Annotated in this window: 54 protein-coding genes (2 of these 54 only partly in view); 32 read left to right on the forward strand and 22 right to left on the reverse strand. The window is 61.5% G+C overall.

All coding sequences use genetic code 11. From position 1 onward, the window contains the following. Positions 1-301: the 3' portion of an IclR family transcriptional regulator gene (locus BFP99_RS30865; RefSeq protein WP_065948972.1), read on the forward strand. 479 nt of this gene lie to the left of the window's left edge; the window shows 301 of its 780 coding nt (coding positions 480-780); the start codon falls outside the window, past its left edge; its stop codon occupies positions 299-301. A 1-nt stretch (position 302) separates the two neighbouring features. Here the strand turns inward: BFP99_RS30865 and dacB are convergent, their stop codons facing one another. From dacB to BFP99_RS30900, 7 genes are all read right to left on the reverse strand, one after another. Further along, a complete protein-coding gene (gene dacB / locus BFP99_RS30870; RefSeq protein WP_065948973.1) occupies positions 303-1,748 on the reverse strand; it encodes a D-alanyl-D-alanine carboxypeptidase/D-alanyl-D-alanine endopeptidase in 1,446 nt (481 codons plus the stop codon). Positions 1,749-2,026: 278 nt separating this feature from the next. Continuing rightward, positions 2,027-4,444, reverse strand: coding sequence for a TonB-dependent siderophore receptor (locus BFP99_RS30875; RefSeq protein WP_065948974.1), 2,418 nt, complete (start codon positions 4,442-4,444; stop codon positions 2,027-2,029). Positions 4,445-4,553: 109 nt separating this feature from the next. Next, positions 4,554-5,489 carry a glutathione S-transferase family protein gene (locus BFP99_RS30880; protein ID WP_065948975.1) on the reverse strand — a complete coding sequence of 312 codons (936 nt, stop codon included), beginning with the start codon at positions 5,487-5,489 and terminating at the stop codon, positions 4,554-4,556. Between the two features lie 75 nt (positions 5,490-5,564). Next, on the reverse strand, positions 5,565-5,840 hold the full coding sequence (locus BFP99_RS30885; RefSeq protein WP_065924326.1) for a GIY-YIG nuclease family protein: 276 nt from the start codon (positions 5,838-5,840) through the stop codon (positions 5,565-5,567). Between the two features lie 36 nt (positions 5,841-5,876). Beyond that, complete coding sequence (locus BFP99_RS30890; protein WP_065948976.1) at positions 5,877-6,347, reverse strand: nuclear transport factor 2 family protein; 471 nt, start codon at positions 6,345-6,347, stop codon at positions 5,877-5,879. Positions 6,348-6,440: 93 nt separating this feature from the next. Next, the gene (locus tag BFP99_RS30895; protein ID WP_065948977.1) at positions 6,441-7,076 is read right to left on the reverse strand and encodes a response regulator transcription factor; all 636 of its coding nucleotides are present in this window, start codon (positions 7,074-7,076) and stop codon (positions 6,441-6,443) included. A 198-nt stretch (positions 7,077-7,274) separates the two neighbouring features. Further along, positions 7,275-8,084, reverse strand: coding sequence for a response regulator (locus BFP99_RS30900; protein WP_065924213.1), 810 nt, complete (start codon positions 8,082-8,084; stop codon positions 7,275-7,277). Positions 8,085-8,500: 416 nt separating this feature from the next. On the opposite strand from BFP99_RS30900, the gene BFP99_RS30905 reads away from it, so the two are divergent. The 8 genes from BFP99_RS30905 to BFP99_RS30940 all read left to right on the forward strand — a co-directional run bounded on the left by BFP99_RS30905 (position 8,501) and on the right by BFP99_RS30940 (position 16,235). Further along, a complete protein-coding gene (locus tag BFP99_RS30905) occupies positions 8,501-9,124 on the forward strand; it encodes a DUF1120 domain-containing protein (protein ID WP_065948978.1) in 624 nt (207 codons plus the stop codon). A gap of 46 nt (positions 9,125-9,170) precedes the next feature. Then, positions 9,171-9,785 (forward strand): DUF1120 domain-containing protein, encoded by a 615-nt coding sequence (locus BFP99_RS30910; protein WP_065924215.1) that lies wholly within the window; start codon positions 9,171-9,173, stop codon positions 9,783-9,785. Positions 9,786-9,823: 38 nt separating this feature from the next. Further along, positions 9,824-10,444: a DUF1120 domain-containing protein gene (locus tag BFP99_RS30915; RefSeq protein ID WP_065924216.1), complete on the forward strand. Its 621-nt coding sequence runs from the start codon at positions 9,824-9,826 to the stop codon at positions 10,442-10,444. An 89-nt stretch (positions 10,445-10,533) separates the two neighbouring features. Then, a complete protein-coding gene (locus BFP99_RS30920; RefSeq protein WP_065924217.1) occupies positions 10,534-11,157 on the forward strand; it encodes a DUF1120 domain-containing protein in 624 nt (207 codons plus the stop codon). A gap of 33 nt (positions 11,158-11,190) precedes the next feature. After that, positions 11,191-11,892: a fimbria/pilus chaperone family protein gene (locus BFP99_RS30925; RefSeq protein ID WP_065924218.1), complete on the forward strand. Its 702-nt coding sequence runs from the start codon at positions 11,191-11,193 to the stop codon at positions 11,890-11,892. Positions 11,893-11,986: 94 nt separating this feature from the next. Next, positions 11,987-14,419, forward strand: a complete 2,433-nt coding sequence (locus BFP99_RS30930; RefSeq protein WP_083221295.1) for a fimbria/pilus outer membrane usher protein — start codon at positions 11,987-11,989, stop codon at positions 14,417-14,419. Positions 14,420-14,430: 11 nt separating this feature from the next. Then, positions 14,431-15,567, forward strand: coding sequence for a DUF1120 domain-containing protein (locus BFP99_RS30935; protein WP_065948979.1), 1,137 nt, complete (start codon positions 14,431-14,433; stop codon positions 15,565-15,567). 17 nt (positions 15,568-15,584) lie between these two features. Next, entirely contained in the window at positions 15,585-16,235 is a 651-nt protein-coding gene (locus BFP99_RS30940) for a DUF1120 domain-containing protein (protein ID WP_065924220.1), read from the forward strand. On the opposite strand, the gene BFP99_RS30945 is transcribed toward BFP99_RS30940, so the two are convergent. Both BFP99_RS30945 and BFP99_RS30950 read right to left on the reverse strand, forming a co-directional pair. Next, the gene (locus BFP99_RS30945) at positions 16,232-17,497 is read right to left on the reverse strand and encodes a CynX/NimT family MFS transporter (protein ID WP_065948980.1); all 1,266 of its coding nucleotides are present in this window, start codon (positions 17,495-17,497) and stop codon (positions 16,232-16,234) included. The genes BFP99_RS30940 and BFP99_RS30945 overlap by 4 nt on opposite strands. Continuing rightward, a complete protein-coding gene (locus BFP99_RS30950) occupies positions 17,487-18,146 on the reverse strand; it encodes a FadR/GntR family transcriptional regulator (RefSeq protein ID WP_027604711.1) in 660 nt (219 codons plus the stop codon). The genes BFP99_RS30945 and BFP99_RS30950 overlap by 11 nt, the downstream gene beginning before the upstream one ends. Positions 18,147-18,305: 159 nt before the next feature. On the opposite strand from BFP99_RS30950, the gene BFP99_RS30955 reads away from it, so the two are divergent. After that, complete coding sequence (locus BFP99_RS30955; RefSeq protein ID WP_065924222.1) at positions 18,306-18,617, forward strand: type II toxin-antitoxin system MqsR family toxin; 312 nt, start codon at positions 18,306-18,308, stop codon at positions 18,615-18,617. Continuing rightward, on the forward strand, positions 18,614-19,096 hold the full coding sequence (locus BFP99_RS30960; RefSeq protein WP_065924223.1) for a type II toxin-antitoxin system MqsA family antitoxin: 483 nt from the start codon (positions 18,614-18,616) through the stop codon (positions 19,094-19,096). The genes BFP99_RS30955 and BFP99_RS30960 overlap by 4 nt, the downstream gene beginning before the upstream one ends. A gap of 50 nt (positions 19,097-19,146) precedes the next feature. On the opposite strand, the gene BFP99_RS30965 is transcribed toward BFP99_RS30960, so the two are convergent. From BFP99_RS30965 to BFP99_RS30980, 4 genes are all read right to left on the reverse strand, one after another. Further along, positions 19,147-19,911: an amino acid ABC transporter ATP-binding protein gene (locus tag BFP99_RS30965; protein ID WP_003171943.1), complete on the reverse strand. Its 765-nt coding sequence runs from the start codon at positions 19,909-19,911 to the stop codon at positions 19,147-19,149. An 11-nt stretch (positions 19,912-19,922) separates the two neighbouring features. Beyond that, positions 19,923-21,020 (reverse strand): amino acid ABC transporter permease, encoded by a 1,098-nt coding sequence (locus BFP99_RS30970; protein WP_027604714.1) that lies wholly within the window; start codon positions 21,018-21,020, stop codon positions 19,923-19,925. 10 nt (positions 21,021-21,030) lie between these two features. Further along, positions 21,031-22,212, reverse strand: a complete 1,182-nt coding sequence (locus BFP99_RS30975) for an amino acid ABC transporter permease (protein ID WP_065948981.1) — start codon at positions 22,210-22,212, stop codon at positions 21,031-21,033. A 72-nt stretch (positions 22,213-22,284) separates the two neighbouring features. Beyond that, a complete protein-coding gene (locus BFP99_RS30980) occupies positions 22,285-23,316 on the reverse strand; it encodes an amino acid ABC transporter substrate-binding protein (RefSeq protein WP_065875000.1) in 1,032 nt (343 codons plus the stop codon). Positions 23,317-23,661: 345 nt separating this feature from the next. Here BFP99_RS30980 and BFP99_RS30985 point away from each other — a divergent pair, with 345 nt between their 5' ends. Both BFP99_RS30985 and rhlB read left to right on the forward strand, forming a co-directional pair. Beyond that, entirely contained in the window at positions 23,662-24,318 is a 657-nt protein-coding gene (locus tag BFP99_RS30985; protein WP_027604717.1) for an alpha/beta hydrolase, read from the forward strand. 95 nt (positions 24,319-24,413) lie between these two features. Then, a complete protein-coding gene (rhlB, locus tag BFP99_RS30990; RefSeq protein ID WP_074843967.1) occupies positions 24,414-25,877 on the forward strand; it encodes an ATP-dependent RNA helicase RhlB in 1,464 nt (487 codons plus the stop codon). Between the two features lie 130 nt (positions 25,878-26,007). Here rhlB and moaE read toward each other — a convergent pair whose 3' ends face one another. From moaE to BFP99_RS31015, 5 genes are all read right to left on the reverse strand, one after another. Next, entirely contained in the window at positions 26,008-26,457 is a 450-nt protein-coding gene (gene moaE / locus BFP99_RS30995) for a molybdopterin synthase catalytic subunit MoaE (protein ID WP_065924226.1), read from the reverse strand. Positions 26,458-26,459: 2 nt separating this feature from the next. After that, the gene (gene moaD / locus BFP99_RS31000) at positions 26,460-26,702 is read right to left on the reverse strand and encodes a molybdopterin converting factor subunit 1 (protein WP_065938595.1); all 243 of its coding nucleotides are present in this window, start codon (positions 26,700-26,702) and stop codon (positions 26,460-26,462) included. Next, complete coding sequence (gene moaC / locus BFP99_RS31005; RefSeq protein WP_027604721.1) at positions 26,699-27,172, reverse strand: cyclic pyranopterin monophosphate synthase MoaC; 474 nt, start codon at positions 27,170-27,172, stop codon at positions 26,699-26,701. The genes moaD and moaC overlap by 4 nt, the downstream gene beginning before the upstream one ends. Positions 27,173-27,260: 88 nt before the next feature. Then, entirely contained in the window at positions 27,261-28,655 is a 1,395-nt protein-coding gene (locus BFP99_RS31010) for a PhoH family protein (RefSeq protein WP_005785025.1), read from the reverse strand. Between the two features lie 347 nt (positions 28,656-29,002). After that, positions 29,003-30,127, reverse strand: coding sequence for a polysaccharide deacetylase family protein (locus BFP99_RS31015; protein ID WP_065948982.1), 1,125 nt, complete (start codon positions 30,125-30,127; stop codon positions 29,003-29,005). 120 nt (positions 30,128-30,247) lie between these two features. On the opposite strand from BFP99_RS31015, the gene yaaA reads away from it, so the two are divergent. The 18 genes from yaaA to BFP99_RS32615 all read left to right on the forward strand — a co-directional run bounded on the left by yaaA (position 30,248) and on the right by BFP99_RS32615 (position 51,832). Beyond that, complete coding sequence (gene yaaA, locus BFP99_RS31020) at positions 30,248-31,027, forward strand: peroxide stress protein YaaA (RefSeq protein ID WP_065924228.1); 780 nt, start codon at positions 30,248-30,250, stop codon at positions 31,025-31,027. 888 nt (positions 31,028-31,915) lie between these two features. Then, positions 31,916-33,232, forward strand: coding sequence for a nucleotide sugar dehydrogenase (locus BFP99_RS31025; RefSeq protein WP_065924229.1), 1,317 nt, complete (start codon positions 31,916-31,918; stop codon positions 33,230-33,232). An 83-nt stretch (positions 33,233-33,315) separates the two neighbouring features. Further along, a complete protein-coding gene (gene alg8 / locus BFP99_RS31030) occupies positions 33,316-34,797 on the forward strand; it encodes a mannuronan synthase (protein WP_161985711.1) in 1,482 nt (493 codons plus the stop codon). 38 nt (positions 34,798-34,835) lie between these two features. Beyond that, complete coding sequence (locus tag BFP99_RS31035) at positions 34,836-36,002, forward strand: alginate biosynthesis protein Alg44 (RefSeq protein WP_065948983.1); 1,167 nt, start codon at positions 34,836-34,838, stop codon at positions 36,000-36,002. Positions 36,003-36,004: 2 nt separating this feature from the next. After that, positions 36,005-37,396 (forward strand): alginate biosynthesis TPR repeat lipoprotein AlgK, encoded by a 1,392-nt coding sequence (gene algK / locus BFP99_RS31040; protein ID WP_065948984.1) that lies wholly within the window; start codon positions 36,005-36,007, stop codon positions 37,394-37,396. Then, positions 37,393-38,880 (forward strand): alginate export family protein, encoded by a 1,488-nt coding sequence (locus BFP99_RS31045; protein ID WP_065948985.1) that lies wholly within the window; start codon positions 37,393-37,395, stop codon positions 38,878-38,880. The genes algK and BFP99_RS31045 overlap by 4 nt, the downstream gene beginning before the upstream one ends. Beyond that, positions 38,880-40,448: a mannuronan 5-epimerase AlgG gene (gene algG, locus BFP99_RS31050; RefSeq protein WP_065948986.1), complete on the forward strand. Its 1,569-nt coding sequence runs from the start codon at positions 38,880-38,882 to the stop codon at positions 40,446-40,448. Before BFP99_RS31045 ends, algG begins: the two co-directional genes overlap by 1 nt. A gap of 11 nt (positions 40,449-40,459) precedes the next feature. Next, complete coding sequence (locus BFP99_RS31055) at positions 40,460-41,905, forward strand: alginate O-acetyltransferase (RefSeq protein WP_065949025.1); 1,446 nt, start codon at positions 40,460-40,462, stop codon at positions 41,903-41,905. 24 nt (positions 41,906-41,929) lie between these two features. Further along, complete coding sequence (locus tag BFP99_RS31060) at positions 41,930-43,039, forward strand: mannuronate-specific alginate lyase (protein ID WP_141690861.1); 1,110 nt, start codon at positions 41,930-41,932, stop codon at positions 43,037-43,039. A gap of 234 nt (positions 43,040-43,273) precedes the next feature. Continuing rightward, positions 43,274-44,806, forward strand: coding sequence for an MBOAT family O-acyltransferase (locus BFP99_RS31065; RefSeq protein ID WP_065924234.1), 1,533 nt, complete (start codon positions 43,274-43,276; stop codon positions 44,804-44,806). Between the two features lie 11 nt (positions 44,807-44,817). After that, positions 44,818-46,002, forward strand: coding sequence for an alginate O-acetyltransferase (locus tag BFP99_RS31070; RefSeq protein ID WP_065948988.1), 1,185 nt, complete (start codon positions 44,818-44,820; stop codon positions 46,000-46,002). A gap of 16 nt (positions 46,003-46,018) precedes the next feature. Then, complete coding sequence (locus BFP99_RS31075) at positions 46,019-46,672, forward strand: alginate O-acetyltransferase AlgF (protein WP_027604734.1); 654 nt, start codon at positions 46,019-46,021, stop codon at positions 46,670-46,672. Between the two features lie 105 nt (positions 46,673-46,777). Next, positions 46,778-48,229 (forward strand): mannose-1-phosphate guanylyltransferase/mannose-6-phosphate isomerase, encoded by a 1,452-nt coding sequence (locus tag BFP99_RS31080; RefSeq protein ID WP_027604735.1) that lies wholly within the window; start codon positions 46,778-46,780, stop codon positions 48,227-48,229. Between the two features lie 432 nt (positions 48,230-48,661). Then, positions 48,662-49,126 carry a multidrug transporter gene (locus BFP99_RS31085; protein WP_065948989.1) on the forward strand — a complete coding sequence of 155 codons (465 nt, stop codon included), beginning with the start codon at positions 48,662-48,664 and terminating at the stop codon, positions 49,124-49,126. 14 nt (positions 49,127-49,140) lie between these two features. Continuing rightward, complete coding sequence (locus BFP99_RS31090; RefSeq protein WP_065924238.1) at positions 49,141-49,953, forward strand: SDR family oxidoreductase; 813 nt, start codon at positions 49,141-49,143, stop codon at positions 49,951-49,953. Then, positions 49,954-50,355, forward strand: coding sequence for a DUF4440 domain-containing protein (locus BFP99_RS31095; RefSeq protein ID WP_065948990.1), 402 nt, complete (start codon positions 49,954-49,956; stop codon positions 50,353-50,355). Between the two features lie 105 nt (positions 50,356-50,460). Next, positions 50,461-51,387: an NAD synthetase gene (locus tag BFP99_RS31100; RefSeq protein WP_083221296.1), complete on the forward strand. Its 927-nt coding sequence runs from the start codon at positions 50,461-50,463 to the stop codon at positions 51,385-51,387. Next, positions 51,377-51,832 (forward strand): hypothetical protein, encoded by a 456-nt coding sequence (locus BFP99_RS32615; RefSeq protein WP_256098275.1) that lies wholly within the window; start codon positions 51,377-51,379, stop codon positions 51,830-51,832. The genes BFP99_RS31100 and BFP99_RS32615 overlap by 11 nt, the downstream gene beginning before the upstream one ends. A 127-nt stretch (positions 51,833-51,959) precedes the next feature. Here BFP99_RS32615 and BFP99_RS31105 read toward each other — a convergent pair whose 3' ends face one another. Genes BFP99_RS31105 through BFP99_RS31120 form a run of 4 tightly spaced genes read right to left on the reverse strand, consistent with a single transcriptional unit; the run spans position 51,960 to position 56,760 of the window. Continuing rightward, positions 51,960-52,820, reverse strand: a complete 861-nt coding sequence (locus BFP99_RS31105; RefSeq protein WP_065948992.1) for an efflux RND transporter periplasmic adaptor subunit — start codon at positions 52,818-52,820, stop codon at positions 51,960-51,962. Positions 52,821-52,830: 10 nt separating this feature from the next. Further along, the gene (locus tag BFP99_RS31110) at positions 52,831-53,031 is read right to left on the reverse strand and encodes a DUF1656 domain-containing protein (protein WP_027604741.1); all 201 of its coding nucleotides are present in this window, start codon (positions 53,029-53,031) and stop codon (positions 52,831-52,833) included. Further along, a complete protein-coding gene (locus tag BFP99_RS31115) occupies positions 53,021-55,198 on the reverse strand; it encodes an FUSC family protein (protein ID WP_065948993.1) in 2,178 nt (725 codons plus the stop codon). Before BFP99_RS31115 ends, BFP99_RS31110 begins: the two co-directional genes overlap by 11 nt. A gap of 26 nt (positions 55,199-55,224) precedes the next feature. After that, positions 55,225-56,760 (reverse strand): efflux transporter outer membrane subunit, encoded by a 1,536-nt coding sequence (locus BFP99_RS31120; protein ID WP_065948994.1) that lies wholly within the window; start codon positions 56,758-56,760, stop codon positions 55,225-55,227. 183 nt (positions 56,761-56,943) lie between these two features. Between BFP99_RS31120 and BFP99_RS31125 the strand changes: the two genes are divergently transcribed. After that, positions 56,944-57,540: the 5' portion of a LysR family transcriptional regulator gene (locus tag BFP99_RS31125; protein WP_065948995.1), read on the forward strand. 372 nt of this gene lie beyond the right edge of the window; 597 of the gene's 969 nt are visible here — the first part of the coding sequence; its start codon is at positions 56,944-56,946; the stop codon falls past the right edge of the window.

The following is a 57,540-nucleotide window of genomic DNA, read 5'->3' on the forward strand; positions in this document are numbered from 1 at the left end:
CGTCGAGTTGCGTGAGCGTGAAATCCAGGCCGGCACCGCCCATGCCCTCGCCGACGACCAGGCCTACGCCATGGCTTGTGAACAAATCCGCCGGCGCGGCCTGCACTTTGTGCATGGCCTGCTGATGCCGGGGGTGGATGCGCTGTCGGCACCGGTATTCAACGCGGTCGGGCACGTGGCGGCGGTGATGACCGTGGTCGGCCCCACCTCGCTGTTCCACGCCGACGAAGATGGCCCGGCGGCGCAGCGCTTGCTGGCAGCGACCCGGGCCGTGAGCTGGCGGATGGGCTACCAGCCCTGAATCAGTCGTGCCAGTGCGCCAGGGCCACGGCCAGGCGGTTTTCCAGGGCGCGGATCGGTGCCGCATCGCTCAGGTAGTTGTTGCTGATCATCGAAAACACCAGCCGCCGCCCGTCGGCATCGGTGATATAGCCGCTCAGCGATGACACGCCGGCCATCGAGCCGGTCTTGGCATGCAGGTTGTTTTCGGCCGCCGTCCCGCGCAGTCGATAACGCAGGCTGCCGCCGGTCATACGGTCGGCATTGCCGGCAATCGGCAAGGCGTTGTACCAGGCATCGAACCAGGGCTGTTTGGCGCTAGCCAGCAGCAGGTCGGTCAGGTTCTGCGACGAGACCAGATTGCGCCGCGACAAACCTGAGCCATCCACCTGGCTGAGCGTCGCCGGGTCCAGGCCCTGGCGCTGCATGAACGCCGCTACCGCCACCACGCCCGCCGCCGCCGTACCCGCGTTGGCCGTTTTGCGGCCCATGGCCTTGAGCAACGCTTCGGACATGTTGTTGTTCGAGAGCTTGAGCAGCGGTGTGATCAAGTCCTGCAACGGCGCCGATTGATGCTCCGCCAACACCGTCGCCGTCGCGGGGCTGGCGCCACCGATCACGCGCCGGCCCAGCACCTGGATGCCCTGCTGCGCCAAGGCCTGCTCAAACAGATTGGCCACCAGTTGCGTCGGTTCCCACACACTCACCCACTGCCGACTTTGCTTGCCCGGGGCGAGCGCGCCGCTGAGTTGCAGCAGGTTGGTACCGTGCTGGCGGGTAATGGCGTAGCTGTTGCCGGGGCCGCTGACGGCACGGTTGCTCAGTTGCACGTAGTCGGTGGACGGGCTCAGCATCACGCTTACTGGCTGGCCGAGCGCGACGGGCGCCTTCGCGGTGACAAGCAAGGTGCCCGCGTCAAAATCCGCATTGGGAGACACTGTCAATGCCGAAATCTGCGCGCCGTAGTAGGTGCTTTCATCGTCTTGCGCCCAATCCACGCCCAGGCGTTCGGCGTCGAACCAGGTGTCGTCGAAAACCAGGTCGCCTTGTACCTGGCGCACGCCCCGGCTCGCCAACTGGGCGGCCAATGCCTGGTAGTCGACGAACTGCGTGGTCGGGTCGCCGAGGCCGCGCAGGTACAGGTTGCCGGCCAGGCGCTCGCCTTGCCGGGTGCCGTTGCTCAACAGCTGGGTGGAAAAACGGTATTGCGGCCCCAGCACATCCATCGCCGCAGCGGTGGTGAGCAACTTAAGGTTGGAAGCCGGAATCAGACGGGTGCGCGGGTTGTGCTGATAGAGGGTACTGCCGCTGAGGGCGTCGCGCACCATGATAGAAACCGTGGCGCCGCTGAGGACAGGATCGGCCAACAGCTGATCCAGGGTTGAAGGCGTGGAAGGCTGCGAAACACTCGCGCAGCCGCCCAGTAAAACGCTCAGGCACAGCAGGTGCAGCCATCGTCCAAAGTGCATCAGTACTGTGTTCCGCAAAGCCATTAATGGCCGCAACGCTAACAGCTCCGTACCTTTGTGGCGAGCGGGCTTGCCCCGCGTTGGGTGGCGAAGCCGCCCTTAATGATGCCGTCGCGTTCTTTCAGGAACACCATGGAGTCTGTTTTGGGGCTGCTTCGCAGCCCAACGCGGGGCAAGCCCGCTCACCACAGGAAGCCCACTCACCAGAGGAAGCCCGCTCACCAGAGGAAGCCTGCCCACAACAAGGAGCACACTTGCCATAGGGAGCTCGCCAGGTTTTAGAACTCCAGGGTGCTGGACACCGATACCTGCCGCGCATCGCCCATGGACACAAACAAGCGACTGGCCGCCGAGGTGTAGTAAACGCGGTCGAACAGGTTTTTCACGTTGACCTGGAACTTGACCTTCTGCCCGTCGATCCTGGTGTCGTAGGTGGCGAAGGCGTCAGCCACGGTGTAGCCCGGCAGGTTGAAGTCGTTGGCGGCGTCGCCTGCGCGTTCGCCGACGTAGCGTGCACCGGTGCCCACGCGCAATTGGTCGCCGCCGAAAATGTTGCCGAAGTCGTAGGCTACCGACAGCGAGCCGGTGTGCTTGGCCACGTTTTGCAGGCGGTTGCCTTCCAGCGTCGGGTCGTTGTCCTTGATGTCTTCGGCGTCGGTGAAGGCGTAGCTGCCGATCAGGCTCCACTTGTCGGTCAACTGGCCGCTGGCGTCCAGTTCCAGGCCACGGGAACGCACCTGCCCTGCGATGCTGTAGATGGTGTTGGCGCCGGAGCCCACCGACACCAACACATTGCGCTTGTCGATAGTGAACAACGCTGCGCTGGCGGTGATGCGCCCGGGGATGTCGAGCTTGGCGCCCAGCTCCCACGACTTGGATTCCTCCGGCGTGAGGTCACCGGTCAACGTGCTGCCATCGGCCAAGGCGGCGATGGTGGAGTTGGGTTTGAACGACTCGGTGTAGCTGCCGTAGAACGACAACTCATCGGTGTAGCGATACACCAGGCCGGCACGCGGCACCCAGGCCTGGCCGTTGCCGTCGGTGTTGGCCTTGAACGGCACGCCCTTGCCGGCGTACTGGTCATACATCTGATAGCGCGCACCGGCCACAAAGATCCACTGGTCGGTCAGGTGAATCGCGTCCTGGAAGAACAGCGAGTCGCTGCGCAACAGGTCGGTCTGGGCGCTGTCGGCGGCGCTGACGGTAGTGCCCGCGACTTCGTTGCCGTACACCGGGTTGTTGTAGTTGAACGTACCGCGCGAGTTCTGGCGAATCAGGTCGGCGCGGTAGATCTTGCGGTACTCGTCGTCCAGGCCGAACACCAGGTCATGCTGCATGCCCAGCACATTGACCTTGCCTTCCAGGCTGGCCGTGGCGAAACGGTCGGTGGTGATCGCACCTTTGGTGCCGTCCATCTTGCGGGTCAGGGTGCCGTTGGTATTTACCGCGCTGACACGCACCTGGCTGGCATCATAGGTCTCACGGTTCCAGCTGTAGCCGAAATGGGCTTTCCAGTCGTCGTTCAAGTCGTGGTCGGCTTCAAAGCGGTACAGGTCGGAACGCCCTTCCATGTTGTTGAACGGCTCGTCCAGACGGCGAGTGGCCGGGATGTCCAGCGGGTGGTTGGACTTGTCGATGGCGGTGCCGCGGTCGAACGGCGAGAGAAATTCGCGGTGTTCGTAGGCGAACAACAACTTGGTTGAATCGCCGTACCAGGCCAGGGACGGCGCCACCAGCGACTCGCGGTGGGTGCCGAAATTGCGCCAGTAGTCTTCGTCTTCATGGTCGACGATCAGGCGATAGGCCAGGCCCGAGTCACCGATCGGCCCGGTGGTGTCGAGGCTGCCACCGCTGCCGTTCTTGCCGTTGCCGAAGGTGGAGCCGCGCACGGTCAGGGCTGTGGATTGGGTCAGCTCGGGCTTTTTGCTGACGATATTCACCACGCCGCCCGGGTCCTGGATGCCATACAGCAGCGAGGACGGGCCCTTGAGCACTTCGACACGCTCCGCCGTGGCGTTCAACGCACGGCCCTGCACCACCGGCATGCCGTCGCGCATGATCGAGCCGTTACGGTTGTCGCCAAAGCCGCGCAGCATCACCGCGTCCTGGGTGCTGGCCAGGGTGTTGGCCTGGGTGATGCCGCTGATGTTGCCCAGGGCGTCATCCAGATTGCGCGGGGTCTGGTCGCGCAGCACTTGGGCGGGGACCACGTTGACGGTCTGCGGGGTTTCCAGCAGCAAGGCACGGGAGCGCATCACCGAGCTGGTGGGCGGCGGCTGGTAGCTGGTGCTGTCCTGGGGTTGGCCGATGCCACTGATGGTGGTAGTGCCGAGGTTGACCGCGCCGTCGGTCGGCAGCGGCTCAAGCGCCAGGGTGCGGGCGTCGATCTGGCGGAAGGTGAACCCGGAGTTGCCCAGCAGGCGTTGCAAGGCCTGCGTCGCGCTCATCTGCCCGCTGACCGCCGGGGCGCTGAGGCCGTAGGGCGCTTCATCGGTGTAGATCACACTGATACCGGTGACCCGGCTGAAATCACTCAGGGCCTGGGGCAGCGGTTTGGCAGCCAGGGCAAACTTGAACTGGGCGCTTTGCTGCTCCTGCGCCTGTGCCACACACAGGGGCAGCAAGGCCAGCCCCGATACCGCCAGTACCGAGGCTCCCAGCCACTGTTTAACCAAACCGCCCGCCGTCGACTTCATGCTGTGAGAACCCGTGTAGAAAACGCTGTTAATGCGAATAGATCGCAGTTTCAAGCACTACACGGATGGGCCGCCGGTTTACCTCACGTTTATTTGCAAATATTTTCAGTTAGTGCGCCTGAAGGCGAAAACCAAAGCGAGGGAAGTGCACGTGCACGGTGCCGGCGCGTGGGTCGGTACGGCGCAGGATCAGTTCTTCGCGCCCGGCAAACAGCAATTCGCCGACGACCGGGTCGACGCCGTAGTCGATGGCGCTGATGCTCACCTGCTGGCCGGCCTTAAAGCCATTCAAGTCCTCGAACACTTCGTCCGGCAACGCTGCCGGTGTGGCGTCGCGCGCAACCTTCAAGGCCTGCTCGGCCGTCATCTGGCTGGACGTGCCGTGGCCGAAACCGAGCACGCGGCCCAGCCATGCAGACACAGCCGGATAAGCATCCACCAACGGCGCAGTCACCGGCGTGGCCTTGAGGAACCACAACGGGTGGGCCAGGGCAAAGTCGGCAATCGACGGCTCGCCAAACAGGAAGTCCCCGGCCTCGCGCTGCAATTGCTGCTCCAGGCGCGCCATGATCGCTGGCCATTGGTGCTTGGCCAGTTCGGCTGGCAACTTGCTCGCGGTGCCGCCGCTGAACAGCGCGGCGCGGTCGGCGAGAAACGCCTTGATCGCTTCCGGCGGCAGTTTGCCGAAGCGCACCGCCACCGATTCCGGCTGAAACACCAGGCTCACCGCGTGGGCAAACACCACGCTGTCGGCCCAGGTAGCAAAGGTTTGGGTGATCATTTCCTGGCCGAGCGGGAACAGCGCGGGCGCGGTTTTTTCCTGCTCCAGGCGGCGGGCGATCAAGGCGGTGTCGCAGTAGATATCGGCGCCCACTTGCAGCACTGGGGTTTTACGGTAGCCGCCGGTGAGGGCTGTCAGGTCTGGCTTGGGCATCACCGGCGAGATATGCACCGAATGCCAGGACAAACCTTTGAAGCCCAGCAGCAGCCGAGCTTTTTCCGCGAAAGGAGACGTTGGGTAGTGGTGCAGGATTAGCTCAGGCATGCTGGGGTCCACGGGGTAAATGAACCCGCAGCTTAGCGTGCAACCGGCTCTGGTGGCGTGATGGGAGCCTATCAGTCAGATCAATGAGCCCTGCGCCGCCAGACATTCCTTGGCGCTCTTCTTCAGTTTCTTGATCAACCGCTCCTGGCGCAGCGCCTCGCCCTTGCTCGCGCATTGCTCCGTATACACCAGCGCCACCGCCGGGCTGCTCAGGAAAAACCGCGCGCCTTTACCGCTCTGGTGCGAGGCGAACCGGCGCAGCGGGTCATTGCTGATGCCGCAATACAGCGCGCCGTTGGCGGCGCGCACCAGGTAGACGTACCAGGGTTTGGGTTCAGCGGGATCAGTCACGGCAAGCTTCAACACACCAGAGGAGCGCCAAGCTTATCAACGACTGGCCTGGAATGCCTTCAAGCCTTTGTTCGCCTGGGCGCGCACGGCGTTTTTCACCAGCGGCGTCCAGCCCAGCAGCAGGCCCTTGGTGCCCAATGCCTGGCGCGACCAACGCCACAGGTCGAAGTGATCGTGGTGCTCGCAGATCTTGCCGTCACGAAACACAAAACGCGCCTGGATATCGTTGACCACAACATTGCCGGTCTGGCTGAACAGGTAAGTTGCCACCCAATGGGCACTGCCCGTGGTGTCATCGCTGCGAACCTGGTCGAACGTCAGCGAAAAATCCTTGGCCCGCGTGGTCAGCATGCGCCACATGTCGCCGGCATCGCGCCCGCGCAACTCGCCGAAAGCCGGGTCGCTGAACAGTACATCCTCGGTGTAGCAGGCACTCATGGCCTCGGCATCCAGCCGTTGAAACGCACTGTAGAACGTGGTGATCAGCGCGGTGTGGGCGTCACTCATGGGCAGCTTCCATCCATCAGGTTCAGGGCTCGGTACGATAAGCCCTGGCGCGGTTGAACACTATCGGCATTTATCCGGCGAATGCCGGTGCAGCTACGGCACCATGCCGCAACTGCGGGCATAGGCGAACAAGTCGACATCGGTAGAGATGCACAGACGCTGCATCGCCGTACTTTTCTGCTTGCTGATGGTCGAGATGCTGCGATTGACCCGAGCGGCGATCTGGCTGACCGTCAGCCCACTGGCCAGCATGCGCACCACCTCCCGTTCCTTGCCCGACAACTGTGGCTGTTGCGACTGGTCGCCGGTTCCAGCCTGTATCAATTGCACCCGCAAGCACTCGCTGACAAAGGTCTGGCCTGCGCTGACCGAATTGATCGCCAGCGGCAACTCTTTGGCCGAGGCACTTTTGGCCACAATCGCCTGGGCCCCATGGGCAAAAGAGGCGCGCAACGTGGCGACGTTGGCGAACATCGTGACCAGAATCACCGGCAACGTCGGGTACTGGCGGTGCAACAGGCTCAACAAGCCATACCCGTCGGCCTGCTGGCCACCCGGCATGGCGAAATCGGTCACCAGCACGTCACAGGGGGTCGTCTCCAGCAAACGCAGCAGTTGGTCAGGGCCATCGGCCTCGCCGACCACTTTGCACCTGCCATTGGCCTCGACCACCACTCGCTGCCCGATACGCACGATGGGATGGTCGTCAGCAATAATCACGCGAAGCATAAACACCCACAGATGATGGCAACTTGATTCAGCGCAAAATACCCTCGCCCGCGGCCCTCAACAACCGTCTAAATCCAGGCGTTTGCGTTGCGATCAACGTTTCGTAGCTGCTCTATGCAGGCCTACAAAATAAAAAGAAAAACCCTACATCCATAGACTGCAATTCAGGCTTTATTTTTCCTACAAACAGCAATGGCTTCACAGGGAACCCAAGTACGTGAGGTAGTCACGCAGCTCCCGCTCAAAGGCTTCCAACGCAGGCGTGCTCTGCCTGATGCCCTGAGCATGGACTTGATCGATCAAGCTCATGCCTCGCCCCTCCAGTTCAGCCACGCCGAGAAACGCCAGGCTTCCCACCAGGCGATGCAGGCGTTCGACAGTCGAAGGGACATCCGAGGCCAGTCGGGCTTGAAACAAGGCAGCGCTGTCCTCCTGGGCTTCACAGAGCAGGCTGGCCAGCATCTGGCTCACCACTTGGGCATCTCCAAAGGTATCAATCAGCCCGGCACGGGTTGGCCAACGCGCTGACAGCCGATAAACCGGTGCAGCAACGGGCGGGCCGGGAAGCCACAGTGCCAGCACTTCACGCAGTTGATCGAAGGTCAATGGTTTGAGCAGCCAGGCGTCCATGCCTGCTTCGCGGCAACGTTGCGGATCGTCGTCTACCAAGTTGCCGGTCAAGGCAATGATCGGTACGCGTGCCGACGCATTCGCGCATTCGCGCCGTCGAATCGCCCGGCTCATGCTGTAGCCGTCCATGACGGGCATCTGGCAGTCGCTGATCACCAGATCGTAGGGGTATTCGGCGAGCGCCGCGAGGCCGTCCAGCCCATCGACGGCCAGCTGATGGCCAAGCCCCAGTTTATGCAGAAACCACCCCATCAAGGCGCGGTAGGCGGAGTGGTCTTCCACCACCAGCACCTTCAAATGCTGCCAGTGTGGTGGCAGCGCGGTCGAGGGAGTCAATTCACGGGAAAGCACTGCGCTCAACGATACGCCAGTCTCCATGGTCACCTCAGTGTTGCGATCGGTTCGCCAGCGCCCGGTTGGCGCTGGCGCAAGAGTCAGAGATGCGCCTAAGCACACTCATATGACCGTCATCGCCAGACTAAAATATCTTCATGACCACTTCTAAGACGATGCAACAACTACGAAAAACCAATTTTCCTACATGATCTCGCATCTATTCCGACATGGACCCGATTGACTTTCAGGCCCCCTCGGCATTGTCGTAAAAGTTGTATTTCTCGCGGCCCCTCCCCTCGCTACATTGCGCCCCACCCCGATCAGAGGGAACGGGCTCGCCGCACTGCGGCAGCCTCGACACAGCGCGCCAAGCCACCTTGCAACCTGCCCCTCAACGGGACTGGTAAAGGCTTGCGCACGCCTTAAACAGCCGACCTTGCACTGGAACAATCTGAACAATGAACAAGTCCCTGAATCTGGTGGGCACCGCCCTGTTACTCGCCAACACAACATCGGCCTTCGCCGCCAGCTCCGTAGACCTGACAGTAAAGGGGTTGATCACGCCGAGCGCCTGTACCCCCAACCTGCCTGGCGCCGTCGACTTTGGGAAAATCTCCGCCAAAGACCTGAGTCAAGAGAGCCAAACCCTGCTTGAGGTCAAAACCCTGCAACTGACCGTGAGTTGTGAAGCCTCCACGCTGTTTGGCATCAACCCCGTCGACAACCGTGCAGGCTCCTCAATGCGCGCCGGTGCCTATGGCCTGGGTCTGATCAACGGAACAGAGAAGCTGGGGCGGTATTACATCACGCTGCGCAATCCCGTCACCGATATCCCCTCGATCATGCTGACGATGTTCACTGACGGGCGGTGGTCAGAGCTTTATGAGGACGATGCGGTAGAACCGAATCGATTGTTTGCCTTCGGCGATTTCAACGGTGAGAGCGGTTGGGCACCTCACCCCCTCAAGAATGCAGCCGTGGAAATCGTACTCAACACCGCTATCGCGCCAGCAAAAGACCTGACCTTGACCAATGAAGTGGCATTGGACGGCTCAGCGACACTGGAAGTGAAGTACCTGTAACCCGGTCGACGCTACGTAGACCCCTCTTGTAAAGAACCCTTTGCCTATGAACGCTTTTGCCTCCCGACTCATGTTGACACTGTTGTTCGCGCCGCCGGTAATGGCCGACAGCAACACCGACCTCACGGTCAAAGGCACCATCACCCCGAGCGCCTGTGCGCCACTGATCTCCGGCGGCGGCACAATCGACTTCGGAAAAATGGCAGTCAAGGACCTCAACGCCGGGCAATACACCTCATTGCCCAACCAATCCATGCAATTGAGCGTGCGTTGTGAAGCACCGACGTTCTTCACCCTGACCACCGTCGACAACCGCGCCGGCTCCTCTGCCAACCACCAGTACTGGCATGGGCTGGGCCTGACCCAGGAAGGCGAAAAGCTCGGCGGCACGGTTTTCCATCTCTATGGTCCCGTGGCTGATGGTGTCGCGGTACGCACCATCACCTCACAAGACGGCGGCGTGACGTGGCTACCAACCAGCCTGCTGACGCACACCCTGCTGACCGCCGTCGCGGTGGGCAACCAACTGGTGCCGATCGCGGTGAAGGATTTCGACGCTGAAATCCGCCTGTTCACCCACATCGCCCCCGCCGATAGCCTGACGCTGACGGATGAAGTGCCCGTCGACGGGCACGCCACGGTCCAGGTCAGCTACTTGTAAGTGCCACACACAGACTCACTCGAAAGGAACTCGCCCCTATGAAAGCCCTGTTAACCACCCTCACCACCAGCCTGCTGCTGCTCGGCTCCGCCAGCACCTACGCCGCGTCTACCGTCGACCTGACCGTCAAGGGCCTGATCGTGCCTAGCGCCTGCACGCCAAACATGAGCAGTGGCGGGATCATCGACCACGGCAAGATTTCCGCAAAAGACCTGCGTCCGGACAACCCTACACACATCGGGACCCATGTCATGACCCTGGTGGTGGTGTGCGATGCGCCCATTCAGTTTGCCCTGCACTCCATCGATAACCGTGCTGGTTCATCCATTTCCTCTTCCGACTACGGCTTGGGCCTGATCAACGGCACCCAGAAGCTGGGCTGGTACAAGCTGATGCTGCGTAACGCCGTTGCCGACGGCGCACAGATGCAACCGATTGCCTCCTCGGATGGCGGCAACACCTGGTACAGCGAAAAGTTCTGGGACGCCGGCTTGTACATGGCGCTGGCCACCCTGGACGACGCCACCCAACCGGCCTCCATCAAGGAACTGGTGACGGAGTTGGTAGTAGACACCTCCATCGCCCGCACCGATGGCCTGGACCTGAGCAACGAGGTGACGCTCGACGGCTCGGCCACCTTGGAAGTGAAGTACCTGTAAGCCTTGGGCGCCCATGCCTGGCGGGAACAGGCAGGCATGGGCATTTCTTCCGTTTCGGCCGTTTGCACGTCGGCCAGTGGCGCAAACCGATGACTACCTACCCTCGCCTCTTGGCGACAGTCCTTTTACTGACGAACGCCACGGCGGCCTTTGCCGCGTCGTTTGTCGACATCACGGTGACCGGTCGGCTGACGCCGGACGCTTGCCACGTGACGCTGTCTGACGAGGGCACGGTCGATCACGGCAAAATCCCGGCTCACACCCTCAGTCCCAGCGAGTTCACCCTACTGCCCAGCCGGGCATTGGCGCTGAATGTGCAGTGCGCCAGGCCCATGCTATTTGCCCTGGTTGGGATCGACAACCGAGCCGAGTCCGCCTTGGGCCCCGGGCTTTACAGCCTGGGCAGAAACATCCACGCGCCCGCCGAACGCCTGGGGTCGGTGGCGCTGTCTTATCGCAACCCGTTGGGCGATGCGCAACCCATGCAAGCGCTGGCTTCCAGCGACAACGGCGAAACCTGGGCACCGCACCCCAATGCCTCCCCCAGGACCTACGTCGGTTTTGCCCCCATCGGTGATCGCCAGCCCGACTTCATCGGCCAGTTGAGCGCCCAACTGCAAATCGACACCGCCATCAACCTGGCCCAGTACCTGACCCTGAACCAGGAAGTGCCGCTCGATGGCTCCATCGTCCTGGATTTGCGCTACCTCTGACTTCTTTATGCTGCCCCTATGGGAAACCCCGTCATGACGACGACATTGTTGAAAACCGCGGCCTGCCTGGCTGCCCTGACGTTGCTGCCGGCCACTTATGCACAGGCCGATGGCATGGTCCCAGACACCTCCGTGGTGATCATTTACGAAACCGATGGCGAAGCCGCCGTATCGGTGACCAACACCGACAGCCAACTCGCCTTGCTGCACGTCACCCTGGAAGATGTTCCCGAGGACACCGAGTCGTTACTGGTGGTCACGCCGCCACTGTCGCGGGTCGAACCGTCCAAATCGCAACTGGTGCGTTTCATCCTGCAAAGCCAGCAACCGTTGCTCACCCAGCGACTCAAGCGGGCAATCTTTGAAGGCATGCCCCAGGGCCGGCCGGCCACTGAAGCCGGGCATGCACGGGTAGGCGTGACGGTGCGCCAGAACTTGCCGGTGATCATTCATCCCAAAGGCCTGGCGCGCAATCGCACACCGTGGACTCTACTGAGCTGGTCGCAGCACGGCGCCACCTTGCAGGTGCGCAACGACAGCCCGTATGTGGTGCGCCTGGCCCAGGAACTGCGCCTGCTGCCCGGTGATGGCAAGGCGATGCTGCCGCGCACCTACGTGTTGCCGGGAGAAACCCTGAGCATGCCGGCCACCGGCGGCCCGGCCAGCACCGTACGGCTGCAACCGGCCACGGTGTATGGCTTTGCGGTAGCCGCCTACGAAGCCCCTCTGACCTGACGGCATACACCAGGCGCCCGGCGCCTGCATAACGAAGTGACGGCTCGAAGACCGTCACCAGGGCGCACAGACGCCCATCACTTGAGTGCCTTTCGTGAAAACAGTATTTAGCGACCGTGACGGCGAAGCCGTGCCCGACACACCTGCCCGCATCACTCGCCCGGCCATGCTGTTGGCGTGTGTGCTCTGGCCCGCAGCACCCTGGGCCGAAGCACGACCGGGGTTTGATGCCACGACCCTGCACCAGCGGGGCATTGATCCACAATTGGCCAGCCTGTTGCTCGACGCACCACGCTTTGCCGCTGGCCGGCATGCTGTCAGCCTGCGGGTCAACGGCCAGCGCCGGGGGCGCCTGGAGGTGGGGTTTGATCAACAGGGCGCGCTGTGTTTTGACCGCGCCCTGCTGGACGCCGCCAACCTGATCGTCCCCGCAGATGACGGCCCCTGCCATGACTTTCTGGAACGCTACCCACAAAGCCTGGTGGAGCCCGACCCGGCAAGCCTGACGGTGTCGCTGGTGGTGCCGACCGAGGCGTTGCGGCCTGTGCAACAAGACGTCTCGGGCTATGAAACCGGTGGGGTTGCCGGTTTGCTCAATTACGACCTCACCGGGTTCTACAACCGCTTCGGTGACGGTGACAGCCGTTTCGGCTCGGCCAATACCGAAGTCGGTTTCAACGCCGGCGACTGGATCGTGCGCAGCCGCCAGGTACAGACCTGGCAGGACGGTCTGTCGCGCAGCACGCACCTGGAGGCTTACGCCCAGCGCACGTTCGCCAGCCACCAGGCCGTGCTGCAACTCGGGCAGATCAACCTCTACAACCCAGTGCTGTCCGGCGCGCAGATCACCGGGGTGCAGGTCCTCACCGAACAGGCCCTTCAAGAGCAAGGCCAGGGTGCGACCATCGAGGGGATCGCCAACAGCCCGGCGCAGGTCGAGGTGCGGCAGAACGGCGCGTTGATTCACTCCACAGTGGTCCCCGCCGGGCCGTTTTCCCTGACGGATGTGCGCCGTTTGAACTCGCGCTCCGACGTCGACGTCACCGTCCGCGAAAGCAGCGGTGGCGAGCGGCGTTTCACCGTCCCGGCGGCCATGCTCGGCCTTGGTTTGCCAGCACCGGGCTATTCGGTCGCAGCAGGGCGCGTGCGCAACATCGGCAATGCCCAGGGCGATGACCCTTGGGTGGTCAGCGCAGGCTGGACCGGCGCCGTGCACCCGCAACTGTCCCTGGGCAGCGGCGTGCTGGCGTCCAGCGAATATCGCGCGGGCGGGTTGAGCCTGGGCTGGCTGCCGTGGCTGGACAGTCAAATCCAGCTGTCCAGCCAACTCGCCGATACCCAGGCACGGGACAAGGTTCGCGGGCTGCAGACCGACCTGTCATGGGCCCAGCGCCTGAATGATCAGTGGTCGTTCAGCGTGGCCAATTCCTGGCGCACGGCGGGCTATCGGGAGCTGGAAGAAGCCACCTACGAACCCGAGACCACTCAGCAACGGCGCTCGCGTTATCGCGATCAACAAAGCGCGACGTTGGGATGGTCCCACCCGTGGTTGGGCGCGTTCAGTGCGGGGGCTTCACGCTCCAGCAGCTATGTTGGCGACAGCAGCAGCCGGGGCCTGGTCTCCTGGGGCACCAGCGTGCGCGGGGTGTCGCTGTCGGCCAGCGGCGAATGGCAGATGGGCGGCCGCCAGCAACAAGACAATGCGGTGTACCTGAACATCAGCGTGCCCTTGGGCGAGAGCCGCCGGGCCCGCGGCTGGGTGCGCAACTCCGGTGGCGAACACCGCACCGGGCTGGGTTTGAGTGAGCAGATCGACGATCAACTGAGCTACCGCGTCAGTGCCGAACACGACACCCGCGATCGACAGGTGGAAACCACGCTGGGCCTCTCCGCCCTGCCGCGCTATAGCCAACTGGACTTCAGCTACAGCCGCTCCGACGCCGAGCGTTCGAGCTACCAAGGCAGCGCCCGAGGCGGTGTGGTGATGCATGGCGGCGGCGTCACATTATCGCCCTACCCAGTGCGCGACACCTTCGCCGTGGCATCGGTGGGCGACATCAGCGGCATCAAACTGAGCACCCCCAGCGGGCCAGTGTGGACCGACTGGCAAGGCCAGGCCGTGGTGCCGCAGGTCAGCGCTTACGGCCGCAGCCCGGTGGAAGTCCAGACCCGCTCGCTGCCACGCAATGCGGATATCAACAACGGCCTGGCAATGATCGCGGCCGGGCGCGGGGCCGTGGATCGGGTCGAATTTGGCGTGACCCGCACACGTCGGGTATTGCTGCACGCGCGCACCGAACAGGGCACACCCCTGCCGCGCGGGGCGTCCGTCAGTACCGCTGGCGGGGAGTTCGTAACCCTGGTCCAGGACGGCGGCCAGGTGTTCCTGCCCAATGTGCTGGAGCAACCGCAATTGTGGGTCAGCGCCCCTGGCATGGCGCGTTGCGCCCTGCGCTTCGAGTTGCCGGAAAAGAGCGACCCCCAGGTGTATTTCGAAACCGCGTCCGCACGCTGCGATAAATCATGAGGACCCTCACCATGAATACCGCTTCTACCCTGTCCCGCCTGGCCATGAGCGTGATGCTGCTGATAGTCGCCAGCAACGCCCTTGCCGAGGACGAGTGCCAACTGAACCTCAGTGAATCACTGCTGGATTTCGGCCTGATGAGCCGGATCGCACAACAGGACAGCGCCCTTGAGCGCCCGTTGGGTGAGCGCCGCGTCAGCCTGAATGTGAGCTGCGCGCAGCCGACCGACATGAGCCTGTTTTATCAGGCGCTGGCGGCCACTTCGCAGCGGCTGCGGTTCACCGAGCATGGCAGCTACGCGATCCAGGCCAGCGACGCGGTGCTGGACGGCACCGCCGTGGAGCTGGGATTGATCCCCGCACTCGGCCAGCCGCCAGTGGCCCGTGGCGCGCTGCTGAACTGGCGCACAGGCCACGGCATCGCACCGGTCAACGGCGAGACGCTACTCAACGGCCAGCATTTTTCCGTGCAATTGACCTTCAGCGCCTTCGCCGACATCGCCGCCACACGGGTCACGGACGCCACCACCTGGGAAGCCTCCGGGACGTTCCATGGCCGTCATAGCGCGCGCGAAGTGAGTCTGCGCGCCCACTTCGCGCCCGCCGCGTGCAAACCTCAACTGTCCAACGGTGGCCTGGTGGACTACGGCACGTTGCTGGCGAAAGATCTGAGCCCCACCCACGAAAACCCACTGCCCACCCGCACCTTGCAGTTCTCTGTCAATTGCGACGCGCCCACCCCCTTTGCCCTGCTGATGCACGACAACCGCTCCGGCACGGCCACCGGCGGCACCGATGAAACCGCCTATGGCCTGGACCTGGACAACAGCGGGAACAAGATCGGCCGCTACTACCTGAACATCGACCCGGCAGACTTCACCGCCGACGCCTACCGCACGCTCTACCGCACCGACTCCACCAGCAGCGGCCAGGCCTGGAGCACCTCCAGTGCGCGGCAGATTCCCATCGCCGCCCACAGCCTCATGGGTTTTACCGACAGCGCCGGCAACACCCGCGGCCCCATTGCCCTGCAGAACCTGGCCGGCACCGTGCGTATCAAGGCGTACCTGGCCCCCACCCAGTCCATGGACCTGCGCACGGTGGTGCACATCAATGGTTCCGGCACCCTTGAAATCATCTACCTCTAATCACTGGAATCCGCTGAATGAACAAGTACTGCCTGGTTTTTTCTTCACTGCTATTGCTGCCCTCGACCGCGCCGGCACTGGCGGCGTCGACCGTGGAGCTGATCGTCAAGGGCAGGATCACGCCCGTCGCCTGCACGCCGCTGCTGTCCGCTGGCGGCTTGATCGACTACGGCAAGATTTCCCAGCAGGACCTGAACCTCGACAGAGGCACACGACTGCCGATCAAACATCTGCAAGTCAGCATTGGCTGCAACGCGCCGAGCCGCTTTGCCTTGCGCATGCGTGACAATCGCGATGGCACTGCCACGGTCAATAGCGAGATTTACTACGGGTTGGGGCTGGACCACAGTGGCAATCGCATCGGCCTCTATTCCATGAGCTTCGACCCGCGTAGCACCCAGGCAGACAGCGCCACACCCCTGTACGGCACCGAGTCCACCACCGGTGGCCTGGCCTGGCGCACCGCCAACCTCAACCCTATCGATATCGGGGCCAACAGTTACCTGGGGTTCACCACCGCCGAAGGCAGCACCGCCGGGCCCTCGGCGATCCAGGAGCTGATCAGCACGGTCAAGGTCGAAGCCGTGATCAATGCCCGGCAGAACCTTGACCTGAGCCGCGATACCCCACTCGATGGCTCGGCGACGCTTGAAGTGGTGTATCTCTAAAGCTTCTCACTGCTGACCTGCACATACCGTGCACGCCCGGCGCCCAGGCCGGCGGTGATCGCGCCCACGCCCAGCAGCGCAAAAATCCAGCCGGTGGCGGCCCAGCCGCCGGTCCAATCGTGCAATAGCCCCACCGCCAAAGGGCCGAGGGAGGCCAAGGTGTAACCAATCCCCTGGGCCATGCTCGACAGGTTGGCCGCCACATGGGCATCACGCGAGCGCAGCACAATCAGGGTCAGTGCCAGACTGAACGTGCCGCCTTGCCCCAGGCCCAGCACAATTGACCAGCCCCACAGACCGTCCAGCGGCGCATACAGGCAACCGAACAGGCCGCCCAGGGTCAACAGCATCACCACGACGATGGCCACGCGTTGATCCTTGCCGCGTGTCGCCAGCCAGGGTGCGGCCAGGGAGCTCAACAGCTGCACAATGATGGAGCCCGACAGTGCCAACCCGGCTTCGGTGGCGCTCAGGCCACGGCCGATCAGGATCGATGGCAGCCAGCCAAACACGATGTACGACAGGGACGATTGCAGGCCCATGTACAAGGTGACTTGCCAGGCCAACGGATCACGCAGCAGGCCCTTCACTCGATAGGCGACCTGGTGGGTAGCGTGTTTGCGGCCGACCTGCGGTAACCAGAACAACGCCGCCGCCAACGCCGGCAGAATCCAGAAGCCCAGGCCAATGGTCCAGCGGTCACCGAAGTAATGACTCAGCGGCACCGTGGCACCGGCGGCCAACGCCGCGCCCAGGCACAGGGCCATGGTGTAGACCCCGGTCATGGCACCGGCCTGCCTGGCGAAATCACGCTTGATCAGGCCCGGCAGCAAGACGCCGATGATGCCGATGCTCGCACCGGCGATCAGGCTGCCGGCGAACAAGCCCACTTCGCCAAAAGCGCTGCGCAGGATGATGCCGGCGGCCAGGGTCAGCAAAATCCCCAACACCACCCGCTCGGCGCCAAACCGCCGGGCCAGGATCGGCGCCGTGGGTGCGAACAGGCCGAGGCACAACACCGGCAGGGTGGTGAGCAAACCGGCCTTGGCCGCCGACAACCCCAGGCTGCTGGAGACGTCGGCCAGCAATGGCGCCACGCTCGACAGCGCCGGACGCAGGTTCAAGGCCACCAGAATCAGGCCCAGCAGCAGCAACCAGGGGCGACTCACCACCGGGTGGCTGCTTTGCACCACTTCGTCGTCGGCCTCGGCGTCGATCAACAGTTCGTCCAACTCGCTCGTACGTTTGGTTTCAGGGTTCATTGATCAACTGCCGGCAAAGGGATTTGGCGCGTTCCGGGTCCTGGTGTTCCACGGCTTCGAGCAGGGCGATATGCAGGTCGAACACCGCCTGGCGACGCGGCGAAATGTTCAGGGTCTGGCGCAACTGCGCGCCGACGATGGCGGAAAAGTACTGGTACAGCTCGCTCAATGCCGGGTTGTGCGCGGCGTCCACCAGGCGTTTGTGGAACAGCAGGTCGGCGCTGATATAGGCCTCGAGGTCACCGTGGTACAGCACCGCGCTGGCCTTGAGTGCCTCATGCAAAGCGGTGAGGTCGGCTTCGGTACGGCGCACCGCCGCGAGCCCGACGGCCTCCACTTCCAGTATCTGCCGCGTCTCCTGCGCCTGCTCCAAGGTGCAGTGGGATAACGCGCGCATGGCCCCCAGCGGGTCGGTCATGGAGCGCAGGTAACTGCCGTCGCCCTGGCGGATCTCGATCAACCCGGAAAACGCCAGCACGCGCATGGCCTCGCGCACGGTATTGCGGCTGATGCCCAGCTCGGCGGCCAGCTCCGGCTCGGTGGGCAGGCGTTCGCCGATGGCCCACCGGCCTTCGCTGATACGCCAGCGCAATTGCTCAAGGGCCTGGTCCACCAGGGAGCGTTTGATCAAGGGGGCGATGTCTGTCATGGGATGCAGGCTTTCGTCCAATCATAGGATGAATTTTCCTACAGCCTATTCAGAGTTGCCTACAAAGGCAACGCACTACGGTTCTTAGGCAGCAAAAGGAGCAGTATTTTCGATTGGTAAAATTACCCTCAAAGGGTAATTATTCAGCTCAGGTGTCTTATGGAAAAGTACACACCTCATTACGATCTGGCGGTGATCAAGGCGGATGTCAGGCGGCTTGGAGGCCGGGCATTTACGCTCGCAGCAAAGCAAACAGGCGCGCGGCTCGGCCTGAATATCAACGAGATGCAAGAGGTCGTTTTCGAACTACAAAACAGGATGTTGTACAAATCGATGACCACGTATGCCGATCACCGGGTGTGGCAGGACGTGTACCACATCAATTCACACGGTCTGGAGATTTACATCAAGGTCACTTACTGCACAGCCGGTAACCCTCCAGTGATCTCCTTCAAGAAGAAGAGCTCATGAACACTCAACATTGCTTCATTTGCGGTGCACCCGACGCCATGACGCGCTTCGAAAGCCGCAGCGAAACCCTCCGTGTCAACGGCATGGAACGGCGTGTCGATGACCTGTCTGGCTGGGAATGCCAACTGTGCGGCGACGGCATGCATGACCCTGACAGCTCCGACCGCTATAGCGCCGCCAGCGATGAACTGGTCCGTACCGCGCGGACAATGATCGGCAACGAGATGAAACGCATCCGTCGCAAGCTGCACCTTACGCAGAAAGAAGCCGTGCAACTGTTGTCCGGTGGCGGTCACAACGCTTTTTCACGTTATGAACGCGGTGAGCTTCTGCCACCGAAGCCACTGGTTCTATTGATGCGATTGTTGGACCGTTACCCTCACCTCCTCGCCGATGCCAGGGTATTGGCCGAAGGCGCTGACCTGCGGGGCTTCACCCATACCGCGAACACAGGGCAGGAGGCGCTCAAGGCCTCCTGAACAGACAAAAATAAACCCGGCCAAGCCGGGTTTATTTTTTCAGGCATCGATCAATGCAGGATCTGGCTCAAGAACAGCTTGGTCCGGTCATTCTGCGGGTTGTCGAAGAAGTCATTCGGCGCCGCCTGTTCGACGATCTCGCCCTTGTCCATGAAGATCACGCGGTTGGCCACGGTGCGCGCGAAGCCCATTTCGTGGGTTACGCACAACATGGTCATGCCGTCTTCGGCCAGGCCGATCATGGTGTCGAGTACTTCCTTGACCATTTCCGGGTCGAGGGCCGAGGTCGGCTCGTCGAACAGCATGATTTTCGGCTTCATGCACAGGGCACGGGCAATCGCCACGCGCTGTTGCTGGCCGCCGGACAGTTGCCCCGGAAACTTGTGAGCCTGCTCCGGGATGCGCACACGCTCCAGGTAGTGCATGGCGATTTCCTCGGCCTTGCGCTTGGGCATCTTGCGCACCCACATCGGCGCCAGCGTGCAGTTCTGCAGGATGGTCAGGTGCGGGAACAGATTGAAGTGCTGGAACACCATGCCGACTTCACGGCGGATCGCTTCGATCTGCTTGAGGTCGTTGGTCAGCTCCACGCCATCGACCACGATGCGGCCCTGCTGGTGCTCTTCCAGGCGGTTGAGGCAACGGATGGTGGTGGACTTGCCCGAACCCGACGGGCCGCACAGCACGATACGCTCGCCCTGCTTGACGTTGAGGTTGATGTCTTTCAACACATGGAACTGGCCGTACCACTTGTTGACGCCCTGCATCTGGATAATGCCTTCAGGGCTCACAGGCTGTTTGATCGCTTCGCTCATAACATCAACTCCTAACGCTTGTGGCCTGTGTCGAGCTTGTGTTCCAAATGAATGGAATAGCGCGACATACCAAAACAGAAAATCCAGAACACCAGGGCGGCAAACACATAGCCTTCGGTGGCCATACCCAACCATTTAGGGTCGGCGGCGGCTTGCTTGACGCTGTTGAGCAGGTCGAACAGGCCGATGATGATCACCAGGCTGGTGTCCTTGAACAACGCGATAAACGTGTTGACGATGCCCGGGATCACCATCTTCAGGGCTTGCGGCAGGATCACCAGGCCCATGCTGCGCCAGTAACCCAGGCCCATCGCCGCGGCCGCTTCGTACTGACCTTTGGGAATCGCCTGCAAGCCACCGCGCACCACTTCGGCCACGTAGGCCGACTGGAACAGGATCACGCCGATCAACGCCCGCAGCAGCTTGTCGATGCCCATGCCTTCGGGCAGGAACAAGGGCAGCATCACCGAGGACATGAACAGCACGGTGATCAACGGCACGCCGCGCCAGAACTCGATGAAGGTCACGCAGACCACACGAATCGCCGGCATGTTCGAGCGCCGCCCCAAGGCCAGCACAATGCCCAGAGGCAAGGCGCCGGCGATGCCGACGGTGGCGATGACCAGGGTCAGCATCAGGCCGCCCCATTGGCTGGTGGCCACATTGGTCAGCCCGAAGATCCCGCCGTGCAGCAGGAAGTAGGCGATGATCGGGTACAGCACCAGGAAGCTCAGGCCATAGACCGCCTTGCGTGGGAAACGCGAGATGAACAACGGCGCCACGCCGACGATGGCCAGCCACACGGTCAGGTCCACACGCCAGCGCAGGTCGCCGGGGTAATAGCCGTACATGAACTGCCCGAAGCGCTGCTGGATAAACACCCAGCACGCGCCTTCCTTGGTGCAGTCGGCGCGGGTGGTGCCGACCCAGTTGGCATCGAGGATGGCCCACTGCAGGATCGGCGGCACCACCAGGTAGATCAGGTAGAACGCCAACAGCGTCAGCAGGGTATTGAGCCAACTGGAGAACAGGTTGGCGCGCATCCAGGCCATCGGTCCGAAGACTTTGCTCGGCGGCGGCATATCAGGTTTGAAAGTATGCGAACTCATGTGCGTTTCCTCACCGCTCGATCAGCGCAATGCGCTTGTTGTACCAGTTCATCAGCAGGGAAATGCTGATGCTGATCGCCAGGTACACGCTCATGGTGATGGCAATAACCTCGATGGCCTGGCCGGTCTGGTTGAGCACCGTGCCGGCAAACAGCGAAACCATTTCCGGGTAACCGATACCGGCGGCCAGCGACGAGTTCTTCGCCAGGTTCAGGTACTGGCTGGTCAGCGGCGGAATGATCACCCGCAGGGCTTGCGGGATGATGACCTTGCGCAGCGTCGGCCCAGGGCGCAGGCCCAGGGAGCGCGCAGCTTCGGTCTGGCCGTGGCTGACGGACTTGATGCCCGAACGCACGATCTCGGCGATAAACGCTGCCGTGTACACGGTAAGCGCCAGGGTCAGCGCCAGCAGTTCAGGGATCAGTACCCAACCGCCGACAAAGTTGAAACCTGAAAGCTTTGGTATTTCCCAGTGCAGCGGCGCGCCGAAGATCAAGGCACACAGCGCCGGGATCACGATAAACAGCGCCAGGCCCGCCCAGAACTTATGGAAGGGTACGCCGGTCGCTTCAAAACGCTTGTTGGCCCAACGCGCCATCAGCACGATGGCCACGATGGCAACCACGATACTGGCCACAAACGGCCAGAACCCGTCAGCGGCCAGCGCTGCCGGCATGTTCAGGCCACGGCTGCTGACAAAGAAGGTGTCACCGAAGTTATGGCTGTTGCGCGGTCCCGGCATGGTCAGGAACACCGCGAAGTACCAGAACAGGATCTGCAGCAGCGGCGGAATGTTGCGGAACACTTCCACATACACGGTCGCCAGCTTGTTGATCATCCAGTTCGGTGACAGGCGCGCCACGCCGATGATGAAGCCCAGCAGGGTCGCCAGGATCACCCCGATAAAGGTCACCAGCAAAGTGTTGAGCAGCCCGATCACAAAGACGCGGGCATAACTGTCCGATTCGGTGTAGTCGATCAGATGCTGCGCGATGCCGAAGCCGGCACTGCGCTCAAGAAAGTCGAAACCCGAGGTAATGCCCCGGTGCTGAAGGTTGGTCTGGGTATTGTCGAAGAGGTACCAGCCCAGCGAGACCACCGCCACAATCGTGATGATCTGGAAGAGCCACGCACGCACTTTGGGATCGCTGAAGCTGAGCTTCTGCTTTGGTGCGCCGATTTGATTTTGCATGAAGTGCCCCGGAAAGAATGGAACAGAACATCACCCGGCGGTTGGCCCACCGGGTGACAGAACCATCAGCGATCAGCGCACAGGGGGTGCGTATTGAATGCCGCCAGCGTTCCACAGCGCGTTCAGGCCACGGTCGATTTCCAGCGGGGTGCTCTTGCCCAGGTTGCGCTCGAACACTTCACCGTAGTTACCGACTTGCTTGACGATCTGTACGACCCAATCCTTCTTCACTTTCAGGTCTTTGCCGTATTCGCCGTCAGCACCGAGCAGACGCGCAACGTCCGGGTTCTTGGTGGACTTGGCTTCAGCTTCAACGTTTTTGGACGTGATGCCGGCTTCTTCAGCGTTGAGCATGGCGTAGCCCACCCAGCGCACGATGGCCAGCCACTCGTCATCGCCGTTACGCACGACCGGGCCCAGCGGTTCCTTGGAAATGGTTTCCGGCAGAACCACGTAGTCCTTCGGCGCGGCCAGCTTGCTGCGCTGGGCGAACAGTTGGGACTTGTCGGAGGTCAGTACGTCGCAACGACCGGATTCCAGCGACTTGGCGCTTTCATCGGAGGTGTCGAAGGTGATCGGGGTGTATTTGAGGTTGTTGCCACGGAAGTAGTCGGAAACGTTCAGCTCAGTGGTGGTACCGGCCTGGATGCAGATGGTTGCACCGTCCAGTTCCTTGGCACTTTTGACACCCAGCTTGTTGTTAACCAGGAAGCCGATGCCGTCGTAGTAAGTGATGAAGCCCGGGAATTTCAGGCCCATGCCCGCATCGCGGGAGCTGGTCATGGTGGTGTTGCGCGACAGGATGTCGACTTCGCCGGATTGAAGCGCGGTGAAACGCTCCTTGGCGTTCAACTGGCTGAATTTGACCTTGGTGGCGTCGCCGAAAACGGCAGCGGCCACGGCGCGGCAAACGTCAGCATCGATCCCGAGGATCTTGCCGCTGGCATCCGGTACCGAGAAGCCCGGCAAGCCGTCACTCACGCCACATTGCACAAAGCCTTTCTTCTGCACGGCGTCCAGAGTGGCGCCAGCCTGGGCGAAACCACTGACACCCAGTACAGCCGCCGCGCTAACGATGGCCAGGGTGGATTTCAATACCTTCATTCAAACCTCCAGTTGCTCTTGTTGTGTCGAAGCTCCAACCTCAGCGCACCCTTATGAGGCGATATCGACCCGTGTTGGCTTTTTTTGGGGTCAAGCGGCATGAGGCTTTCGCGGTAATTCCAGCGGCTATCCTGAAAGCGGCAGTCACTGATAGTGTTACCGTCCCAGGAAAGTTCTGACATCGACCTACACATAGCAAGGCGCGTACCAGAGTGGCGGCTGAGTCGTTTCAGCCCCTCGTCAATGGAAAAAGATTCAACCTTGCGACATTCTCTTAACAGATCAACCTGTCGCGCACCGTTACGACGCACCCAATCGGAGCGCGCGCACATATATGGAGCAGACATGACCGAACCCTTGATTCTTCAGCCCGCCAAGCCCGCAGACGCCTGCGTAATCTGGTTGCATGGCCTGGGTGCCGATCGCTACGACTTCCTGCCGGTGGCCGAGGCGCTGCAGGAAAGCTTGCTGTCCACCCGCTTTGTATTGCCCCAGGCACCGACCCGTCCGGTGACGATCAATGGTGGCTACGAGATGCCCAGTTGGTACGACATCAAGGCCATGAGCCCGGCCCGCTCGATCAGCCTGGAAGAACTGGAGGTGTCGGCAAAAATGCTGACCGATCTGATCGAAGCACAGAAGAGAACCGGAATAGACGCTTCGCGGATTTTCCTCGCGGGCTTTTCCCAAGGTGGCGCCGTGGTATTCCACACCGCGTTCCTGAATTGGGAGGGGCCATTGGGCGGCGTCATCGCCCTCTCCACCTACGCGCCCACCTTCAGCGATGAGCTTGAATTGTCGGCCAGCCAACAACGCATTCCAACGCTATGCCTGCACGGCCAGTACGACGAGGTGGTACAGAACGCCATGGGCCGCAGCGCCTACGAGCATCTGAAAACCCGTGGTGTCACCGTGACATGGCAGGAATACCCAATGGGCCACGAAGTGTTACCCCAGGAGATACACGATATAGGGACTTGGTTGACCGCTCGCCTGGGCTGAACCCCAAGTTTATGTAGCCGTATGACAGACGCACTACGCCGCGCCCGATTCTTGCATTACACTGGCCGGCGTACATTCCTTAACCAATTAATGAGATCACCGTGCTCAAAGCACTCAAGAAGATGTTCGGCAAAAGCGAGGCTGAGCCGCTCGCGCCTGTTCCCAGTGCTCCTGTCCCCACCTCCGGCAGCCGCAATGACGGTCAACAGCCAGGCCGGACTGCACCTGTCGCCCAGCCTAAGACGCCGACGGTGACACCGCCCGAACAGGCAAAACTCGAGACGCAAGCCGCACCCGCCCCCAAGCCTCGCCGGGAACGCGCGCCCAAACCGCCGGTGATCCCGTGGAAACTCGAAGACTTCGTCGTCGAGCCCCAGGAAGGCAAGACCCGCTTCCACGATTTCAAACTCGCCCCGGAACTGATGCACGCCATCCAGGACCTGGGTTTCCCGTACTGCACGCCGATCCAGGCGCAGGTCCTGGGCTTCACCCTCGCCGGCAAAGACGCCATCGGTCGTGCCCAGACCGGTACCGGCAAGACCGCCGCGTTCCTGATCTCGATCATCACCCAGCTGCTGCAAACGCCGCCGCCGAAAGAACGCTACATGGGTGAACCGCGTGCGCTGATCATCGCGCCTACCCGTGAACTGGTGGTGCAGATCGCCAAGGACGCCGCCGACCTGACCAAGTACACCGGTCTCAACGTCATGACGTTCGTCGGCGGCATGGACTTCGACAAGCAGCTCAAGCACCTCGAAGCCCGCCACTGCGACATCCTGGTGGCGACCCCCGGCCGCCTGCTGGACTTCAACCAGCGCGGCGACGTGCACCTGGACATGGTCGAAGTGATGGTGCTGGACGAAGCCGACCGCATGCTCGACATGGGTTTCATCCCACAAGTGCGTCAGATCATTCGCCAGACCCCGCCAAAGGCCGAGCGTCAGACCCTGCTGTTCTCCGCGACCTTTACCGAAGACGTGATGAACCTCGCCAAGCAGTGGACGACCGAGCCGTCGATCGTCGAGATCGAAGCGCTGAACGTCGCCAGCGAAAACGTCGAACAGCACATCTATGCCGTGGCCGGTGCCGACAAGTACAAGCTGCTCTACAACCTGGTCAACGACAACGGCTGGGAACGCGTGATGGTGTTCGCCAACCGCAAGGACGAAGTGCGCCGCATCGAAGAACGCCTGGTGCGCGATGGCGTGAATGCCGCGCAGCTGTCCGGCGATGTGCCGCAACACAAGCGCATCAAGACCCTGGAAGGCTTCCGCGAAGGCAAGATCCGCGTGCTGGTGGCCACCGACGTGGCCGGGCGCGGGATTCACATCGACGGCATCAGCCACGTGATCAACTTCACCCTGCCGGAAGTGCCGGACGACTACGTGCACCGCATTGGCCGTACCGGCCGGGCGGGGGCTGCGGGCGTGTCGATCAGCTTTGCCGGGGAGGATGACTCGTATCAGTTGCCGTCGATCGAGACGTTGCTGGGGCGCAAGATCAGTTGCGAGACACCGCCGACGCACTTGCTGCGGGCTGTAGAACGCAAACGCCCGTAAGCTGAAATGCGATAAAAAATGTGGGAGGGGGCTTGCTCCCGATGGCAGTGGCACATTCAACATCTCTGTTGACTGATCCACCGCCATCGGGAGCAAGCCCCCTCCCACATTTGGTTCTGTGTTCGGCTGGCTATTTCCAGCGATCCGCCGCAGCGTGGTCGCTGTCTCGCCCTTCCACCCAGCGCGCGCCTTCGCTGGTATTTTCCTTCTTCCAGAACGGCGCACGGGTTTTCAGGTAATCCATCACAAACGCACAGGCATCGAACGCGGCCTGGCGATGGGCACTGGCGGCGGCCACGAACACAATCGGCTCGCCAGGCTCCAGCGCACCGATACGATGCAGCACTTCGAGCTTGAGCAGCGGCCAGCGTTGCTCGGCTTCGACGGCGATCTTGGCCAAGGCTTTTTCAGTCATGCCCGGATAGTGTTCGAGGAACATGCCAGACACCTCGCGCCCCTCGTTGAAGTCGCGCACATAGCCGACAAAACTCACCACCGCGCCCACGCCCACATTCGCCGCGTGCATCGCGTTGACCTCGGCACCGGGGTCAAACGGTTCGACCTGTACACGAATGGCCATGTTCAGCCTCCGGTCACGGGCGGGAAGAACGCGACTTCATCACCGGCCTGCAACGGCTCGTCGAGAGCGCACAACTCCTGGTTGCGAGCACACATCAAGCTGGTTTCGTTGAGCACTTCAAAGCCCGGATCAGCGGCCAGCGCCTGGCGCACGGCATCGACCGTGGCGAAGTCGCCTTCCATCTCAAGTGAATCCAGGCCTATTTTTTCGCTGTAACGCGCGAAAAACAGTACGTTGATGCTCATTGTCCATCCGCCTTGAAATGCCCGCTCTTACCGCCAAGCTTTTCCAGCAGGCGAATGTTTTCGATGGTCATGCCGCGATCCACGGCCTTGCACATGTCGTAGATCGTCAGCGCCGCGACGCTGGCCGCCGTCAACGCTTCCATCTCTACGCCGGTCTGCCCGGACAGCTTGCAGCGTGCGACGATGTGCACCGAGTCTGCGCCATCGGCACTCAGTTCGACCTTGACACCGGTCAACATCAGCGGGTGACACAGGGGGATCAAATCACTGGTTTTTTTCGCCGCCTGGATCCCGGCGATGCGGGCCACGGCAAACACGTCGCCCTTGGGATGGGCGCCGTCGACAATCATTTGCAGGGTCTCGGGCAGCATGCGCACCCGCGCTTCGGCCACCGCCTCCCGGAACGTCACGGACTTGTCGGTGACGTCGACCATATGGGCGCGACCTTGGGAATCGAGATGAGTCAGCACAGGGATACTCCTGATCAGGAGCGGCGATTGTAAACCCAACACACAATAAATGTGGGAGCAGCGGTGCGACGCACCGCCGCTCCAACGGTTACAGGTGCGACTCTGCGTATTCAGCCAGAATCGAGCGAGGCACCCCTTGCAGCGCGATATGCACGCCGTTCGGGAAGTCCTTGAAGCGTTCCGTCAGGTAGGTCAGCCCGGAGCTGGTCGCGGACAGGTAAGGAGTGTCGATCTGTGCCAGGTTACCCAGGCACACCACTTTGGAACCGGCGCCGGCACGGGTGATGATGGTTTTCATCTGGTGCGGGGTCAGGTTCTGGCATTCATCGATCAAAATCAGGCTCTGCTGGAAGCTGCGACCTCGGATGTAGTTGAGGGATTTGAACTGCAACGGCACTTTGCTGAGGATGTAGTCGACGCTGCCATGGGTGTTTTCGTCATCCATGTGCAAGGCTTCGAGGTTGTCGGTGATCGCCCCCAGCCACGGCTCCATTTTTTCCGCCTCGGTACCGGGCAAAAAGCCGATTTCCTGGTCCAGGCCCTGCACGGAGCGAGTGGCGATGATGCGGCGATAGCGCTTGGTCACCATGGTCTGCTCGATGGCGGCAGCCAGGGCAAGGATGGTTTTACCGGAACCGGCAGCGCCCGTCAGGTTGACCAGGTGGATGTCCGGGTCGAGCAGCGCATACAGCGCCAGGCTCTGGTAGATGTCACGCGGTTTCAAGCCCCAGGCTTCCTGGTGCAACAGGGGTTCCTGATGCAGGTCGAGGATCAGCAGCTTGTCGACCTGGATCTCTTTGATCCAGCCCACGAAGCCCTGTTCGTCGACGATGAATTCATTGATATGCACGGCCGGCAGATTGTCGATCAGTTGTACCTGGTGCCAGGTACGGCCATGGTCCTGACGGGTTTCGACCTTGCTGACACGGTCCCAGAACGAGCCGGTCATCATGTGATAACCACGGGACAGCATCGACACGTCGTCGACCAGTTGGTCGGTACTGTAGTCCTCGGCAGCGATCCCACACGCTCGTGCCTTGAGGCGCATATTGATGTCTTTGGTCACCAGCACCACGCGCAGGTCCTTGTCGCGAGCGTGCAGGTCGATCAATTGGTTGATGATTTTGTTGTCGTTCAGGTTTTCGGGCAGCAGGCTGTTGGGCTCGCTGCGCTTGCTCATCAGGATCGACAGCAAGCCCTTGGGCCCGCTTTTGCCGCGCTGGATCGGCACGCCGACCTCAACGTCCTCGGGTGACGCTTCGCCCAGGGTCTTGTCGATCAGGCGGATGGCCTGGCGGCATTCGGCAGCCACGCTGTGGTGCCCGCTTTTGAGTTTGTCGAGCTCCTCAAGCACGATCATCGGGATGGCGACGTGGTGTTCTTCGAAGTTAAGCAGTGCGTTTGGATCGTGGATCAGTACATTGGTATCAAGCACATAAAGGATTGGCTGGTCGGAAGAAGGGTTACGTCCATGATCATCCATACTCGGTCACCTTTGTGGGAGCCAGTCGACGCAATACCACAACAGTGCTGCGCCTCGATTCGACCACCGACTGCACCTGAGTGACGTCAAGCGCAGTGCCCACATGAGGAGTCTTGGAAGACGCCACCTGTGTTGCAGGTTTCGGCGATCTGACTTCGTAATACCGCAAAACCCATGACAGGAAAAAGTACTTTGACGCTTTTTTGAAGTTTATTTTTCAGGATGACGAATAGCACTAGCCGAGTGCCCCATGCACCGTTAAAGTCGGAAGTCCGCCTGCATCGAAATGTCGCACAAAATCAGCGTAAAAATGCCTCGCACCCAACAGGGCCGGGCACTTCATCCTTTTAACGAAACGCCTCCCGGCAGTCCTGCCAACCCAGCCCACTCTGCGCCGTTGCCTGCAGCAACATCGGCAGTGTTACCCGCGCCTTGTCCTGGGTGTCGTGAAACACAATCACGCCTTTGCGCCACAACAGCATCAACGTCAGCACCCGTTGCGCCGACTCATCGGCCTTGAGCTTGCCCGGCTCGTCCTGGGAATCGATGTCCCATAACGCCACCTGCAAGCCCTGGGACTGGAAGAACCCCTGGCTGTCCGCGCGCCGCTGCCCGTAAGGCGGGCGGAACAGCGGCACGTAGTTTTCCGGCATCAGGTTCTGCACCAACTGCGCGCTGCGGGTGATGGAACTCTGCCAGTCCACCCAATGGCTGTGGGAACGGTACTGCCAGCCCTGGGTGCCGACGCACTGGCCCTGGTACAACGCCTCCACCTCAGCGGCGGAACTGCGCTCCACACGGGTTTGCAGGCTGCTGCCGAGGACAAAGAAGGTGGCGTTCATCTTCTGCTTGCGCAGGTAGTCGGCGAGCCAGTCGGTATTGCCGCTGACCGGTGCCGGACCGCCGTCGAAGGTCAGCAGGAACAGGCGGTCGTTGAACTCGTCGCCGTTGCGTTCATGGTCGCCAAAGCGCGCGACTTCGCTGCTGATCTGCGGAAACAGCGCGGCCTTGCGCAGCAGTTCGTCCAGATAACGCTCATGGAAGGCATGGCTGGGTGCAGCCCAGCCTATATAGAAAGAGTCTTCGCTGATCGCCAGCTTGCCGGCCTGCTCCCGCAGGTCGTCCATGCTCTCCACCAGGTAGCAGAACGAGGCGTCGACTTCGCAGCTCTGCTGGGCGAACGTGTAGTTCTCCAGCAGGCGCTGCCACAGCTCGCGGCGCAGGTCGTCGATGGCCGCCAGGTTGATGATCTTCAAGCCCAGGCGCTGCTTGAGTGCGGTTTCATCCTGGGATTCACTGGCCAGCAGGCTGTGGGCGAACATCAGGATTTCCGCACGCGAGGCCACATCGAACAGCGCGGGACTGCTGAGTTTTTCCGGCCAGGTGCCACGGTCCAGGCTGGCTACATCCACCGGCGCCGCCTGGGCATTCAGGCACAGCAGGCACGCCGACAACAAAAGCGCTATTCGCACACAGGGTCTCCCTCTCCAGAGTCACCGGCCATCATAGCGGATCGCGTCTATCGCCATCATAGGTGGAGTCAAATCGCCCCAGCCCCTAGAATCCCCGCACGATTTACAGGAGACGACTTCATGCTGATGGTGATTTCCCCCGCCAAGACCCTCGATTTCGAGACCCCAGCGGTGACCCAGCGCTTTACCCAGCCACAGTACCTGGACCATTCCCAGGCGCTGATCGAGCAACTGCGCGAACTGAGCCCGGCGCAGATCAGCGAATTGATGCACGTGTCCGACAAGATCGGTGGCCTCAATGCCGCCCGCTTCGGCAGCTGGAACCCGGCCTTCACCCCGGAGAATGCCAAGCAGGCCTTGCTGGCGTTCAAGGGCGACGTGTACACCGGCCTGAACGCCGAGACCTTCAGCGATGCCGACTTCAGCTACGCCCAGGACCACCTGCGCATGCTCTCGGGCCTGTACGGCCTGCTGCGCCCCCTGGACCTGATGATGCCGTATCGCCTGGAGATGGGTACCAAACTCGCCAACGCCCGTGGCAAGGACCTGTACGCCTTCTGGGGCACACGCATCAGTGAGTGGCTGAACGAAGCCCTGGCCGAACAAGGCGACGACGTACTGCTCAACCTGGCCTCCAACGAGTACTTCTCGGCGGTCAAGCGCACAGCCCTGAACGCGCGGATCATCAACACCGAGTTCAAGGACCTGAAGAACGGCCAGTACAAGATCATCAGCTTTTACGCGAAAAAGGCCCGGGGCATGATGAGCCGCTTCGTGATCGAAGAGCGCATCAACGATCCGACCAGGCTCAAGCAGTTCGATGTGCAGGGTTACCGCTTCAATGCGGAGCAGTCCAAGCCGGACAATCTGGTGTTCCTGCGCGATCGTGCACCGGAATAAGGCCGTACCCGCCTCTTTCAGACAATGAAATCCAAATGTGAGAGGGGGCTTGCCCCCGATTGCGGTGGTTCAGTCACGAATCTATCGAGTGATGCACTGCCATCGGGGGCAAGCCCCCTCCCACATTTTTATCCGCGCTTCACGCCAAGAATCGTCATTTATTTGACGTCAAAAAATATCCCGACACATCCATAACATTTCTTTCACTCGACATTTGCGATTTTTTTTCGTAGTGGCACCACTTTTTTAAAACACTAGTGGCACAAAACTATCCCTTCGCGCCAACTACCCGTAACTACTGGCCCAGATAGCAAGTGCTATCAATATAGTACCAGTGCCATCTTTACCTATATTTCAAGAAATTTCGGGAAACAGGATGAGCGGCCAGGAACTTCGTCCTGAAGCGCCGCTCATACCACCGGTAACGAAATTCTCTGTTTCTGTAGGAGATGACTTACAAGGCGGACCAACGGAAGTAGCGAAGTTGTCATATTCAACTTTGACTCAGTGGTCACATTACCAACCGATTAGTTGAGAGCGGCGATAAGGATCCATTGCCACGAACTATAAGGCCAAGGCTGTGCTTACCCTAATGGGTCAGTGAGACAACCCAAGGCATTGATATCTAAAGGCTTACAGCCTCTATCAAGGCCCTGCGGCACTGGCGCCAGGCCCTTCTCCCAGGAAGGCTGGCTGCATTTCAGGGCAGGCCCCAATAACAAGGCCAAGTTGCGCACAACTTGAGTGCAATAGTTAGTCACTCGTTATTCAACATGCCTGTACGCGGCAAGTCGGCGTCTATTCGCCCAACTTTCGCGGCATTTGTGACGTTTGCAAACATGAACTCCGGCCATCTAATGGCATGATTTAAATACAGAGGTAATTGCGATGCGCATCAGCATATTTGGTTTGGGTTACGTTGGCGCAGTGTGTGCCGGTTGCCTGTCTGCCCGTGGCCACGAAGTGGTCGGCGTAGACATCTCCAAGGAAAAGATCGACCTGATCAACGCCGGCAAATCGCCGATCGTCGAGCCGGGTCTGGGCGAACTGTTGAGCCAGGGCATCGCAAACGGTCGACTGCGCGGCACCACCAACTTCGCCGAAGCCATCCGTGATACTGACCTGTCGATGATTTGCGTCGGTACGCCGAGCAAGAAGAACGGCGACCTGGAACTCAACTACATCGAATCGGTATGCCGCGAGATCGGTTTTGTCCTGCGTGACAAGACCACCCGCCACACCATCGTGGTACGCAGCACCGTGTTGCCGGGCACCGTCGCCAACGTGGTGATCCCAATCCTCGAAGACTGCTCCGGCAAGAAAGCCGGCGTCGACTTCGGTGTTGCGGTCAACCCGGAATTCCTGCGCGAATCCACCGCCATCGCCGACTACGACCTGCCACCGATGACCGTCATCGGCGAATTCGACAAAGCCTCCGGCGATGTCCTGCAGTCACTGTACGAAGAACTCGACGCACCGATCATCCGCAAGGACATCGCCGTAGCCGAGATGATCAAGTACACCTGCAACGTGTGGCACGCCACCAAGGTCACCTTCGCCAACGAGATCGGCAACATCGCCAAGGCGGTCGGCGTCGACGGTCGCGAAGTGATGGAAGTGGTCTGCCAGGACAAGACCCTCAACCTGTCCCAGTACTACATGCGCCCAGGCTTCGCGTTCGGCGGCTCCTGCCTGCCTAAAGACGTGCGCGCCCTGACCTACCGCGCCGGCTCCCTGGACGTGGAAGCGCCGCTGCTCAACTCGCTGATGCGCAGCAACGAATCCCAGGTGCAGAACGCCTTCGACATCGTCGCCGGCCACGACAAACGCAAAGTCGCCCTGCTGGGCCTGAGCTTCAAGGCCGGTACCGACGACCTGCGCGAAAGCCCACTGGTCGAGCTGGCGGAAATGCTGATCGGCAAGGGTTACGACCTGAGCATCTACGACAGCAACGTCGAGTACGCCCGTGTCCACGGTGCGAACAAGGACTACATCGAAGGCAAGATCCCCCACGTGTCGTCCCTGCTCAACTCGGACTTCGATGATGTGATCAACAACTCCGACGTGATCATCCTTGGTAACCGCGACGAGAAGTTCCGTGCCCTGGCGCAGAACGCACCGCACGGCAAGCAAGTGATCGACCTGGTGGGCTTCATGTCCAAGGCCACCAGTACGACAGGCCGTACCGAAGGCATTTGCTGGTAACAGCAACGGTAAGTTTCGAGCTGCAGGCGTACCAATCCCCAGCGCTTGCAGCTCGAAGCCTTCTTCACCTTCGGATGACGCTTATGTCCAAGTTAAAACACGTACTGCTCCAATCCGCCGGCTGGCTGTTCTTTCTGAGCCTGCTGATGGGTCTCGCCCTGCTGTTGCCGGCGAGTACGTTCGACTCCGAGTCGAAGAATTTTATTTTCCTGATTGGCGCCGTCGGTATCTGGCGCTACTCGATGGGTGCTACGCATTTCTTTCGCGGCATGCTGTTCCTGTATGTGGTCTACCCGCATCTGCGCCGTAAAGTGCGCAAGCTGGGCAAGGCTGCCGACCCGTCCCACGTGTTCCTGATGGTCACCAGCTTCCGTATCGATGCGCTGACCACCGCGCAGGTCTACAGCTCGGTGATTCGTGAGGCCATCGAATGCGGCTTCCCCACCACCGTGGTCTGCTCGCTGGTGGAAATGTCCGATGAGCTGCTGGTCAAGAGCCTCTGGGAACGCATGAACCCGCCGGATCACGTCAAGCTCGACTTCGTGCGGATCGCCGGTACCGGCAAGCGCGACGGCCTGGCCTTCGGTTTCCGCGCCATCTCCCGCCACCTGCCGGACGACCGCGCGGTGGTTGCCGTGATCGATGGCGACACCGTGCTCGCCGAAGGCGTGGTGCGCAAGACCGTGCCGTGGTTCCAGCTGTTCGGCAACGTCGGCGGCCTGACCACCAACGAATTCTGCGAAGTGCGCGGCGGCTACATCATGAGCGAGTGGCACAAACTGCGCTTCGCCCAGCGCCACATCAACATGTGCTCCATGGCCCTGTCCAAGCGCGTGCTGACCATGACCGGCCGCATGTCGGTGTTCCGCGCCAACGTCGTGACTGACCCGGGCTTTATCGCCGACGTGGAAAGCGACTCGCTGCAGCACTGGCGCCTGGGCCGCTTCAAGTTTCTCACCGGTGACGACAAGTCCAGCTGGTTCAGCCTGATGCGCCTGGGCTACGACACCTTCTACGTGCCGGACGCCGCGATCCACACCGTGGAACACCCGCCGGAAAAGAGCTTTATCAAAGCCAGCCGCAAGCTGATGTTCCGCTGGTACGGCAACAACCTGCGCCAGAACTCCCGCGCCCTGGGCCTGGGTGTACGCCGGCTGGGCCTGTTCACCAGCATCGTGTTGTTCGACCAGCGCGTGTCGATGTGGACCTCCCTGCTCGGCCTGACCGTGGCAATCATCGCCACCTTCAAGTACGGCGGCGCGTTCATCCTCGCGTACCTGCTGTGGATCGGCATCACCCGCCTGATCCTGACCCTGCTGCTGTCGTGCTCCGGCCACAAGATCGGCCCGGCTTACCCGGCGATTCTCTATTACAACCAGATCATGGGCGCGTTGGTGAAGATCTACGTGTTCTTCCGCCTTGATCAACAGTCCTGGACCCGCCAGGACACCAAACTGACCCGCGATTTGGCCAGCTTTCAACGTTGGTTCAACACCTGGTCGTCTCGGACCATGACCTTCTCCGCCGGCAGCATCTTCGTTGCCGTGTTGCTGATGATGGTCTGACCCTGCCAAGCCTGAATTAACCAAGGAATTACACCGTCATGAACAGCCAAGTAAACGCCAACGTTGTCCACGAATCCGAAGCCCAGCGCCAACATGCCCGGGTCAAAATCCCGGCCAAGCTGCGCTTCTTCAACACCGACCGCACCCAGACCGAAGCACGGGTGATCGACCTCTCGGCCGGCGGCCTGGCGTTCACCGCCACCCAGCCGTTGACCGTGGGTGAAGTGCACAAGGGTCGCCTGCAATTCGTCATCGATAACCTCGGCCTGGCCATGGATGTGGAGCTGCAGATCCGCTCCTACGACCGCCAGAGCGGCCGCACCGGTTGCCAGTTCCAGAACCTCGACGCCCAGGATATTTCCACCCTGCGCCACCTGATCACCTCGCACCTGTCGGGCGACATCGTGACCATGGGTGACGTGCTGGCAACCCTGCAACGCGACAACTTCACCAAGGCGCGCAAGGTCAAGGACAGCGGCAGCAACATGAGCGCCTTCGGTCGCCTGCGCGCCGTGACGTTCAGCCTGGCGATCTTCCTCGTCGGCCTGGCAGCCTTCGGCTTCGTGTTCAAATCGGTGTACGGCATGTACTTCGTCAGCCACGCCCAGGCCGGCCTGGTCAGCGTGCCCGGCATGAACGTGACCATGCCCCGCGACGGCACCGTGCAAAGCCTGCTCAAAGGTGACGCGGTGGCGGCCAAAGGTGCACCACTGGCGACCTTCAGCACCAGCATGCTGGATGTGCTCAAAGGCCACCTGGACGAAGACCAGCTGCAGCCGGCCAAGGTCGAAGAGCTGTTCGGCAAGCAAATGACCGGCACCCTCACCTCGCCGTGCGATTGCGTGGTCGCCCAGCAACTGGTCGCCGACGGCCAGTACGCCAGCAAAGGCGACGTGATCTTCCAACTGGTGCCACGCGGCAGCCAGGCTAACGTCGAAGCTCGCTTTACCTATCGCCAGTTCGGTGACGTGCGCCCAGGTACCCCGGTGAGCTTCCAGGTGGCCGACGAAGAACAAGTGCGCACCGGCACCATCGTCAGCAGCACCAGCCTGAACAGTGCCGACCTGTCCTCCGACATCCGTGTACAGATCAAGCCTGACGCCCCGCTGGACAGCGCCTACGCCGGCCGCCCGGTGGAAGTGACCAGCGACCGTGGCCCATCCCTGAACTGGCTGATCGATAAAGCCATGGCTGCGGGTCTTTAATCATGAGCGCCCTTCGAACCCTGCCGGTGCCCCTGGCGCTGGCCATCGCCCTCGCCGGTTGCGCCGGCCTGCCCGACCAACGCCTGGCCAATGAAGCGCTCAAGCGTGGCGATACCGTCACCGCGCAGCAGAATTACCAGCAACTGGCAGACCTGGGCTACAGCGAGGCCCAAGTGGGCCTGGCCGATATCCAGGTAGGCACCCGCGATCCGGCGCAAATCAAACAGGCCGAGGCCACTTACCGTGCCGCGGCGGATACCTCGCCGCGCGCCCAGGCCCGCCTCGGTCGCCTGCTGGTGGCCAAGCCGGGCTCCACCGAAGCCGAACACCATGAAGCCGAAGGCCTGTTGAAAAAAGCCTTTGCCAATGGCGAAGGCAACACCCTGATCCCGCTGGCGATGCTGTACCTGCAATACCCCCACAGCTTCCCCAACGTGAATGCCCAGCAGCAGATCAGCAAGTGGCAGGCCGCCGGTTACCCGGAAGCCGGCCTGGCCCAGGTGCTGCTGTATCGCACCCAGGACACCTACGACCAGCATCTGGATGATGTGGAGCGCATCTGCAAGGCCGCGCTGAACACCACCGATATCTGCTATGTCGAGCTGGCCACGGTCTACCAGAAAAAAGCCCAGCCGGAAAAACAGGCCGAACTGCTCAAGCAGATGGAAGCCGGCTACAGCCGCGGCACCGTCACCGCACAACGCGTCGACAGCGTCGCCCGCGTATTGGGCGACGCCACGCTGGGCAAGACCGACGAGAAAACCGCCCAGGCCCTGCTGGAAAAAATCGCCCCCGGCTACCCGGCTTCCTGGGTCAGCCTGGCGCAACTGCTCTACGACTTCCCCGAACTGGGCGACGTCGACCAGATGATGAAATACCTGGACAACGGCCGCGCCGCCGACCAGCCGCGCGCCGAGCTGTTGCTGGGCAAGCTCTACTACGAAGGCAAGTGGGTGCCGGCGGACGCCAAGGCGGCTGAAGCGCACTTCCAGAAAGCCGTGGGCCGCGAAGTAGCTGCCGACTACTACCTCGGTCAGATCTACCGCCGTGGTTACCTGGGCCAGGTCTATTCGCAAAAAGCCCTGGACCACCTGCTGACCGCTGCGCGCAACGGCCAGAACAGCGCCGACTTCGCCATCGCCCAATTGTTTTCCCAAGGCAAGGGCACCAAGCCCGACCCATTGAATGCCTATGTCTTCAGCCAATTGGCCAAAGCCCAGGGCACGCCAGAGGCCAATGACCTGGCCACGCAGCTCGAAGCCCCGCTCACACCGGAACAACGCGCCCAAGGCCAACGCCTGGTGCAACAGGAACTGGCCGCCCGCGGCACCCTGGCCCAGAGCACGCTGCAACTGCACGCCCTGGAAGAAGAAGACGGCGAGGAATCCCTATGAAGCTCAATCCATTCGTGCAGGCCGGCATCGGCCTGACCTTCGCCCTGCTGTGGTCGTGCCCGACCCTGGCCGCGCTGACCGAAGCCAAGAACTTCGGCCTGGAAGTCAAAGTCACCGGCCAGTCCGAAGATGACCGCGACCTCGGCACCCAGAAAGGCGGCGACGTCAACGGCATCGGCCTCGACCTGCGCCCGTGGATCTACGGCGAAAGCGGCAACTGGAGCGCCTACGCCATGGGCCAGGCGGTGGCTTCGAGCGACATCATCGAGACCGACACCCTGCAACAGTCGGCGGATGACGAAAACCAGCAAACCACCAACAACGACCGCAAGACCAAGAAAAACTACCTGGCCATGCGCGAGTTCTGGGTCGGCTACAGCGGCTTCACGCCCTACCCCGGCGAGATCCTCAAGCTCGGTCGCCAACGCCTGCGCAATGACGACGGCCAATGGCGCGACACCAACATCGAAGCGCTGAACTGGACCTTCGACACCACCCTGCTCAAGGCCAACGTCGGCGCCGCCGAACGTTTCAGCGAATACCGTACCGACCTCAAGGAACTGTCGCCCAAGGATAAGGACCGTCAGCACCTCTACGCCGACGCGTCCTACCAGTGGACGCCGGGCCAGTGGATCGGCCTGCGTGGCCACCACACCCATGACAACGGCAAGCTCGACTACCCGGAACCGGGCGTCGCCACCGACTCCCTGGACAAGCGCGAGAACGGCGACCTGACCTGGCTCGGCATCGAAGCCAACAGCGACGCCTACAACTGGCGCAACACCAACACCGTCAACTACTGGGCCAGCATCACCGGCATGAAAGGCGACCGCGACTCGGTCAATGCCTTGAACGCCGACGGCACCCGCCCGACAGAGGCCAAGCGCAGCGATGACGTGAGTGGCTGGGCGACCGACCTGGGTATCCGCCTGCGTCTGGACCCGCAATGGCAAGTGGGTGCGGCCTATGCCCGCGCCAGTGCCGAGTACGAGCAGAACGGCCTGCAAAGCAACCGTTCGAACTGGACCGGCACCCAGTCCCGCGTGCACCGTTTCGGCGAAGCGTTTCGTGGCGAGATGAACAACATGCAGTCCATGAGCCTGTTCGGTTCCTGGCAGCTGCGTGAGGACTACGACGCCAGCCTGGTGTACCACAAGTTCTGGCGCGTCGACGGCAACAAGCCGGTGGGCAGCAATGGCATCGACGCCGTGCAGAACAACACCGATGACGTGACCGGCGCGATCCTGTCCAGCACTTCCCTGCCCCTTGAAGACGGCAAGAAAGACCTGGGCCAGGAGATGGACCTGGTCGTCACCAAGTACTTCAAGACCGGCCTGCTGCCGGCCGCGCTCAGCCAGTCGGTTGACGAACCATCAGCCCTGGTGCGGTTCCGTGCCGGTGTGTTCAAGCCAGGTGATGCCTATGGCAGCCAGGTCGACTCGTACATGCATCGCGCGTTTGTCGACGTGATCTGGAAATTCTGATGGGAGCCTGCGCAATGAATGCTCAAAGCCTACTCGTCGCGGCAATGCTGATGGCCAGCGCCACAGCGTTTGCCGATACGGCGGCCAAGGCGCCGACCATCGCCAAGGAACTGCAACAGGCCAAGACCTACACCATTTCCAGCCCGCCGACCGCGCCGCTGGAAATGGCCAAGCCAGCCCTGCCGGACCTGTCGGGCTACACCGCCGCAGCCATGGAAAAGAAGATCGTACGCACCAAGCCCGGCAAGATCAGCATCCGCCGCATGATGCAGGAAGACGCCCTGAAGGACTTTATCGGCGGCGACAACAAGATGGCCGAATGGGTGGTGCGTCAGCACGGTATTCCCCAGGCGATCTTTGTCGACGACGGTTACATGAACCTCAAGGACCTGCTGGGCAAAGTGCCCAAGCAGTACTTCAGCGAAACCTCGCCGGGCGTGTTCCTGGCCAAGTTGCCGATCGTGGTCGGCCGCAAGGGCATCCTGGACATCGATAAAAACACCCAGGAGCTGCGCCTGTCCCAGCAGGCCGGTTCGTTCCTGATCAACGACGGCCAGTTGTTTGTGCGTGACACCAGGATCACCGGTTGGGACGAAAAAGCCAATGGCCCGGCGCTGTTCAAGTCGCCCAAGGAGTTCCGCCCGTTCCTGCTGGCCTGGGGCGGCACCGAGACCTACGTTTCCAAGACCAAGATGGCCAGTTTCGGCTATGCCAACAGTAAGTCGTATGGGGTGAGTATTTCCCAGTACACGCCGAACATGGCCAAGGTGCTCAAGCGCCCTGAGCCGACCGGCTGGATCATCGATTCCGAGTTCTCGGACATGTGGTACGGCTTCTACTGCTACGAGACCACGGGCTTCGTGATCAAGGGCAATACCTACAAAGACAACATCGTCTACGGCATTGACCCCCATGACCGTTCCCACGGCCTGATCATCGCGGACAACACCGTCTACGGCACCAAGAAGAAGCACGGCATCATCATTTCCCGTGAGGTGAACGACAGCTTCATCTTCAACAACCGCAGCTACGACAACAAGCTTTCGGGCCTGGTGATCGACCGTAACAGCGTGAATAACCTGATCGCCGACAACGAGATCTACCGCAACCACACCGACGGCATCACCCTCTATGAGAGCGGCGACAACCTGCTGTGGGGCAACAAGGTGATCAGCAACCGTCGCCACGGCATCCGCGTGCGTAACAGCGTGAACATCAAGCTGTACGAAAACACCTCGATGGCCAACGGCCTGACCGGCGTGTACGGCCACATCAAGGATTTGACCGACACCGACCGCGACATCGCCCTCGACCCGTTCGACGCCAAGGTCTCGCTGATCGTGGTCGGCGGTGAACTGGCGGGTAACGGCAGCGGGCCGCTGTCCATCGACTCGCCACTGAGTATCGAGCTGTACCGCGTATCGATGCTGGCGCCGACCAAATCCAGCGGCATCAGTTTCTCCGGCGTGCTGGGCGATCGTCAGGAAGAAATTCTCGACCTGCTGGTGCGCCAGCAGAAAGCCGTGCTGATCGACCCTGTCGAACGCCAGACCGAAATGCAGGACTGAGGATGACCCTTATGCACCCACACATGATCAAACTGCTGAGCCTCTCGGGTCTGACCCTCGGCCTGCTCGCAGCCAGCCAGGGCGTGCGCGCCGACGAAATCAAGGCCCCGACCTTCACCGCCGAACCCTGCTGCAGCCTGTGCCCGGCCGCCCATGACGCGAAAAACTACACCACGCGCTACCAGCAGAACTTCACCACCCTGGTGCAAGCCCAGGGCGACTGGCTGTTCCGTACCCAGGAAGACCTGCGCACCGAATTCGACACCAGCCCGGCCGGCTACAAGCGCATGCAACAACTGCACGACGCGTTCAAGGCCAAGGGCGTGGAACTGGTGGTGGTCTACCAGCCGACCCGTGGCCTGGTGAACCGCAACAAGCTCAACCCCGCGGAAAAAGCCTCGTTCGATTTCGACAAGGCCCTGGGCAACTACAAGACCATGCTCGGCCGTTTCGCCAAGATGGGCTACGTGGTGCCGGACCTGTCACCGTTGACCAATGAGCAACTGCCGGACGAACTGCCGGCCCATGATTTCTACTTCCGCGGTGACCAACACTGGACCCCGTACGGCGCCCAGCGCACGGCGAAAATCGTCGCGGCCAAGGTTAAGCAGATGCCTGAATATGCCGAGATTCCCAAGCGCGAATTCGAGACCAAGCGCTCCGGGCGCATGGGCAAGACCGGCACCCTGCACAACATGGCCGGGCAATTGTGCGGCACCAGCTACGCGATCCAGTACATGGACCAGTTCACCACCGAGCCGAAAGGCGAAGCCGGCGACGGCGACCTGTTCGGCGATTCGGGCAACCCGCAGATCACCCTGGTGGGCACCAGCCACAGTGGCAAGAACTACAACTTTGCCGGGTTCCTGGAAGAAGAAATCGGCGCCGACATCCTCAACGTCGCCTTCCCCGGCGGTGGCCTGGAAGGCTCGATGATCCAGTACCTGGGCAGCGACGAATTCCAGAAGAGCCCGCCGAAAATCCTTATCTGGGAATTCTCGCCGCTCTATCGCCTGGACCAGGAGACCATCTACCGCCAGATGATGGCGCTGCTCGACAACGGCTGCGAAGGCAAGACCGCGCAGATGAGTGCGAGCACAACATTGAAACCCGGCAAGAACGAATTGATGGTTAACAGTTCGAATAAAGACCTGCGCAACGCCAACCATCAGGTTGATATCCGCTTCGCCGACCCGTCGGTGAAAACCTTGCAAGCCACCCTCTGGTACATGAACGGGCGCCACGAGGACATCAAGATCGAGAAACCCGAAACATCCGATACAGACGGGCGTTTCGCCTTTGAACTGCGCACCGATGAAGACTGGGCCTCGCAGAACTTGCTGGCCGTGGAAGTGCAGGGCCCCGAAGCGGGCGCTGCTGCGCAGAAGGTCGAAGCGAAAATTTGCACACGCAACGTATTCCCAGCGGGCGGTCAACAGACCGCCTCGACGCCGTGAAATAAGCGTGCAATGAGGTTACTTATGCAGAAGTTATGGATTCCATCGTTGCTGGGCCTGGCGATCTTCGCCGGTGCAGCCAACGCCGCCGCCCCGCTGCGTCCGCCCCAGGGCTACTTCGCACCGATTGAAGCGTTCAAGACCGGCGACTTCAAGGAAAACTGCGACACCATGCCAACGCCCTACACCGGGCCTCTGCAATTTCGCAGCAAGTACGAAGGTTCCGACAAAGCCCGTTCGACCCTGAACGTGCAGTCGGAAAAAGCCTTTCGCGACAGCACCGCCGACATCACCAAGCTGGAAAAAGACACCAGCAAGCGCGTGATGCAATTCATGCGCGACGGTCGCCCGGAGCAGCTCGAATGCACCCTGAACTGGCTGGTGTCGTGGGCCAAGGCCGATGCGTTGATGTCCAAGGACTTCAATCACACCGGCAAGTCCATGCGCAAATGGGCCTTGGGCAGCATGGCGTCGGCCTATGTGCGCCTGAAGTTCTCCGACTCGCACCCGTTGGCCAACCACCCGCAGGAATCGCAACTGATCGAAGCCTGGTTCAACAAACTGGCCGATCAGGTGGTCAGCGACTGGGACAACCTGCCGCTGGAAAAAACCAACAACCACTCCTACTGGGCCGCCTGGTCGGTGATGGCAACGTCCGTCGCCACCAACCGTCGCGACCTGTTTGACTGGGCCGTCAAGGAATACAAGGTTGGCGTCAACCAGGTCGACGACCAAGGCTTCCTGCCCAACGAGTTGAAGCGTCAGCAGCGTGCCTTGTCGTACCACAACTACGCGTTGCCGCCGCTGGCGATGATCGCCAGTTTTGCCCTGGTCAACGGTGTCGACCTGCGCCAGGAAAACAACAGCGCACTCAAGCGCCTGGGCGACAAAGTGCTGGCCGGGGTCAAGGACCCGGAGATCTTCGAACAGAAGAACGGCAAGGAGCAGGACATGAAGGACCTCAAGGAGGACATGAAGTATGCCTGGCTCGAACCCTTCTGCACCCTCTACACCTGCGCACCGGATGTGATCGAGCGCAAGCACGGGATGCAACCGTTCAAGACCTTCCGCCTGGGGGGTGACCTGACCAAGGTCTACGACCCGACGCATGAAAAAGGCAACAAAGGTAGCTAAGGCTGAATGGATTACCTGTAGTGAGCGGGCTTGCCCCGCGCTGGGCTGCGAAGCAGTCCTAATCGATCCGCCGCCGTGTGCCAGGCATACCGCGGTGTAGGGTTTTGGGGCGGCTTCGCCACCCAGCGCGGGGCAAGCCCGCTCACTACAAAAGCTGCATCGCCGCCCATGAAGTTGTGGGGGGTTTGGGGGGGCTGCGGCCCTTGACTGTTGGTTAAACATGGAGAGATCGGGATGGTTTTCTCGTCCAATGTGTTCCTGTTTCTGTTCTTGCCGATCTTTCTCGGCTTGTACTACTTGAGCGGGCAACGCTATCGCAACCTGCTGCTGCTGTTGGCCAGCTACGTGTTCTACGCCTGGTGGCGAGTGGACTTCCTGGCGCTGTTCGCCGCCGTCACGCTGTGGAACTACTGGATCGGCCTCAAGGTCGGTGCCGCCGGCGTGCGCACCAAGCCGGCCCAACGCTGGCTGCTGCTGGGCGTGGCGGTCGACCTGTGCATCCTCGGCTACTTCAAGTACGCCAACTTCGGCGTCGACAGCATCAACGTCATGATGAAGTCGGCCGGCCTGGAGCCGTTCATCCTCACCCACGTGCTGCTGCCGATCGGGATCTCGTTCTACATCTTCGAGTCCATCAGCTACATCATCGACGTGTACCGTGGCGATACCCCGGCGACCCGCAATCTCATCGACTTCGCGGCGTTCGTGGCGATCTTCCCGCACCTGATCGCCGGCCCGGTGTTGCGTTTCCGCGACCTGGCCGACCAGTTCAATAACCGCACCCACACCCTCGACAAATTCTCCGAGGGCTGCACGCGGTTCATGCAGGGTTTCATCAAGAAGGTCTTCATCGCCGACACCCTGGCGGTGGTGGCCGACCATTGCTTCGCCCTGCAAAACCCTACCACCGGCGATGCCTGGCTCGGCGCGCTGGCCTATACCGCGCAGCTGTACTTCGACTTCTCGGGCTACAGCGACATGGCCATCGGTCTGGGCTTGATGATGGGTTTCCGCTTCATGGAAAACTTCAAGCAGCCGTACATCAGCCAGTCGATCACCGAGTTCTGGCGGCGCTGGCACATCAGCCTGTCCACCTGGCTGCGTGACTACCTGTACATCACGTTGGGCGGCAACCGTAAAGGCACGCTGACCACCTACCGCAACCTGTTCCTGACCATGCTGCTCGGTGGCCTGTGGCACGGTGCGAACATCACCTACATCGTGTGGGGTGCCTGGCACGGCATGTGGCTGGCGATTGAAAAAGCCATCGGCCTCAACACCGCACCGCGCAGTTTCAATGTCCTGCGTTGGGCCTTCACCTTCCTGCTGGTGGTGATGGGCTGGGTGATCTTCCGCGCCGAGAACCTCCACGTCGCCGGCCGTATGTACGGTGCGATGTTCAGCTTCGGCGAGTGGTCGCTGTCGGAACTCAACCGCGCCAACCTCACCGGCCTGCAGGTGGCAACCCTGGTGGTGGCGTACGCAACATTGGCGTTCTTCGGCCTGCGCGACTTCTACACCAACCGCCCTGCCGAGAAAACCAAGCCGGCCGACCCGAGCCTGATCAAGGCCGTGCCGGGCGACAACCCGGGCAGCATCCACGAGCCAGGTTTCACCGTAGGTCGTGACGCTGCCGTGCAACCGGCCTACTGGACCGCTGACTGGCCACGCTACGCCATGCGCGCAGCGGTGCTGCTGCTGTTCGTGGCATCGATTCTCAAACTGTCGGCGCAGAGTTTCTCGCCGTTCCTTTACTTCCAATTCTGAGGGAGCCGACCATGACCCGTTCATTACGCGTCCTCTATATCGGCCTGTTCCTGGTGCTGCTGCTGGCCCTGGGCGCCTGGTCGCTGCGCAGTTTCCTGGACTTTCGCACCAACGCCGACGCGACCGTGCTCAACGGTCGCTGGACCAAGGCCGTCGAGACCCATTACGACGAGGAGTTCCCGATCAAGCGATTGGGCACCAACCTCTGGGCCGCGCTGGACTACAAGCTGTTCAATGAAGGCCGCCCTGGGGTGGTGCTGGGCCGCGATCACTGGTTGTACAGCGACGAGGAGTTCAACCCCGCCGTCAACGAAGACCAGAACCTTCAAGACAACTACGCGCTGGTCGAAGGCGTGCGCCAGAAGCTCAAGGCCCAGGGCATCCAACTGGTGATGGCGATCGTGCCGGCCAAGGTGCGCCTGTACCCGGAACACCTGGGTGAAGTGAAACCGGCGAGCATCCACGCCAACCTGTACCAGGACTTCCACGCCCGTGTGGCCGCCGACAAGATCATCGCCCCGGACCTGCTCGGCCCGCTGCAACAGGCCAAGCTGGGCGGCAAGCAGGTGTTCCTGCGCACCGACACCCACTGGACCCCGGACGGCGCCGAAATCGCTGCCAAGCAATTGGCTAAAACCATCGCCGACAAGACCCCGCTCCACGGCGAGCCGCAGCGTTTTGTCACCGAGGCCGAGAAGACCGAGCCGCATAAAGGCGACCTGCGTCTGTTCCTGCCCCTGGACCCGCTGTTCGAAAACCTGATGCCACCGAAAGAGCCGCTGGAAAAACGCGTCACGCACCTGGCCGAAACCAAAGGCGACGACGCGCTGTTCAGCGACAGCGAAACCCCGGTGGCGCTGGTGGGCACCAGCTACAGCGCCAACCCCAACTGGAACTTCGTCGGCGCCCTCAAGCAAGCCCTGGGCAGCGACGTGGTCAGCTACGCCGAAGACGGCCACGGCCCGATCCTGCCGATGCTCAGCTACCTGAAAAGTGACGACTTCAAGAACAGCCCGCCACAGGTGCTGATCTGGGAGTTTCCTGAACGTTATCTGCCCGTGAACAACGAAATCGGTGATGCCGACCCATCGTGGGTTGCGCAACTTAAACAAGCCGGTTCGCGCCAACAAAACATGGCACTGAACACCCCAGCTAAAAACCCAAAATCCGAGACGCCCGACCGGGCGCAAAACTGAAAGAGAGGTAACTCACATGACTTTCACTACTACTCCGCGTCGTCTCGCTAAGACTCTGGCCCTGGCTGCCGGTATGAGCTTGGTATCCCTGTCCGCCTTCGCCGGTGACGCTGCCTTGTACGGCCCAGTCGCACCGAAAGGCTCAAGCTTCGTGCGGATCTACAACGCCTCCAACCAGGAAGTCAGCGCCACTGTCGGCAGCACCAACCTCAGCGACGTGGCCCCGCTGGCCAGCAGCGACTTCAGCTTCATGCCCGGCGGCGACTACAGCGCCAAGGTCGGCAGCCAGACCGTGCCGGTCAAGCTCGCCCCGGACCACTACTACACCCTGGTCAACAACAACAGCGGCCAGCCACAGCTGATCGAAGAACCGCCGTTCAAGAACAAGCAGAAATCCCTGGTGCGCGTGCAGAACCTCAGCGACAAGGCCCTGACCCTGAAAACCGCCGACGGCAAGACCGACGTGGTCAAGTCGGTGGCTGCCAAAGGCCGTGGCGAACGTGAAATCAACCCGGTGAAGGTGAGCCTGGCGTTGTATGACGGCGACAAGAAAGTCGGCGACGTGAAGCCAGTGGCCCTGGAGCGTGGTGAGGCAGCGGTGCTGTACGTCACCGGTTCGGGTTCGAGCATTTCGCCAGTCTGGGTAAAACGCCCGGTGTCGACCCGCTGAATGAATTTTCCGGGTCGGCTTCGGCCGGCCCGGACACGAGACAAAAACAAGAGTGAAACGACAAACCTTCGTAGCTCTGACCCAAATTGATTCAAGGAGAAACACATGATCCCAGTAATCCTTTCCGGTGGTAGCGGCTCACGTCTTTGGCCGCTTTCCCGTAAACAGTTCCCAAAACAATTCCTGGCCCTGACCGGCGAGCACACGCTGTTCCAGCAAACCCTGGAACGCCTGGTGTTCGAAGGCATGGACTCCCCGATCGTGGTCTGCAACAAGGACCATCGCTTCATCGTCAACGAGCAACTGGCCAACCGTAAACTGGAGTGCCAACGCATCCTGATGGAACCCTTCGGCCGCAACACCGCGCCGGCCGTGGCCCTCACCGCGATGATGCTGGTCAACGAAGGCCGTGATGAACTGATGCTGGTCCTGCCGGCCGACCACGTGATCGACGACCAGAAAGCCCTGCAACGCGCCCTGGCCCTGGCCACCGTGGCCGCCGAGCGTGGCGAGATGGTGCTGTTCGGCGTGCCGGCGACCCGTCCGGAAACCGGCTACGGCTACATCAAGTCCACCAACGATTCGCTGCTGCCCGAAGGCGTGAGCCGCGTACAGCAATTCGTGGAAAAACCCGATGAAAAACGCGCCGTCGAGTTCGTCAAAAGCGGTGGTTACTTCTGGAACAGCGGCATGTTCCTGTTCCGCGCCAGCCGCTTCCTGGAAGAGCTGAAAAAGCACGATCCGGACATCTACGACACCTGCGTGCTGACCCTGGAACGCAGCCAGCAAGACGCCGACACCGTGACCTTCGACGAAGCCACCTTCGCCTGCTGCCCGGACAACTCCATCGACTACGCCGTGATGGAAAAAACCCAGCGCGCCTGCGTGGTGCCGTTGAGCGCCGGCTGGAGCGACGTGGGTTGCTGGGCTTCGCTGTGGGCGGTCAACGATAAAGACGCCAACGGCAACGTCACCAAGGGCGACGTGGTGATTCAGGACAGCAAGAACTGCATGATCCACGGCAACGGCAAGCTGGTATCGGTGATCGGCCTGGAAAACATCGTCGTGGTGGAAACCAAGGACGCGATGATGATTGCCCACAAGGACAAGGTCCAGGGTGTCAAGCAGATGGTCAACACCCTCAACGAACAGGGCCGCAGCGAAACCCAGAACCACTGCGAAGTCTATCGTCCGTGGGGCTCCTACGACTCGGTGGACATGGGCGGCCGCTTCCAGGTCAAGCACATCTCGGTCAAGCCGGGCGCGTGCCTGTCGCTGCAGATGCACCACCACCGCGCCGAACACTGGATCGTGGTCAGCGGCACCGCCGAAGTCACCTGTGACGAGAACGTGTTCCTGCTCTGCGAGAACCAGTCCACCTACATCCCGATCGCCTCGGTGCACCGCCTGCGCAACCCGGGCAAGATCCCATTGGAGATTATCGAAGTGCAATCGGGCAGCTACCTGGGCGAAGACGATATCGAGCGGTTTGAAGATATCTACGGGCGCTCGACGCCGGTTGAACGCGGCGTTTCGGTGAAAACTATCGCGCAGTAAAACAGTCGTACAAGAAGCCCCCGTCCAGCCGACTGCGTCCCCTATCCGCAGCCGGTTGGGCGGGGGCTTTTTGTTTGGGATTTGCGCTGGCTGTCAGGGCCTCATCGGGGCATGGGTATCTACACAACTTCCAGTGAATACGGAATCTATGGCAATCAGGCTTCTGTGGTGAGCGGGCTTGCCCCGCGCTGGGCTGCGAAGCGGCCCCTAAAACGTTCACCTCGACTGATTCTGGCACTCTGCGGTGACCTTATTGGGGCTGCTGCGCAGCCCAGCGCGGGGCAAGCCCGCTCACCACAGAGTTATGTGTCAGCCTTTAAGAGTTGTGTAGATACCTATGCTCATCGGGGGCAAGTCCACCACAGCACTCAAGCTACCCAATCCCACCTACGCTTAAGTTAGGATGCTCGTTCCCTATTCGAGGTGGTCTCCATGTTCTTCGGCGTTCTCCTGATCATCACCTGGCTGATCCTCCTGCTGCGCTACCCGGCCAAGGCCCTTCCGGTTTCCCTTGCTGCCTTGGCAGGCCTGGGTTGCGTGGCCGTCTGGGTGGTCTGGCTGGACAACCGCGAAGCCTCGCAACTGGCGCGCCTTGAACTGCGCATCAGCTACGCCCCGCAGGAATGCCCTGCCGACCGCCCATTGAAACTGACCCTGAACAACGGCAACGACGTCCCCCTCACCGAACTGCGCTGGCGCGTCGCCGCCTATGCGCCGGGCGATACGGTCAACCTGGCGGACAACGTCTACGCCGCCCCGCGCTATCGTGGGCCCGGCGAGTTGCAGGCCGGCGCCACGTGGGACGACTGCCTGCCGACCCCGCCCCTGCGCCCCGGCTACCGCGCGCAAACCCTGGAATTTCGCGCCGAGCACCTGCAAGGCAGCTTCTCGGACTGACAAAGGACTGATCCATGCCCAACGTACTCATCACCGGTTGCTCCAGCGGTATTGGCCGCGCCCTGGCCGAGGCCTTCAAATCCGCCGGTTTCAACGTGTGGGCCAGCGCCCGCCGCCCGGAAGACGTCACCGCCCTCGCCGCCGCGGGTTTCAATGCCGTCGAACTCGACGTCAATGACAGTGCCGCTTTACAGCGCCTGGCCGAACAACTGGGAGAGCTGGATGTACTGATCAACAACGCCGGCTACGGCGCCATGGGCCCGCTGCTCGATGGCGGCACCGAGGCGATGCAGCGCCAGTTCGAGACCAACGTATTTTCCATCGTCGGCGTGACCCAGGCGCTGTTCCCAGCCCTGCGCAAGCGCAAAGGGCTGGTGGTGAATATCGGCAGCGTTTCCGGCGTGCTGGTCACGCCGTTTGCCGGCGCCTACTGCGCGTCCAAGGCGGCGGTGCATGCGTTGAGTGATGCACTGCGCATGGAGCTGGCGCCGTTTGGCATCCGAGTGATGGAGGTCCAGCCCGGCGCCATCAATACGAGTTTTGCCAAAAACGCCGGCGCCCAGGCCGAGCTGTTAATCAACGAAAAATCGCCGTGGTGGCCGTTGCGCGAGGGCATTCGCGCACGCAGCCAGGCCTCTCAGGACAAGCCCACCCCGGCCGGCGTGTTTGCAGCGGATGTGCTCAAGGCCGTGCAACAACCACAGCCGCCGCGCCTGTTACGCTCGGGCAATGGCAGCCGGGCGTTGCCGTTGATGGCCGCGTTGTTGCCCAAGGGATTATTGGAAGCCGTGTTGAAAAAACGCTTTGGTTTGAATGGGAGTTTGTAAATGATCGACTACAGCGATTTTTTTGAAGAAGTGATCCAGACCCACGTCGAGATCGAGCAATGGTTTGCCGGGGTTGCGCCAGAAGGCACCCTGCAAAGCCTGCTTGCGCGCTTCTCGCCCGAGTTCAGCATGATCGCCCCCGCCACCGGCACACGCGTCAATGCAGCCGGGGTCAACGCGCTGTTCACGCGCCTGGGCGGAATGCGTCCGGGGTTGAAGATCACCTTGAGTGAAATGGCTGGGATTGACCGGCATGCACGCGGTGCGACGGTGACTTATCGTGAGCATCAGGTGGACAACAGCGGCACCCAAACGGATCGGCGGGCCACCGTGGTGTTTGAGAAGCAGGCGAGTGGCGCGCTGTTGTGGCGCCATTTGCATGAAACCTATGTAGCTCAATGAACTAACTGCCCAGCCGGATCCTACAAAAAACAGCGAATGGGCTGACAGCATTACAAGGAAACTATCCCCAGGCTCTTTCACCTCTGTCTACTCACAGGTGAAAGGATGCCAAGGGATTTTATGCGAAGCGGTGTGCCGGATGCGCACACCACGACTCGCCAGCGGCTGACCAGCCTGCTGGACCTGCCCAAACTTTATCGAACCATTGACGCCGACCCGGCCATCGTCGGGGCAGGTGTGGTGCATATCGGCAGTGATTATCAGGTGACGGTGCTGCGTGAGTTTGTGCCGTTGTGCAGTATCAGGCCCAAACGGGTGATTCTTCGGGAAGTGGCAGGTCCGATGATGACTGCCGAGGAGTACGCACAGTGGATGGCAAACTCGCCGCGCGAGTCGCAGCTATGGCGCGAGGCAGCGGGGATGACCCTAGCGTGTGGTGGGGCTGTGATCGGGATTATCGTTGCCAAGGCAGGTATCGCATCGGCGCCTCTCAGCTTAGGTTCCAGCCTTGCAGTTACTTACATTGCTTACACCGCTGCGGCTGCCAGTGCTTTGCAGTGTGGCAACGGCATATGGAGAACCTACAAAGAACTAACCAACCCGGCTGAAAACGATTATTACGACAGCCTTAGTTGGTATCAGGCAATGACCGTAGCCTTGGATGGCATTTCGCTGGTGGGCGCGGGCAGTACCACGTTTGTCACGGTAAAGGCTGTGATGACGATCAAAAATACGACGGGCCGCAACCTGACCGACATTTTGAGGCGCATGAGCCGCCAGGAACGCGCAAAGCTGACAAACGAAGTTCTGCGCCTGCAGAACCCTAGTCATCCTCGCGAAATAATTCGGCTAAAGCAGCTGGCCGGAACACTCCCCAAGCGCTTCAACAATGCCCAGTTACGCCAAGACCTTCTCATTCAACTCTCCGATCAGGTGGGTGCCGCTCTGGCAGTTACCGGCAGCGGCCTGTCCGGAAACATCCACGCTATTGTTATCGGCATTTATGAAGAGTTCAGCAGCCATGAACAATGACATCAATACCCTGCAAGATCCCCGAACGTTAACTCGATACACCCGACGGTTTGCATTTACCGTGGGTATGGGGATCTCAATGAACCTAGTCAGTATTTCAGGCAGCCTGTCACATAGCCTGTCGTATTACGCACGAATAAATTATCTCCCTGGCGAATATGCGGTCGTGGCGAGCATGGCACTGCTACTGGCCATGTGCATTGGCCTGACCTTGGTGGCGCTGGGGTTTCGCTCTGGGCCGCCACTGCTTGCAGGCGTCGCGGCCTTGAACGCCTTGCTGTCGGCAGGCTACCTGGGGAACAACCCAGTTACGTTGTTTGCACTATTCCCACTATTTCAATCGCTGTTCTGCCTGCTGATTCTTAATACAAGAAACCACCGCCGCTTCGTCAGCATGCTGCGGGTAAAACGTCGACGAAAAATCAGAGCCAACGCACAAACCTGAAGCGGTGCCCAATCGGCCTATCAACAAAAATCGAATGTGGGAGGGGGCTTGCTCCCGATAGCGGAGTATCAGTCACTTGATACGTTGACTGACTCACCGTGATCGGGAGCAAGCCCCCTCCCACATTTCAGTTCGGCGTTTGGTTGACGATCACCGTGCACGTAATCCCCGCCGCCAACAACACCCCCTGCGGCACTTCATCAATGTGAATCCGCACCGGCACCCGCTGGGCCAGGCGCACCCAGTTGAAGGTCGGGTTCACATCGGCGATCAATTCGCGGCTCTCGGGGTTGTCGCGGTCGTAGATACCGCGGGAGATGCTTTCTACGTGCCCCTTCAACGTCTCGCCGCTCATCAACTGCATGTCAGCTTTGTCGCCGACGTTCACATGGGGCAGCTTGGTTTCTTCGAAGAAGCCATAGACCCAGAACGAGTTCATATCCACCACGGCCATCTTGGCTTCGCCGATGCGCGCGTAGTCGCCGCGATGCACGTTGAGGTTGGTGACGTAGCCGTCCACCGCTGCCACGACCTGGGTGCGTTTCAAGTTGAGTTCGGCCGCCTCGAGTTGTGCCAGTGCGTGCTGGTAATCGGCCAGGGCCGAGTCAGCGATGTTGCTGGCGTCGTCGCGGTTTTCCCTGGAGATCACCAGGGCGTCGAGGTCGGCGCGGCGGTGGGCGTTGACCTTGCGCATTTCCCAGGTGGCCTTGCGCGAGGCGACCAGGGACTGCGCCTGCTTGACCGCGATGCGGTAGTGCTCGGGGTCGATCTGCATCAACAGGTCGCCCTTTTTCACCAACTGGTTATCGCGCACCGGCACGTCGACCACTTCGCCGGTGACGTCGGCGGCGACGTTGATGATGTCGGCACGCACGCGGCCGTCGCGGGTCCACGGCGTTTCCATGTAGTGCACCCACAACGTGCGGCCAATCCAGATCGCCAAAGCCAGTACCAGCAAGGTCGCGAGCAGGCTGAAAAACTTTTTCATCGGGGCATTCTCAACGGTAGACGGTCAGCGCCAGGGCGCCGAACAGGCAAACGAACAGGCTCAGGCGCAGCAGCGCCGGGTGCCAGAAAAACCGGTACAGGTCGAAGCCGGCCAGGAAGCGGTCCAGGGCCCAGGCCAACGCGGCCGCGATCAGGAACATCAGGGTCATGGTCGGCATATAGATGCCGTGGAATGCGATTTCACGAGGCATTCGGGGTTCCTTTGAGGGCCGCCAGCGGTGATTGCGGGTCCAGCAACGAGGTGCGGATAAAGTGCAGGTAGCTTTTCACCCGGCGCAGGGCCGAGGTGTCGAAGTGTGAGGCGAAGGGTTCGTCGGTGGCCTGCACGCGGCTGATCGCGTGGTCGACGGCGATCAGGCCACGCTCCAGGTTGCTGGCGCTGGGTTGCAGGAACAGTCGCACCAACGAACGCCCCATGACCCGGATCGCCTGGCGCCACGGCTGGGATTCGGCATAGGCCGGGTGTACCGGCAGGATCGCCTGTTCCTTGCGCAACTCGATGATCGCGTGGCCGACTTCCAGCACCACGAACATCCAGCGCAGCAGGTCGCGTTGCACTTGCGGCTGGCCGACAGCGAGGCCGTAGGCCTGGTGCAGGAGGTCTCGGGTGCGGCTTTCGAAACTCGACGCCAACCCCTTGAGCTTGCCGCTGATGGCATACACCACCTGTTCGCGCAGGTCCTGCTCCAGGCGCCGCCACAGCCAGCGGCTGTTGGGCGGCAGGATGATCGCCCCCGCCGCCGCGCATACCAGCATGCCAATGATCATGGCGATGTAGTCGTTGATAAAGGTGTAGGGGTTGTAGACCGTGAGGTTGTCCGGCACCGAACCGGTGCTGAAGAAAATCAGCAGGCCTACGCCCACACCGGCATATTGCGGGCGTGAGGCGAGGAACGCGCCGAGGATGATCACCGGGGCGAGCATCACGCACAGCAGCGGGAAGCCGTCGATCCACGGGAACACGAAGAACATTTCCACAAAGCCCACCAACGCGCCGATCAAGGTGCCGCAGGCCATCTGGAACGCCATGCGCTTGGGGTTGGGCGTGGCGGCGGACAGGCCGACGGTGGCAGCGGCGATCAAGGTCATGGTGGCACCGCTGGGCCAGGCCGTGGCCACCCAGTAACTGCCCAGCACAATCAGGATGAACGACGCGCGAATCCCCGAGGCGGCGCAGGCCAGCCAGTTGGTTTTCGGGCTGAAGGTTTCGTCCCATTGCTCCCGTGCATGGCTGTGATCGGCCAGGGAGGCATGGGTTTGCGCGTAGTTGTGCAGGTCATCGACGAAGCGGTAGAGCAGTTCATAAGCGGTGTGAAAGTCCAGCTGTTCGGCCTCACTCGGGTTGCCCTCCTGGAAGGTCGCACGCAGGCTGCGGACTTTGGCAGGCAGGCTGTCCTTGTAGGCACTGAGCTGGTTGACCAGGCGCGCGGCATCGGGGCTGGTGAGGGCACGGCCGGAGAAGCCGTCGAGGACTTCGGCGAGGTCCTGCAGGCCCGGTTTGATCGCCGCCACCACATGATCCGCGGAATCCGTGCGCAGGCGTTCGAGCAACTGGTGCAAGGCATTGAAGCGCGTGGTGATGCTCATGAACTCGCTGTTGAGGCGACTGAGCCGACCGTTGCGCCGGCGCATATGCGGGTCTTCGAACACCGTGAGGCTGCGCAGCCCTTCCAGGCCCACGGCCTCGGCGATAAAGCGCACGTTGCTGGCCTCGAACCCTTCACGTTGGCTGCGCCCGCGCAGGCCGTCGGTGACGAACAGCGCGAACACGCCAAAGCGCTGATAGAGCGCGTTGCGCATCGCTGCACTGGAGGTCTGCGGCAGGATCGCCGCGCTGACCAGGGTGGAACACAGGATCCCCAGGGAGATTTCCAACACCCGCCACACCGCCGCCATAAAGGCGCCGTCCGGATGGGCCAGGGCCGGCAGGCCGACCATCGCTGCCGTGTAACCGGCCAGCACGAAGCCGTAGGCGCGAAAGTTACGGTTGCGTGTCGCGCCAGCGGTGCAAATGCCGACCCAGATCGCCAGCGCCCCCAGGAACAACTCGGTGTTCTGCGCAAACAACGCGATCAACACCACCATCACCGCCGACCCCGCCAGGGTGCCGAGGAAGCGATAGAAGCCCTTGGCGAACACCTGGCCGCTCTGCGGTTGCATCACGATAAACACGGTGATCATCGCGGTGCGTGGTTGCGGCAGCTCCAGGCGCATGGCCAGCCACAGCGTGAGGAACGCGGCGATCAGCACCTTGAAGATGTACACCCAGGTCACGCCGTCGCTGCGTGCCCAGTCGAAAAAACCACGGCGCCACTCAAGGGAATGCAGCCAGCGCAGCGGTGCAGGCATCGGAGTCATTAAATCCTACTCAGTGACCAAACTATTCAGTGATCAAACATGGCAAGCGCCGCCGGGGTCTTGCTCGGGAGGGTCTTGGCGTCCTGCGGTAGGTCTTTGCCGGCGTCGAGACCGCCACCCAGTGCGGTCACCAGTTCGGCATGGGCGCCAAGCCGCGCGGCCTGGACCTGCTGCTCGACCTGTTGTTGGCGAAACAGCAGGGTCTGGGCATTGAGCACATTGAGGTAATCGGTCAGGCCGCGCTGGTAGGCGATCATCGCGATGTCGTAGGTCTTCTGCGCCGAGGCCACCGACTGCGCCGCAAATGCTGCTTGTTTGTCCATGGATTCACGGCGAATCAACTGGTCGCTGATGCCCTTGAGCGCATTGACCAGGGTCTGGTTGTAGCGCGCCACGGCGATGTCATAGCCGGCGCTGGCTTCCCCCAGCTCGGCACGCAGGCGGCCGCCGTCGAAGATCGGCAAACTGATCGCCGGGCCGACGCTGTAGTTGAATTTCTTGCCGGCGAGAAACGCCAGCATGCCGCCGCCGGTGGCCATGTAGCCGAGGCTGCCGACCAGGTCGACGTTGGGGTAGAAACCGGCGTGGGCCACATCGATGCCACGGGCTTGCGCCGCGACCTGCCAACGGCTGGCAACCACATCCGGGCGCTGGCCGAGCAATTGCGCGGGCAGGCTCGAGGGCAGTTTCAGTGGTGCGGCAAGGGACAGCGTCGGACGCTGCAACGTGGCCCCCTCCCCCGGACCTTTACCGGCAAGCGCCGCCAGCTGGTTACGGCTCAGGGCGATTTCTTCGTCCAGGGCATCCAATTGGCGATGGGTTTCCGGCAGCGGCGTTTCGGCCTGGCTCACGTCGAAATGGGTGCCGATCCCGGCGTCCAGGCGTTTGTTGGCCAGGTCGAGGATCTGCTGTTGCTGGGCCAGGGTCGCGGCGACGATATCGCGGTTGGCGTAATGCAACGACAGCTGGATATAGGCGCGCACCACGTTGTTCTGCAGTTCAAGCTGGGCCTGGCGTGCTTCGGCCGCGCTCATATGGGCCAGGTCGACGGCACGTTCGGTGGCGTTGCTTTCGCGGCCCCACAGGTCGAGGGCGTAGCTCAACCCCAGGGACGCATTGTTGTCCCAGGTGTTGGCGCCGCTCAATTCCCCCGGGCCGTAGAACTGATCCTTCGGCCAATTGTGGCGTTTGAGGGTGGTATCAGCGTTGATCTGCAGCGACTCGGCCGACTCGGCAACCCCGGCCATGGCCCGCGCTTCCCGCACCCGCGCGGCGGCCATCGCCATGCTCGGGCTGTTTTGGGTGGCGAGTTCGACCCAGCGGTTGAGCTGGGGGTCGCCGTAGGCCTGCCACCATTGTGCGGTGGGCCAATGGGCATCCTGGGCGGCGCTGCGGATCGCTTCGTCGGTGGCCAGGGTAGTGGCATTGAGGGCCCGGCCTTGGGGGGCGATTCCTCCGGTTCCGATGCAGCCGCTGATTGCTAACGATAAAGCGCAAACACTGAGAGCCTTCAGCGCTCGGTTAATGAGAGTCTTCAGCTCTCTGCTGATGCGACGCGGCACGGCGAACGAATTCCTGAGGTGGTGTTGCGGGGGGAGGTGGCGCAATTCTAGGCGGCGGCATGGAGGACGATAAGCTGGCATTCCTGTGAATCTTTGTTACCGTTCAAGCGATAATCCGTTGGTAGGGATCACTGGACGGCGTAACTTTCTGTCACAATTTGGCATCTCCCCTGAGAACTCTCCATGGACACTTTGCAAAACATGCGCGCCTTCAGTTGCGTGGCCGAAGCGGGCAGCTTCACCGCCGCCGCCGCGCAACTGGACACCACCACCGCCAACGTCTCGCGCGCGGTCTCCAATCTTGAGGCCCACCTGCAAACCCGCTTGCTCAACCGCACCACCCGCCGCATTGCCCTCACCGAGGCAGGTAAACGCTACCTGCTGCGCTGCGAGCAGATCCTGGCCTACGTCGAAGAAGCCGAAGCCGAGGCCAGCGACGCCCACGCCCGCCCCGCCGGACAGCTGAAAGTGCACACCATGACCGGTATCGGCCAGCACTTCGTCATCGACGCGATCGCCCGCTACCGCCGCACCCACCCGGACGTGACCTTCGACCTGACGCTGGCCAACCGCGTGCCGGACTTGCTGGACGAGGGCTACGACGTGTCCATCGTGCTGGCCAGCGAGCTGCCGGACTCGGGCTTCGTCTCCCAGCGCCTGGGCATCACCTACAGCATCGCCTGCGCCTCGCCGGACTACGTCAAGGCCAAAGGCTGTGCGCAGCGCCCCCAGGACTTGCTCAACCACGCCTGCCTGCGCCTGGTCAGCCCGGTGATCCAG

This window comes from Pseudomonas sp. 1 R 17 (genome assembly GCF_900067035.1).
Taxonomy (GTDB): domain Bacteria; phylum Pseudomonadota; class Gammaproteobacteria; order Pseudomonadales; family Pseudomonadaceae; genus Aquipseudomonas; species Aquipseudomonas marginalis.

Coding starts and splice junctions, on each gene's coding strand:
- dacB (WP_065948973.1), bottom strand. CDS start 1,748: ATGCACTTTGGACGATGGCTGCACCTGCTGTGCCTGAGCGTTTTACTG.
- BFP99_RS30875 (WP_065948974.1), bottom strand. CDS start 4,444: ATGAAGTCGACGGCGGGCGGTTTGGTTAAACAGTGGCTGGGAGCCTCG.
- BFP99_RS30880 (WP_065948975.1), bottom strand. CDS start 5,489: ATGCCTGAGCTAATCCTGCACCACTACCCAACGTCTCCTTTCGCGGAA.
- BFP99_RS30890 (WP_065948976.1), bottom strand. CDS start 6,347: ATGAGTGACGCCCACACCGCGCTGATCACCACGTTCTACAGTGCGTTT.
- BFP99_RS30895 (WP_065948977.1), bottom strand. CDS start 7,076: ATGCTTCGCGTGATTATTGCTGACGACCATCCCATCGTGCGTATCGGG.
- BFP99_RS30900 (WP_065924213.1), bottom strand. CDS start 8,084: ATGGAGACTGGCGTATCGTTGAGCGCAGTGCTTTCCCGTGAATTGACT.
- BFP99_RS30905 (WP_065948978.1), top strand. CDS start 8,501: ATGAACAAGTCCCTGAATCTGGTGGGCACCGCCCTGTTACTCGCCAAC.
- BFP99_RS30910 (WP_065924215.1), top strand. CDS start 9,171: ATGAACGCTTTTGCCTCCCGACTCATGTTGACACTGTTGTTCGCGCCG.
- BFP99_RS30915 (WP_065924216.1), top strand. CDS start 9,824: ATGAAAGCCCTGTTAACCACCCTCACCACCAGCCTGCTGCTGCTCGGC.
- BFP99_RS30920 (WP_065924217.1), top strand. CDS start 10,534: ATGACTACCTACCCTCGCCTCTTGGCGACAGTCCTTTTACTGACGAAC.
- BFP99_RS30925 (WP_065924218.1), top strand. CDS start 11,191: ATGACGACGACATTGTTGAAAACCGCGGCCTGCCTGGCTGCCCTGACG.
- BFP99_RS30935 (WP_065948979.1), top strand. CDS start 14,431: ATGAATACCGCTTCTACCCTGTCCCGCCTGGCCATGAGCGTGATGCTG.
- BFP99_RS30940 (WP_065924220.1), top strand. CDS start 15,585: ATGAACAAGTACTGCCTGGTTTTTTCTTCACTGCTATTGCTGCCCTCG.
- BFP99_RS30945 (WP_065948980.1), bottom strand. CDS start 17,497: ATGAACCCTGAAACCAAACGTACGAGCGAGTTGGACGAACTGTTGATC.
- BFP99_RS30950 (WP_027604711.1), bottom strand. CDS start 18,146: ATGACAGACATCGCCCCCTTGATCAAACGCTCCCTGGTGGACCAGGCC.
- BFP99_RS30955 (WP_065924222.1), top strand. CDS start 18,306: ATGGAAAAGTACACACCTCATTACGATCTGGCGGTGATCAAGGCGGAT.
- BFP99_RS30960 (WP_065924223.1), top strand. CDS start 18,614: ATGAACACTCAACATTGCTTCATTTGCGGTGCACCCGACGCCATGACG.
- BFP99_RS30965 (WP_003171943.1), bottom strand. CDS start 19,911: ATGAGCGAAGCGATCAAACAGCCTGTGAGCCCTGAAGGCATTATCCAG.
- BFP99_RS30970 (WP_027604714.1), bottom strand. CDS start 21,020: ATGAGTTCGCATACTTTCAAACCTGATATGCCGCCGCCGAGCAAAGTC.
- BFP99_RS30975 (WP_065948981.1), bottom strand. CDS start 22,212: ATGCAAAATCAAATCGGCGCACCAAAGCAGAAGCTCAGCTTCAGCGAT.
- BFP99_RS30980 (WP_065875000.1), bottom strand. CDS start 23,316: ATGAAGGTATTGAAATCCACCCTGGCCATCGTTAGCGCGGCGGCTGTA.
- BFP99_RS30985 (WP_027604717.1), top strand. CDS start 23,662: ATGACCGAACCCTTGATTCTTCAGCCCGCCAAGCCCGCAGACGCCTGC.
- moaE (WP_065924226.1), bottom strand. CDS start 26,457: ATGGCCATTCGTGTACAGGTCGAACCGTTTGACCCCGGTGCCGAGGTC.
- moaD (WP_065938595.1), bottom strand. CDS start 26,702: ATGAGCATCAACGTACTGTTTTTCGCGCGTTACAGCGAAAAAATAGGC.
- BFP99_RS31010 (WP_005785025.1), bottom strand. CDS start 28,655: ATGGATGATCATGGACGTAACCCTTCTTCCGACCAGCCAATCCTTTAT.
- yaaA (WP_065924228.1), top strand. CDS start 30,248: ATGCTGATGGTGATTTCCCCCGCCAAGACCCTCGATTTCGAGACCCCA.
- BFP99_RS31025 (WP_065924229.1), top strand. CDS start 31,916: ATGCGCATCAGCATATTTGGTTTGGGTTACGTTGGCGCAGTGTGTGCC.
- alg8 (WP_161985711.1), top strand. CDS start 33,316: ATGTCCAAGTTAAAACACGTACTGCTCCAATCCGCCGGCTGGCTGTTC.
- BFP99_RS31035 (WP_065948983.1), top strand. CDS start 34,836: ATGAACAGCCAAGTAAACGCCAACGTTGTCCACGAATCCGAAGCCCAG.
- algK (WP_065948984.1), top strand. CDS start 36,005: ATGAGCGCCCTTCGAACCCTGCCGGTGCCCCTGGCGCTGGCCATCGCC.
- BFP99_RS31045 (WP_065948985.1), top strand. CDS start 37,393: ATGAAGCTCAATCCATTCGTGCAGGCCGGCATCGGCCTGACCTTCGCC.
- algG (WP_065948986.1), top strand. CDS start 38,880: ATGGGAGCCTGCGCAATGAATGCTCAAAGCCTACTCGTCGCGGCAATG.
- BFP99_RS31055 (WP_065949025.1), top strand. CDS start 40,460: ATGCACCCACACATGATCAAACTGCTGAGCCTCTCGGGTCTGACCCTC.
- BFP99_RS31060 (WP_141690861.1), top strand. CDS start 41,930: ATGCAGAAGTTATGGATTCCATCGTTGCTGGGCCTGGCGATCTTCGCC.
- BFP99_RS31065 (WP_065924234.1), top strand. CDS start 43,274: ATGGTTTTCTCGTCCAATGTGTTCCTGTTTCTGTTCTTGCCGATCTTT.
- BFP99_RS31070 (WP_065948988.1), top strand. CDS start 44,818: ATGACCCGTTCATTACGCGTCCTCTATATCGGCCTGTTCCTGGTGCTG.
- BFP99_RS31075 (WP_027604734.1), top strand. CDS start 46,019: ATGACTTTCACTACTACTCCGCGTCGTCTCGCTAAGACTCTGGCCCTG.
- BFP99_RS31080 (WP_027604735.1), top strand. CDS start 46,778: ATGATCCCAGTAATCCTTTCCGGTGGTAGCGGCTCACGTCTTTGGCCG.
- BFP99_RS31085 (WP_065948989.1), top strand. CDS start 48,662: ATGTTCTTCGGCGTTCTCCTGATCATCACCTGGCTGATCCTCCTGCTG.
- BFP99_RS31090 (WP_065924238.1), top strand. CDS start 49,141: ATGCCCAACGTACTCATCACCGGTTGCTCCAGCGGTATTGGCCGCGCC.
- BFP99_RS31095 (WP_065948990.1), top strand. CDS start 49,954: ATGATCGACTACAGCGATTTTTTTGAAGAAGTGATCCAGACCCACGTC.
- BFP99_RS31100 (WP_083221296.1), top strand. CDS start 50,461: ATGCCAAGGGATTTTATGCGAAGCGGTGTGCCGGATGCGCACACCACG.
- BFP99_RS32615 (WP_256098275.1), top strand. CDS start 51,377: ATGAACAATGACATCAATACCCTGCAAGATCCCCGAACGTTAACTCGA.
- BFP99_RS31105 (WP_065948992.1), bottom strand. CDS start 52,820: ATGAAAAAGTTTTTCAGCCTGCTCGCGACCTTGCTGGTACTGGCTTTG.
- BFP99_RS31110 (WP_027604741.1), bottom strand. CDS start 53,031: ATGCCTCGTGAAATCGCATTCCACGGCATCTATATGCCGACCATGACC.
- BFP99_RS31115 (WP_065948993.1), bottom strand. CDS start 55,198: ATGACTCCGATGCCTGCACCGCTGCGCTGGCTGCATTCCCTTGAGTGG.